General features: G+C 67.8%; 53 protein-coding genes (2 of these 53 only partly in view). 34 read left to right on the forward strand and 19 right to left on the reverse strand.

What is annotated here, in order from left to right:
* The 4 genes from M5C98_RS24320 to M5C98_RS24335 all read right to left on the reverse strand — a co-directional run.
* On the reverse strand, positions 1-713 hold the 5' portion of the coding sequence (locus M5C98_RS24320; protein WP_272550131.1) for a Fic family protein. The gene continues 370 nt to the left of window position 1, outside the view; 713 of the gene's 1,083 nt are visible here — the first part of the coding sequence; the start codon lies at positions 711-713; its stop codon lies off the left edge, out of view.
* A 194-nt stretch (positions 714-907) separates the two neighbouring features.
* The gene (locus M5C98_RS24325; protein WP_175537702.1) at positions 908-1,132 is read right to left on the reverse strand and encodes a DUF350 domain-containing protein; all 225 of its coding nucleotides are present in this window, start codon (positions 1,130-1,132) and stop codon (positions 908-910) included.
* A gap of 61 nt (positions 1,133-1,193) precedes the next feature.
* Positions 1,194-2,690 (reverse strand): DUF4178 domain-containing protein, encoded by a 1,497-nt coding sequence (locus tag M5C98_RS24330; RefSeq protein WP_272550133.1) that lies wholly within the window; start codon positions 2,688-2,690, stop codon positions 1,194-1,196.
* 71 nt (positions 2,691-2,761) lie between these two features.
* A complete protein-coding gene (locus M5C98_RS24335; RefSeq protein ID WP_272553387.1) occupies positions 2,762-3,817 on the reverse strand; it encodes an SPFH domain-containing protein in 1,056 nt (351 codons plus the stop codon).
* A 175-nt stretch (positions 3,818-3,992) separates the two neighbouring features.
* Between M5C98_RS24335 and M5C98_RS24340 the strand changes: the two genes are divergently transcribed.
* Positions 3,993-4,244 (forward strand): DUF2061 domain-containing protein, encoded by a 252-nt coding sequence (locus tag M5C98_RS24340; protein WP_272550135.1) that lies wholly within the window; start codon positions 3,993-3,995, stop codon positions 4,242-4,244.
* A gap of 190 nt (positions 4,245-4,434) precedes the next feature.
* On the opposite strand, the gene M5C98_RS24345 is transcribed toward M5C98_RS24340, so the two are convergent.
* Together M5C98_RS24345 and M5C98_RS24350 are read right to left on the reverse strand one after the other, a co-directional pair.
* Complete coding sequence (locus M5C98_RS24345) at positions 4,435-4,740, reverse strand: flagellar basal body rod protein FlgC (protein ID WP_272550136.1); 306 nt, start codon at positions 4,738-4,740, stop codon at positions 4,435-4,437.
* A gap of 159 nt (positions 4,741-4,899) precedes the next feature.
* The gene (locus M5C98_RS24350; protein WP_272550141.1) at positions 4,900-5,232 is read right to left on the reverse strand and encodes a hypothetical protein; all 333 of its coding nucleotides are present in this window, start codon (positions 5,230-5,232) and stop codon (positions 4,900-4,902) included.
* 18 nt (positions 5,233-5,250) lie between these two features.
* Here M5C98_RS24350 and M5C98_RS24355 point away from each other — a divergent pair, with 18 nt between their 5' ends.
* Positions 5,251-6,294, forward strand: a complete 1,044-nt coding sequence (locus tag M5C98_RS24355; RefSeq protein WP_272550142.1) for a DUF5666 domain-containing protein — start codon at positions 5,251-5,253, stop codon at positions 6,292-6,294.
* Positions 6,291-6,488, forward strand: coding sequence for a DUF5666 domain-containing protein (locus M5C98_RS24360; protein ID WP_272550143.1), 198 nt, complete (start codon positions 6,291-6,293; stop codon positions 6,486-6,488). Before M5C98_RS24355 ends, M5C98_RS24360 begins: the two co-directional genes overlap by 4 nt.
* Positions 6,489-6,616: 128 nt before the next feature.
* Here M5C98_RS24360 and M5C98_RS24365 read toward each other — a convergent pair whose 3' ends face one another.
* Positions 6,617-7,309, reverse strand: a complete 693-nt coding sequence (locus M5C98_RS24365) for a GntR family transcriptional regulator (protein ID WP_272550144.1) — start codon at positions 7,307-7,309, stop codon at positions 6,617-6,619.
* Positions 7,310-7,390: 81 nt separating this feature from the next.
* Here M5C98_RS24365 and araD point away from each other — a divergent pair, with 81 nt between their 5' ends.
* From araD to rffA, 11 genes are all read left to right on the forward strand, one after another.
* A complete protein-coding gene (gene araD, locus M5C98_RS24370; RefSeq protein ID WP_272550145.1) occupies positions 7,391-9,136 on the forward strand; it encodes an L-arabinonate dehydratase in 1,746 nt (581 codons plus the stop codon).
* An 11-nt stretch (positions 9,137-9,147) separates the two neighbouring features.
* The gene (locus M5C98_RS24375; protein ID WP_272550146.1) at positions 9,148-9,864 is read left to right on the forward strand and encodes a ribonuclease activity regulator RraA; all 717 of its coding nucleotides are present in this window, start codon (positions 9,148-9,150) and stop codon (positions 9,862-9,864) included.
* A gap of 68 nt (positions 9,865-9,932) precedes the next feature.
* Positions 9,933-10,910, forward strand: a complete 978-nt coding sequence (locus M5C98_RS24380) for a Bug family tripartite tricarboxylate transporter substrate binding protein (RefSeq protein WP_272550147.1) — start codon at positions 9,933-9,935, stop codon at positions 10,908-10,910.
* A gap of 287 nt (positions 10,911-11,197) precedes the next feature.
* On the forward strand, positions 11,198-13,015 hold the full coding sequence (locus tag M5C98_RS24385) for a hypothetical protein (protein ID WP_272550150.1): 1,818 nt from the start codon (positions 11,198-11,200) through the stop codon (positions 13,013-13,015).
* Positions 13,012-13,710: a WbqC family protein gene (locus tag M5C98_RS24390; RefSeq protein ID WP_272550151.1), complete on the forward strand. Its 699-nt coding sequence runs from the start codon at positions 13,012-13,014 to the stop codon at positions 13,708-13,710. The genes M5C98_RS24385 and M5C98_RS24390 overlap by 4 nt, the downstream gene beginning before the upstream one ends.
* Positions 13,707-14,636: a glycosyltransferase family 2 protein gene (locus tag M5C98_RS24395; RefSeq protein ID WP_272550152.1), complete on the forward strand. Its 930-nt coding sequence runs from the start codon at positions 13,707-13,709 to the stop codon at positions 14,634-14,636. The genes M5C98_RS24390 and M5C98_RS24395 overlap by 4 nt, the downstream gene beginning before the upstream one ends.
* A complete protein-coding gene (locus M5C98_RS24400; RefSeq protein WP_272550153.1) occupies positions 14,617-15,252 on the forward strand; it encodes a class I SAM-dependent methyltransferase in 636 nt (211 codons plus the stop codon). The genes M5C98_RS24395 and M5C98_RS24400 overlap by 20 nt, the downstream gene beginning before the upstream one ends.
* A complete protein-coding gene (locus M5C98_RS24405) occupies positions 15,249-15,914 on the forward strand; it encodes an acetyltransferase (RefSeq protein ID WP_272550154.1) in 666 nt (221 codons plus the stop codon). Before M5C98_RS24400 ends, M5C98_RS24405 begins: the two co-directional genes overlap by 4 nt.
* Complete coding sequence (locus M5C98_RS24410; protein ID WP_272550155.1) at positions 15,911-16,822, forward strand: hypothetical protein; 912 nt, start codon at positions 15,911-15,913, stop codon at positions 16,820-16,822. Before M5C98_RS24405 ends, M5C98_RS24410 begins: the two co-directional genes overlap by 4 nt.
* Positions 16,819-17,196 (forward strand): EamA family transporter, encoded by a 378-nt coding sequence (locus M5C98_RS24415; RefSeq protein WP_272550156.1) that lies wholly within the window; start codon positions 16,819-16,821, stop codon positions 17,194-17,196. The genes M5C98_RS24410 and M5C98_RS24415 overlap by 4 nt, the downstream gene beginning before the upstream one ends.
* Positions 17,197-17,221: 25 nt before the next feature.
* Positions 17,222-18,382: a dTDP-4-amino-4,6-dideoxygalactose transaminase gene (gene rffA, locus M5C98_RS24420; protein WP_272550158.1), complete on the forward strand. Its 1,161-nt coding sequence runs from the start codon at positions 17,222-17,224 to the stop codon at positions 18,380-18,382.
* A 75-nt stretch (positions 18,383-18,457) separates the two neighbouring features.
* Here the strand turns inward: rffA and M5C98_RS24425 are convergent, their stop codons facing one another.
* Positions 18,458-19,345: a LysR family transcriptional regulator gene (locus M5C98_RS24425; RefSeq protein WP_442867305.1), complete on the reverse strand. Its 888-nt coding sequence runs from the start codon at positions 19,343-19,345 to the stop codon at positions 18,458-18,460.
* Between the two features lie 252 nt (positions 19,346-19,597).
* On the opposite strand from M5C98_RS24425, the gene M5C98_RS24430 reads away from it, so the two are divergent.
* Positions 19,598-20,959 (forward strand): aspartate aminotransferase family protein, encoded by a 1,362-nt coding sequence (locus M5C98_RS24430; RefSeq protein WP_272550161.1) that lies wholly within the window; start codon positions 19,598-19,600, stop codon positions 20,957-20,959.
* Positions 20,960-21,050: 91 nt separating this feature from the next.
* The gene (locus tag M5C98_RS24435) at positions 21,051-22,577 is read left to right on the forward strand and encodes a CoA-acylating methylmalonate-semialdehyde dehydrogenase (protein WP_272550162.1); all 1,527 of its coding nucleotides are present in this window, start codon (positions 21,051-21,053) and stop codon (positions 22,575-22,577) included.
* Positions 22,578-22,683: 106 nt separating this feature from the next.
* Here the strand turns inward: M5C98_RS24435 and M5C98_RS24440 are convergent, their stop codons facing one another.
* The 4 genes from M5C98_RS24440 to M5C98_RS24455 form a co-directional block, all read right to left on the reverse strand.
* A complete protein-coding gene (locus M5C98_RS24440) occupies positions 22,684-23,151 on the reverse strand; it encodes an OmpA family protein (protein WP_272550164.1) in 468 nt (155 codons plus the stop codon).
* A gap of 75 nt (positions 23,152-23,226) precedes the next feature.
* Entirely contained in the window at positions 23,227-23,715 is a 489-nt protein-coding gene (locus tag M5C98_RS24445) for a hypothetical protein (protein ID WP_272550166.1), read from the reverse strand.
* A complete protein-coding gene (locus M5C98_RS24450) occupies positions 23,706-24,287 on the reverse strand; it encodes a hypothetical protein (protein WP_272550167.1) in 582 nt (193 codons plus the stop codon). The genes M5C98_RS24445 and M5C98_RS24450 overlap by 10 nt, the downstream gene beginning before the upstream one ends.
* 200 nt (positions 24,288-24,487) lie before the next feature.
* Positions 24,488-25,297 carry a FadR/GntR family transcriptional regulator gene (locus tag M5C98_RS24455; RefSeq protein ID WP_272550168.1) on the reverse strand — a complete coding sequence of 270 codons (810 nt, stop codon included), beginning with the start codon at positions 25,295-25,297 and terminating at the stop codon, positions 24,488-24,490.
* Between the two features lie 243 nt (positions 25,298-25,540).
* On the opposite strand from M5C98_RS24455, the gene M5C98_RS24460 reads away from it, so the two are divergent.
* From M5C98_RS24460 to M5C98_RS24510, 11 genes are all read left to right on the forward strand, one after another.
* Positions 25,541-26,746 carry an ABC transporter substrate-binding protein gene (locus M5C98_RS24460; protein ID WP_272550170.1) on the forward strand — a complete coding sequence of 402 codons (1,206 nt, stop codon included), beginning with the start codon at positions 25,541-25,543 and terminating at the stop codon, positions 26,744-26,746.
* Between the two features lie 99 nt (positions 26,747-26,845).
* Complete coding sequence (locus M5C98_RS24465; RefSeq protein WP_272550171.1) at positions 26,846-27,706, forward strand: branched-chain amino acid ABC transporter permease; 861 nt, start codon at positions 26,846-26,848, stop codon at positions 27,704-27,706.
* A gap of 8 nt (positions 27,707-27,714) precedes the next feature.
* Positions 27,715-28,710 (forward strand): branched-chain amino acid ABC transporter permease, encoded by a 996-nt coding sequence (locus M5C98_RS24470; RefSeq protein WP_272550172.1) that lies wholly within the window; start codon positions 27,715-27,717, stop codon positions 28,708-28,710.
* Positions 28,707-29,480: an ABC transporter ATP-binding protein gene (locus M5C98_RS24475; protein ID WP_272550173.1), complete on the forward strand. Its 774-nt coding sequence runs from the start codon at positions 28,707-28,709 to the stop codon at positions 29,478-29,480. The genes M5C98_RS24470 and M5C98_RS24475 overlap by 4 nt, the downstream gene beginning before the upstream one ends.
* Complete coding sequence (locus M5C98_RS24480; RefSeq protein ID WP_272550174.1) at positions 29,477-30,181, forward strand: ABC transporter ATP-binding protein; 705 nt, start codon at positions 29,477-29,479, stop codon at positions 30,179-30,181. The genes M5C98_RS24475 and M5C98_RS24480 overlap by 4 nt, the downstream gene beginning before the upstream one ends.
* 62 nt (positions 30,182-30,243) lie before the next feature.
* A complete protein-coding gene (locus M5C98_RS24485) occupies positions 30,244-31,497 on the forward strand; it encodes a Zn-dependent hydrolase (RefSeq protein WP_272553388.1) in 1,254 nt (417 codons plus the stop codon).
* A complete protein-coding gene (locus M5C98_RS24490; protein ID WP_272550175.1) occupies positions 31,494-32,963 on the forward strand; it encodes a M81 family metallopeptidase in 1,470 nt (489 codons plus the stop codon). Before M5C98_RS24485 ends, M5C98_RS24490 begins: the two co-directional genes overlap by 4 nt.
* A 191-nt stretch (positions 32,964-33,154) precedes the next feature.
* The gene (locus tag M5C98_RS24495; RefSeq protein WP_272550176.1) at positions 33,155-35,467 is read left to right on the forward strand and encodes an NADP-dependent malic enzyme; all 2,313 of its coding nucleotides are present in this window, start codon (positions 33,155-33,157) and stop codon (positions 35,465-35,467) included.
* Positions 35,468-35,623: 156 nt separating this feature from the next.
* The gene (locus M5C98_RS24500) at positions 35,624-36,028 is read left to right on the forward strand and encodes a ribonuclease (protein ID WP_272550178.1); all 405 of its coding nucleotides are present in this window, start codon (positions 35,624-35,626) and stop codon (positions 36,026-36,028) included.
* A 137-nt stretch (positions 36,029-36,165) separates the two neighbouring features.
* Entirely contained in the window at positions 36,166-36,591 is a 426-nt protein-coding gene (locus M5C98_RS24505; RefSeq protein WP_272550179.1) for a barstar family protein, read from the forward strand.
* A complete protein-coding gene (locus M5C98_RS24510; RefSeq protein ID WP_272550180.1) occupies positions 36,570-36,782 on the forward strand; it encodes a hypothetical protein in 213 nt (70 codons plus the stop codon). Before M5C98_RS24505 ends, M5C98_RS24510 begins: the two co-directional genes overlap by 22 nt.
* Positions 36,783-36,903: 121 nt before the next feature.
* Here the strand turns inward: M5C98_RS24510 and rsmA are convergent, their stop codons facing one another.
* The 3 genes from rsmA to M5C98_RS24525 are packed head-to-tail and all read right to left on the reverse strand — an operon-like array spanning position 36,904 to position 41,621.
* Positions 36,904-37,671: a 16S rRNA (adenine(1518)-N(6)/adenine(1519)-N(6))-dimethyltransferase RsmA gene (gene rsmA, locus M5C98_RS24515; RefSeq protein ID WP_272550181.1), complete on the reverse strand. Its 768-nt coding sequence runs from the start codon at positions 37,669-37,671 to the stop codon at positions 36,904-36,906.
* Between the two features lie 37 nt (positions 37,672-37,708).
* Positions 37,709-39,133: a peptidylprolyl isomerase gene (locus tag M5C98_RS24520; protein ID WP_272550182.1), complete on the reverse strand. Its 1,425-nt coding sequence runs from the start codon at positions 39,131-39,133 to the stop codon at positions 37,709-37,711.
* A 19-nt stretch (positions 39,134-39,152) separates the two neighbouring features.
* A complete protein-coding gene (locus tag M5C98_RS24525) occupies positions 39,153-41,621 on the reverse strand; it encodes an LPS-assembly protein LptD (protein WP_272550183.1) in 2,469 nt (822 codons plus the stop codon).
* 82 nt (positions 41,622-41,703) lie between these two features.
* Between M5C98_RS24525 and M5C98_RS24530 the strand changes: the two genes are divergently transcribed.
* The 7 genes from M5C98_RS24530 to M5C98_RS24560 all read left to right on the forward strand — a co-directional run bounded on the left by M5C98_RS24530 (position 41,704) and on the right by M5C98_RS24560 (position 50,776).
* Positions 41,704-42,843: an aminoglycoside phosphotransferase family protein gene (locus M5C98_RS24530; protein ID WP_272550184.1), complete on the forward strand. Its 1,140-nt coding sequence runs from the start codon at positions 41,704-41,706 to the stop codon at positions 42,841-42,843.
* Positions 42,844-42,902: 59 nt separating this feature from the next.
* Positions 42,903-43,637 (forward strand): 16S rRNA (uracil(1498)-N(3))-methyltransferase, encoded by a 735-nt coding sequence (locus M5C98_RS24535; RefSeq protein WP_272550186.1) that lies wholly within the window; start codon positions 42,903-42,905, stop codon positions 43,635-43,637.
* A 24-nt stretch (positions 43,638-43,661) separates the two neighbouring features.
* Entirely contained in the window at positions 43,662-45,074 is a 1,413-nt protein-coding gene (locus M5C98_RS24540; RefSeq protein ID WP_272550187.1) for a hypothetical protein, read from the forward strand.
* 7 nt (positions 45,075-45,081) lie between these two features.
* Positions 45,082-45,762: a hypothetical protein gene (locus tag M5C98_RS24545; RefSeq protein ID WP_272550188.1), complete on the forward strand. Its 681-nt coding sequence runs from the start codon at positions 45,082-45,084 to the stop codon at positions 45,760-45,762.
* Between the two features lie 24 nt (positions 45,763-45,786).
* A complete protein-coding gene (locus M5C98_RS24550) occupies positions 45,787-48,621 on the forward strand; it encodes an ATP-binding protein (protein WP_272550190.1) in 2,835 nt (944 codons plus the stop codon).
* 155 nt (positions 48,622-48,776) lie between these two features.
* Entirely contained in the window at positions 48,777-49,967 is a 1,191-nt protein-coding gene (locus tag M5C98_RS24555; RefSeq protein WP_272550192.1) for a GGDEF domain-containing protein, read from the forward strand.
* Positions 49,964-50,776, forward strand: coding sequence for an SOS response-associated peptidase (locus M5C98_RS24560; RefSeq protein ID WP_272550193.1), 813 nt, complete (start codon positions 49,964-49,966; stop codon positions 50,774-50,776). The genes M5C98_RS24555 and M5C98_RS24560 overlap by 4 nt, the downstream gene beginning before the upstream one ends.
* A 59-nt stretch (positions 50,777-50,835) precedes the next feature.
* Here the strand turns inward: M5C98_RS24560 and M5C98_RS24565 are convergent, their stop codons facing one another.
* From M5C98_RS24565 to M5C98_RS24580, 4 genes are all read right to left on the reverse strand, one after another.
* Positions 50,836-51,732 carry an alpha/beta hydrolase gene (locus M5C98_RS24565; RefSeq protein ID WP_272550194.1) on the reverse strand — a complete coding sequence of 299 codons (897 nt, stop codon included), beginning with the start codon at positions 51,730-51,732 and terminating at the stop codon, positions 50,836-50,838.
* A 154-nt stretch (positions 51,733-51,886) separates the two neighbouring features.
* The gene (locus M5C98_RS24570) at positions 51,887-53,392 is read right to left on the reverse strand and encodes a M20 family metallopeptidase (protein WP_272550195.1); all 1,506 of its coding nucleotides are present in this window, start codon (positions 53,390-53,392) and stop codon (positions 51,887-51,889) included.
* A gap of 79 nt (positions 53,393-53,471) precedes the next feature.
* A complete protein-coding gene (locus M5C98_RS24575) occupies positions 53,472-54,692 on the reverse strand; it encodes a GGDEF domain-containing protein (protein ID WP_272550196.1) in 1,221 nt (406 codons plus the stop codon).
* Positions 54,693-54,837: 145 nt separating this feature from the next.
* Positions 54,838-55,963 carry the 3' portion of a methyl-accepting chemotaxis protein gene (locus M5C98_RS24580; protein ID WP_272550198.1) on the reverse strand. The gene runs 860 nt beyond the window's last position, so only the last 1,126 of its 1,986 coding nucleotides appear in the window; the start codon falls outside the window, past its right edge — the gene reads right to left on this strand; the stop codon is at positions 54,838-54,840.

A 55,963-nucleotide genomic window follows, 5' to 3' on the forward strand; every position in this document is an offset into this window, starting at 1 on the left:
TGCAGCAAGCGGTAGTAGTCGGCCTTGGTACGCACGATGTGCTTGCTCAGGTACAGCACCGGAATATCGAGCAGCCCCTCCTTCACCAGATACAGCACGTTCACGATGCGCCCCGTGCGGCCATTGCCGTCGTAGAACGGGTGGATGCTTTCGAATTGGTGGTGCGCCAGCGCCATCTTGATCAGCGGGTCGGCTGCAAACAGGTCGGGATCGTTCAGAAACCGCTCCAACCCCCCCATCAGCGCGACGATCTCGGTGGGGTCTTGCGGCGGCGTATAGACCGTCTGCCCGGTGCCGTCTTTCAGCGCCGTGCCAGGCAGCTTGCGAAAACCCGCATTGTTGCGCTCCAGCTCGCCTTGGATCTGGATGATGTGGTTGGCCGTGAGCAGGCCACTGCTGCGTACCTGCTCAAATCCCACCCGCAGGGCTTGGCGGTAGCGCAGCACCTCTTTGGCCGCGGGATTGGCAAACGCTTCGGGCAGCACATCGTCCTTGAACAGCTCATCGTGCGTGGTGACGATGTTCTCTATCTCCGAGCTGTCTTTGGCCTCCTGCAGGCCCAGCGTGTTGATCAGGATGCCCTGGTTGGGAATGGACGCGGCAATACCCTTGAGTTCAGCCAACCGGCGGCTGCTGCTGGCCAGCTTCTTGAGAATGGCGGGCGTGTCGAAACGGGTGGCGTCCAGCTGTTCGAGCGGGAGGAGGAAGGGCATGGCGGGCGAGGCTGGTCTGAAATGTATAGAAAAGCCGGTTTCCTATACATGTTAGCCAGCATCTGTATAGAAAAAGCCGCTTTTTATACATGTGATGGTTCGCCTGTACAGCCAACAGCGGGTTTTGAATGGGCAGACGTTCAACGGCCGAAAGCCAAAGGTTTTCCTGGACAACCAGCGCTGCTGGAGCGCCCTCACCCCCCGTGGATCGCCGCCGCCACGATGATGCTGATGCCCAGGCACATGGCCGCCACCACCATGGCGAGGGCCTTGTTCTGCTTCTCGACGATCTCGGCCCACAGGTCGTAGGGCGTGATCTTGTCGATGATGATGAAGCTCACCCAGAACACGAACACGCCGATCAGCGCGAACAGGATGGAGCCGAAAAACGCGGCGGGCCGCAGCCATTCAAGAGCCATGATGACCTCCGTCAGATGAAAAGGGGTTGCAACAAGGGAGCGCAGGGGCGTCGCGGTTCCGTCATTTGTGCCCGCCTCCGCTGGAATACCCGCCGAAGGAGCCGCCCGAGCTGCGGTAGCCGCCGCCCGACGATCCCGAGCAGTTGCTCATGAGCAGCAGGATGATGATGAGGATGACCGCGATGACGATGATGGTCATGCAGCCCAGGCTGGTGGCACTGGCCAGCGGCGCGGCGTCCGCGCGTTTGAACAGGTCTTTCTGCCCGTCCAGCTTGAACGCCTGCGCCACCACGGCGCTGTCGATCTTGCTGCCGCTGGACCAGGTGATCTCGCGCGGGGTCTGCTCCATCGACAGCAGGCCGCGGCCGGTGCTGCTGGCGAAGTCGCGGTTGGCGCTTTTCTGGCCGCGCTCCACGGGCCAGTAGAACTCGCCGGCCACGTAGGTGGTCTCGGCGTCGTACTGGCTGGCCAGGCGGTAGGTGGTGCCCAGGTAGGTCGCGCTCTGGCCGCCGCCGGTCAGCTGCGGCGCGCCCGTGGTGGGGCGCACCAGGCTCCAGCCGTCGGTCGCGTCCACCAGGAAGGCGAAGCCGCGCTTTTGGTGGTAGAGCAGGTATTCATCCCAGCCGAAATGCTCGTCGTCGCCCGGCTCCACGCCCATGCGGTGCTGAAAGCCCACCACCTGCCAGTGCACGCCCTCCAGTTGCCCGATCTGGCCCAGCGGGATGAGCGGACTCACCGGCTCGTCCTGCACGGCGTGGCGCAGTTCGGCCCCCAGGCCGCTGGACAGGTCGATCAGGCTGTGGCACGACGGGCAGGTCAGGCTCTTGGTGCTGCCCAGCTTCACGGGCACCGGGGCGCCGCAGTTGGGGCAGTTGAACTGCCGGCCTTTTTCGTCCTTGGCGGAGGCGTCTTTGAGGCCCTGCAGCTTCAAATCGTCCAACTGCACGGCCCGGCCGCGGTCCACCTTTGGGGGCGTGCTGCCGTAGTCGATCGACAGCACCTCGCCGTCCGCGCTGCGCAGCTCCACCATGCTGAACGGCTGGCCCAGCGGCGGCAGCTTGGGCAGCTCGCCCTGGGCGGAGATGAGCTGCGCCTGCACGTTGGCGGCCACGCTGTAGGGTTTGCCGGCCACCGCCGTGGTCATGCCGACGCGGAACTGCTCGGCCGCGGGCAGCTCGCGCCCCGCCGCGGCCGGCCGCGTGAACACGTAGGCGCCGTTGTCCTCGCCCAGCGTGGCGGTGCTGCCGTCTTCGAGGAAGGCGTTCCACTCGGTCCAGGTGCCGGCGTCGCCCTTGTATTGCAGGCGCCCGATCAGCGTGAAGGGCAGGTCCTGCCCGTCCAGCACGATGCGGCCGCTTGCCATGAGCTGCAGGGGGCTGTGGTCGTCGAAGACCTCGGCCATCTTGCCCACGCGCGTGAGCACCTCGCCGCTGCGCACCACCGTGCTCTGGCAGTAGGGGCAGACGGCGTGCGTGGACTGCGCGCTCTTGAATTCGACCGGCGCGCCGCAGCCGGGGCAGGGCGCGCGGTAGGTACGCTGGGTGCCGCTCTCGGCCATGTTTTTTGAGTGTTTTTGGCCTCCTGCCCTAGTAACGATTGGGCAGGATGCTATTCAATCGGTAGCGAAGCCTAGACCAGCTTCTTGAGCAGTTCGGCCTTCTTGGCGTCGAACTCCTCCTGCGTGAGAATGCCCTTGGCCTTGAGTTCGCCCAGCTTTTCCAGCGTGGCCATCACGTCCTCGGGCTTGACGCCCGCCGCGGGCGCGGCCGCCACGGCGGCGGCGGCCTGCTGGGCCGCGCCGGGGTTCTGCAGGCCCTGCTGCAGGTTCTGCGCCAGCACCTGGCCCAGCGCCACGCCGGCGCCCAGGCCCATGGCGTCGCCGGCAATGCCGCCCCCGCCGTTGCCCGAGCCTTCGGCGAACTTCGGGATCGCCTGCGCCGTCTGGTACTGCATGAACTTGCCCATGTCGTTGCCGACCATGCCCATGCCGATCTTCTGGTCCAGGACCTTCTGCAGCTCTTCGGGCAGCGAGACGTTCTGCACCGTCATGCCTTCCAGCAGCAGGCCGATCTTGGCGAACGCGGGCTGCAGCTCCTTGGCCAGGGCCTCGGCGAACATCACCTGGTTGGCCGCCAGGTCGAGGAACGGCAGGCCGCTGCCCGCGATGGCGTTGCTGATGTTCTGCAGCACCAGGCCGCGCAGCTGGCCGTCGATCTCGGAGACGGTGTACTCGGCGCGCGTGCCCGAGATCTCGGTGTGGAACAGCTTGGGGTCGGCCACGCGGAAGGCGTAGTTGCCGAACGCGCGCAGGCGCACGGCGCCGAAATCCTTGTCGCGGATGGTGATGGGCTGCGGCGTGCCCCACTTCTGGTCCACCTGCTGGCGCGTGCTGAAGAAGTACACGTCGCTCTTGAACGGGGACTCGAAGAGCTTGTCCCAGTTCTTCAGGTAGGTGAGCACCGGCAGCGTCTGCGTGGTCAGCTTGTAGGTGCCGGGGCCGAACACGTCGGCCACCTGGCCTTCGTTCACGAACACCGCCATCTGCGACTCGCGCACCACGAGCGTGCCGCCGTTCTGGATTTCCATGTCCCGCATCGGGAAGCGCCAGGCCAGGGTGCCGTCGCTGTCCTCGGTCCACTGGATGATGTCGATGAACTGTTTCTTGATGAAGTCCATGAGGGCCATGCGGTGCTCCCGTTCGAGGTGTGCGGAGGGGTTGGAAAGTGCGGCCATCATAGCGGCGCCCCGGGGCTTGGCTATCGCGGCGTTGGACACGATCAATTGGCGCTCGCCAATGCGAATCACTAGCATTCGTGCAGTCGTTCGTTCCCCATCCGAGATCGCCCCACAGGAGTCCGCCATGTCCCGCATCCGCCAAGCCACGCTCCGCAACCTGCCCACCCTGATGAAGACGGGCAGCTACTACCTCATCCACATCTGCGTGGCGGCCCTGGTGGCCTACGCGGTCACCGGCAACCTGGTCGCCTCGATCACGCTGAGCCTGCTGGAGCCCACGGTGCAGGCGGTGGCGTTCTTCTTCCACGAAAAGGCCTGGGAGCGGGCGGCCCGCCGCCGCGCGGCAGCGGCCGGCGATGCGCCCCTGGCGGCTTGAGGCACGGCCATGAATACCACCTCGGATTCGCGCCCCCGGCAGGCGGGCGGGCCGTTTCAGCACTGGCTGATCGAGCGGCTGGCCGGCCTGGCCGGCGCGCTGTGATGGTCTGAGAAAGAGGGGAAAGGGTGCCGCCGGGCTGCCGTCGGCCCGGGGCGGTCAGCGACGGGTGTGGGGCGTGTTCGGCGGTTCAGGCCCGGGTGTCGAGCAGCGAGCCCATCATGCGGTCTTCGGTGCGCAACACCTGCAGATTGGCCTTGAACGCATAGGTGGCCGAGATCTGATCGACCGCATCGGCCTCGAGCGAGGCGCCTTCCTGCGCCGCGCGGCCCACGCGGGTGGTGGCCACGCCGCCTTGCGAGGCCACGGCCTCCTGGTCCACCGTCTGGCGCTTGAACCCGGGCGTGTTCATGTTGGCGACGTTGTTGGCGGAGACATCCATGCGCACCTGGGCGGCGCGCAGGCCGGAGGCGGCGATCGAGGAAACAGAGGCCATGGGAGTGCTCCGGTGGAGGGCGAGGAAGTGGCCGGATTATCCGCCGCAGGTGAAGGAATGACCAGCCCGGCCGTGATGACCAGCTTGGCCGGGCAAAGGGCCTGGAACGATCGGCAGGCCCATGCGCTGGCTTCGGCATGGCCCGAGGCGTTGGTTTTTTCACCACGGCACGCGGGGTCCGGTGGCGGCGCGAAACGCTAAAGCGTACACAAGTGTTTCGAAATGAAATGGCGTTGGCCGCACGGCCGGCTCGGCGTTCGGCTGCGCGCCGCAGCGCACGCCGGGCGCGGTATCGAGACAGGCGCCCCGCCAATGCCAGGGCGGCGGCGCGGCCGCGTTCCTTTTAAAACTGAACAAGTCAGTACACATATTGAAATCATCGGCCTGGCCGTTGATTCCAAGATGCCTCCAGGCGCTGGCGTGGCGCGCGGCGTCGGTTCTGGCCGCGCAGCCCGCCGCCGCCCGCCCGGCCTTGCCGGTCCACCATTCCAATCGCCTTCGGAGGTTTCCATGCAGTCCACCTTGCTCCCCGACGTCCAACCGTCATCCCCCGCTCGCCGCCGCCTGCTGGCCGGCGGCGCCGCTTCCGCCACCCTGGTGCTGTTCGGTTGCGGCGGAGGGGGCGGCGGCGGTGGCGATGTCTCCGGCGTCGGCAGCACGGCCGATGCGTCGTTCTCCAGCGGCCCCATCAGCGGCTTCGGCTCCATCATCGTCAACAACCTGCGCTACGACGACACCGCCGCGCGCATCCTGGACGATGCCGGCCAGGCCGTCACCACCGCCGCCCTGCGGCTGGGCATGGTGGTGGAGGTGAACGGCTCGGGCATCGCGGTGGACGCCAGCGGGCTGCGCCGCTCCGTGGCCTCGACCATCAGCCTGCGCAGCGAGATCGAGGGGCCCATCACCGCCATCGACACCGCCGCCCGCACCTTCGCCGTGCTGGGCCAGAGCGTGCAGTGGGCCGATGCCACGCTCTACAGCGACAACCTGCCCAATGGCGCGGCCAGCCTGGCGGTGGGCCAGGTGGTGCAGGTGTTCGGCCTGCGCAATCCCGACGGGCTGTACAGCGCCACGTTGGTGGTGCGCGACGAGCCCGTGCCCACCCGCTACAAGCTGCGCGGCGTGGTTGCCGGGCTGGACGGCACGGCGCAGACCTTCCGCATCGGCGGCGCGGTGATCGCCTATGGCGCCGTCGCGTCGCAGGCCCCCGGCATCGCCAACGGGCAGTACGCCCGCGTGGAGCTGCAGACGGCGCCCGATGCATCCGGCCGCTGGGTGGCCTCGGCCCTGCGCGCCACCGCCAGCAGCGTGACGCTGCCCAGCGGCAACAACGTGGCGGTCGAACTCAAGGGCTACATCACCGCGTTTACCAGCAACACGGCCTTCAGCGTGAACGGCGTGCCGGTGAACGCCAGCGGGGTGGCCAACCCGCCTGCGGGCCTGGCGCTGGGCCGGCGCGTGGACGTGAAGGGCGTGTTCGTGAGCGGCCAGTTCAACGCGAGCGAGATCGCGCTGGAAGAGGCCGGCAGCCTGCCAGCCGCAGCTTCGACGTGAAGGGATCGATCCAGCGCGTGATCCCGGCGGCCTCGGTGATCGTCGTGCGCGGCGTGCCGGTCAACTACGCCAGCGCCCGCTTCGAGGGCGGCACCGCGTCCGACCTGGCCGAGAACCGCTCCGTGGAGATCCAGGCGCAGGTGGCCGCCGGCACCTTCGGCCTGGTGGCGCAGACCATCCGGTTCGTCGTTTGATGACGGTTGCTATTGATTCAATAGCAGTATGCCCTAGTACCGATTGCGCTGGAGGCCAATGGGGCTGACCATGGGCCGGCGCCGGCGCCTTTTGCCCCGAGCCGCCCGGGTCCGCTCCGCTCCGCCCTTCAGTCGGCGTTCACGTATTCCGGATGGCGGGCGCAGATCTCGTCCACCTGGCTGAGCGTGCCCGACAGGTGCGTGCGCAGCGCCTCCTGGGCGCCGGGCGCGTCCCCCCGCGCGATGGCCTCGGCGATGCGGCGGTGGTCGGCCAGCACCGACGCGGCCTTGCCCGCGCTGGGCAGGTGCAGGTGGCGCAGCCGGTCCACGTGGCCGGAGTGGCTGCGCACCAGCTCCCACAGGCGCGGCACCTCGGCGGCCTCGTACATCAGGCGGTGGAACGCCAGGTCGGCCTGCGAGAACGCCTCGGGCTCCAGGGGATCGGCCGCGGCCTGCATCACGCCGATCTGGGCTTGCAGGCGCAGGGCGACGGCCTCGCCGCCCTGCAGCGCCAGCGTGCGCACCACCTCCAGCTCGATCGAGCGGCGCAGGTAGTGCGCCTGCCGCGCGGCGGCCACATCGATGCGGCTCACCACCGTGGCGTGCTGCGGAAAGATGTCCACCAGCCCCTCCTCGCCCAGCCGCATCAGCGCATCGCGCACGGGCGTCTGGCTGATACCGAAGCGCTCGGCCAGTTCGGCGCGGGCCAGCACGGTGCCGGGGGTGAGGTCCAGCGACACGATGGCCGCGCGCAGCTTTTCGAAGATCTGCGGCGCCGCGTGGCGCGACCGGTCGAGGCGGACTTTGTCTCTCACGTTCATAAGCGGCGGATTGTGGCATCGCGCTGTTTTGACGCACTAATATATTAGTGCTTTAATGCATCGAAACCTGTGATGGAGCCTATGACGACGACCCGCCGCACCCCCGAGTCCCTGCGCAGCGCACGCTGGTTCGCACCCGACGACCTGCGCTCCTTCGGCCACCGCTCCCGCATCATGCAAATGGGCTACGCGCCCGAAGACTGGGCGGGCAAGCCCATCATCGCCATCGTCAACACGTGGTCGGACATCAACCCCTGCCATGGCCACTTCAAGCAGCGCGTGGAAGACGTCAAGCGCGGCGTGCTGCAGGCGGGCGGCTTTCCCATCGAGCTGCCCGCCATTTCGCTGGCCGAGGCCTTCGTCAAGCCCACCACCATGCTCTACCGCAACCTGCTGGCCATGGAGACCGAAGAGCTGCTGCGCAGCCACCCGGTCGATGGCGCGGTGCTGATGGGCGGCTGCGACAAAACCGGCCCCGGCCTGCTGATGGGCGCCATCAGCATGGGCCTGCCCTGCGTCTTCGTGCCCGCCGGCCCCATGCTGCGCGGCAACTACAACGGGCAGGTGCTGGGCTCGGGATCGGACGCGTGGAAGCTGTGGGACGAACGCCGCGCCGGCCAGATCACGCAGACGCAGTGGCTCGGGGTGGAGGGCGGCATCGCCCGCAGCCACGGCACCTGCATGACCATGGGCACGGCCAGCACCATGACGGCGATTGCCGAGGCCATCGGCATGACGCTGCCGGGCGCCTCGTCCATCCCCGCGCCGGACGCCAACCACGTGCGCATGAGCGCCGAGAGCGGCCGCCGCATCGTCGAGATGGTCTGGCAGGACGAGACCCCGGCGAAGCTGCTGAGCCGCGAATCGTTCCTGAACGGCATCAACGTCGCCATGGCCGTGGGCTGCTCCACCAACGCCATCGTCCACCTGGTGGCCATGTCGCGCCGCGCGGGCGCGCACTGCGCCGTCACGCTCGATGATTTCGACGCCGCCAGCCGCCACGTGCCCGTGATCGCCAACGTGCGGCCCAGCGGCGACACCTACCTGATGGAGGACTTCTACTACGCCGGCGGCCTGCCCGGCCTGATGTCGCGCATGCCGCAGCACCTGCACCTGGGGGCGCGCACCGTCACCGGCCGCACGCTGGGCGAAAACATCGAAGGCGCCGCCGTGTTCAACGACGACGTGATCCGGCCGCTGTCCAACCCCATCTACGCCGAGGGCGCGCTCGCCGTGCTGCGCGGCAACCTCGCGCCCGACGGGGCCGTCATCAAGCCCAGCGCCTGCGCGCCGCACCTGCAGCAGCACACCGGCCCGGCGCTCGTGTTCGACGACTACCCCAGCATGAAGGCCGCGGTGGAAGACCCCGACCTGGACGTGACGGCCGACCACATCCTGGTGCTGCGCAACGCCGGCCCGCAGGGCGGCCCGGGCATGCCCGAATGGGGCATGCTGCCCATCCCCGCGAAGCTGGTGAAGCAGGGCGTGCGCGACATGCTGCGCCTGTCCGATGCGCGCATGAGCGGCACCAGCTACGGCGCCTGCATCCTGCACGCCGCGCCCGAGGCCTACATCGGCGGCCCGCTGGCGCTCGTGAAAACCGGCGACCTCATCACCGTGGACGTGCCCGCGCGCCGCATCCACATGGAGGTGAGCGACGAAGAACTCGCCCGCCGCCGCGCTGCCTGGACGCCGCCGCCCGCGCGCTACCAGCGCGGCTACGGCTGGATGTTCAGCCGCCACATCCTGCAGGCCGACCAGGGCTGCGACTTCGATTTCCTCGAAACCGGCTTCGGCGCCCCCGTGCCCGAGCCCGACATCTTCTGACCCCTGGAGACATGCCCTTGAACCCCGCCACCCGCGACCGCCTCGCCCACGTCAGCACCGCCACGCTGTGCACCGCCCTCTTCAAGAAGGGGCTGCGCAACCAGTTCCTGCAGAACGTACACCCCTTGCGCACCGGCGGCGCCAACATGGTGGGCGAGGCCTTCACGCTGCGCTACATCCCGGCGCGCGAAGACCTGAACACCATCGACGTGTTCAAGAACCCCGACCACCCGCAGCGCAAGGCCGTGGAAGACTGCCCGCCCGGCGCCGTGCTGGTCATCGACAGCCGCAAGGACGCGCGCGCCGCATCGGCCGGCTCCATCCTCGCCTCGCGCCTCATGAAGCGCGGCGTGGCCGGGCTGGTCACCGACGGCGGCTTTCGCGACACGCCCGAGATCGCCGCGCTCGACATGCCGGCCTACCACCAGCGCCCCTCGGCGCCCACCAACCTCACGCTGCACCAGGCCATCGACATCAACGGGCCCATCGCCTGCGGCGACGTGGCCGTGTTCCCCGGCGACGTGCTGGTGGGCGATGGCGAGGGCGTCATCGTCATCCCCGCGCACCTGGCCGACGAGATCGCCGCCGAGGCCACCGAGATGACCGCCTTCGAAGACTTCGTGACCGAGAAGGTGCTGGAAGGCCGATCGATCATCGGCCTGTATCCGCCCACCGACCCGTCCGTGCACGGCGACTTCGCTGCATGGCGCACCGCGAAAGGCCGCTGATATCTGAACCTCGCCAGCTCCCCTTTTCCCGCATCGCAGCATCACAACGACACCCGGAGACAAACCCCATGCGATTCATCCGACACACCGCCCTGCTGGCCGCCCTGGCCCTGGCACCGTTTTTCGCCGGCGCCCAGGAGTGGCCCACCGCCAAGCCCATCACCTACGTCGTGCCGTTCACGCCCGGCGGCTCCACCGACATCATCGGCCGCGTCCTCGCCAACAAGCTGGGCGAGGCGCTCAAGCAATCGGTGGTGGTGGTGGACAACAAGCCCGGCCAGGCCGGCGGCATCGGCGCCTCGTACGCGGCCAAGGCCGCGCCGGACGGCTACACCCTCTTCGGCGGCACCATCAGCACGCACGCCATCAACGCCAGCCTGTACAAGAACCTGTCGTACAACCCGGTCAAGGACTTCGAGCCCGTGGCCCTGGTGGCCACGCTGCCCAACGTGCTCATCGTCAACCCCGCGCTGGGCGTGAACTCGGTCAAGGAACTGATCGAGCTGCTTAAGAAAGACCCGTCCAAGCGCATGTTCGCGTCGTCGGGCGCCGGCACCTCCACCCACTTGGCGGGCGAGATGTTCGGCGACCTGATCGGCGTGAAGCTCACCCACGTACCGTACAAGGGCACGCCGCCCGCCCTCACCGACGTGGCGGCCGGCCAGGTGTCGTTCATGTTCGACCAGATGACCGCCGCCCTGCCCCTGGCCAAGGCCGGCCGCGTGAAGCTGCTGGCCGTGACCACCGGCCAGCGCATCGCCCTCGCGCCCGAACTGCCCACCATGATCGAATCGGGCGTGGCCGGCTTCGAGATGTCGTCCTGGCAGGCCGTGTACGCCCCCAAGGGCACGCCCAAGGCCGTGGTGCAGCGGCTGAACGCCGAGATCGTCAAGGCGCTCAAGCAGCCCGACGTGGTGGACAAGCTGCACACGCAGCTGGGCATGGACATCGTGGGCAGCACGCCGGAAGCGCTCGCGGCGCACATGGCCAAGGAGATTCCGCGCTGGGCGGAGCTGGTGAAGAAGTCGGGGGCTTCGGCGGATTGACTGACGTTCCTGACCGTTCGCGGGCGCGATGAAGGCCCCCGCCCCGATGGCCCGCATTGGCGGGCCATCGGCGTTTCAAAGGCCGCGTTGAACCTCCCCGGCCCGCGGGCCGGCGGCAACCCGAACGCGCCCGCGCAGGTGCCGTGATGTTCTATGCGAGCAGGAAGTGTCTGTGCCTGGGCTGCATCCATCGATAATTCGCCGCGCAACGCCCGTTGCCCGGCAGGGCGGTCGCACCCCCTCGCGCACCATGGGTCTGCCTGTCCCGATATGAAAACGAAATACCGATGCCTCGCTTAAAAAATGCTTCCGTTCAAAGCGTCGGCAAAAGTCTCTCCGGAAAGCCATTGCTGGCACTTTCTGCCTGCTTGACCGCTTTGTTCATCGTCTGGGTGGCTCTGTATGCTCGGCACGGCGTGGACTACACGGATGAAGGTTTTTATTTGAACTGGATTTCCAATCCGTTCCTGTATTCCGCTTCGATTTCCCAGTTCGGTTTTTTCTACCATCCGCTGTACCTGCTGGCGGACGGAAACATCGGCACGCTTCGGCAACTGAATTTCCTTTTCACGCTGTTGCTCGGAGGCACCGCCGCCTGGACGCTGCTGGGCAAGGCATTCGCAGAAAAAATCGACGTCGCGACCAAGTTGGTCGTCGCGTCGGGCCTCGCCTGCCTGACGCTTCTGTCCGCTGTGTTCGCAGGCATGTGGATTCCCACGCCCAGCTACAACGCATTGGCGTTCCAGGGGCTGCTGATCTCCGTGACAGGGCTGCTGATGGCCGCGACGAGACAGGAGCGCGCGAGCGCGCTGGGTTACGTGATCGTCGGGTTGGGCGGGTGGGTTGCCTTTCTGGGCAAACCGACTTCGGCCGCTGCGCTGGCCGTGCTGGTCGTGCTCTATCTGGTCTTCAGCGGCCACTTTCGTTGGCAATCGGCCTGGATTCCAGCCGCCACTGCCGCCGCCGCTGCCTTGGTCACTGCGCTGGTGACGGATGGAGGCGTCCTGCCATTCATCCACCGAAATACCGAGGGCCTGCGGCTGGCGGGATTGCTCGATGCAAATGCCGGGGGCATCGGCAAGATTTTCAGGATGGACGGACTGTCGGTGGACCTCGCCACCGCCCTGGCGCTGCTCCTTGGTGCTGCCTTGTCCTTTGCCAGCCTGTGGGCCACGAAACCCTTGGAAGCACTTCCGAGGACCGGCCGCGCCGCCCTGCCGGTGGTGGCGCTTGTGGGCGTCGCTGGCCTGGGCTATTTCGCCCTCTCCAAAATCCAGGGTGAAAACCGCGCGTTGGTACTGTTCGCTTTGGCTGCCGGTGCGCTGTTGCCTGGATTTTTCTCCGCCTTGCGCTCGGGAGCTCGCCAAACCCTTCCCCTTTGCGTGTTGCTCGCCGCTTTGCCCTACGCCTACGCTTTCGGGTCGAGCAACAGCTACTGGGTTTCGATCAACGGCGCTGTTTTCTTCGTCGCGCTGGCCGCGGCCTGGTCGCTGAGGCCGCTGGTCTCGACGCCGCATTTCCCCCAGAAACTGGTGCTGTACACGCTTTTGCTTCAAATCGCACTGGCCGGCGTGGTCCAGGGGGCCTTCCTGTCCCCTTATCGGCAATTGCAACCGCTTTACAGTAGCGCGGAACGCGTGGATTTCGGTGGACCTGGCAAAACCCTGCTCCTCTCGTCTGCCGACAACGAATACGTAACGTCGTTCAACCGGTTGGCCCGGGACCACGGTTTTTCCGCCGGCACGCCGATGCTCGACCTGAGCGGGAATTCACCCGGAATCTTGTTCGCACTACAGGCCACCAGCATCGGCGTGCCATGGTCTCTGGGGGGTTATCCAGGCAGCCAAGGATATGTGCAGGAAGCCCTCAAGAAAGTCCCCTGTGATCAGCTGGTGGCCGCTTGGCTGGTTTCGGAGCCCAAGGGGGTCGGGACCCTTTCTCCTGAAATACTGAACGGCTTTGGTGCCGATCTGGAGCGTGATTACCAAGTGGTGGGCAGCACCGTCCACGCGGTCAGAAAAACAGTGCAATGGCTTCACCGGCCCCAACGGGATTCTGTTCAGGCCGTGAAGGCATGTGAATCCAATAGAAAGCGCGAGCAATGAAGAAGGTCGCCATTTTGCAATCGAACTATATTCCCTGGAAAGGGTATTTCGATATCATTGCCTCGGTCGATGAGCTGGTTATCTACGATGACATGCAATACACCCGGAGGGACTGGCGCAATCGCAATAAAATAAAAACCCCTCAGGGTGTCCAATGGCTGACCGTTCCGGTCATGGTCAAAGGCCGGTATCACCAGAAAATACGGGACACCCAAATCGACGGAGCCGACTGGGCACCGATGCATTGGAAGGCCTTGGAGCAAAATTACAAACGAGCTCCTTTCTTTGAAGAAATAGCAGCGTGGCTGCAGCCTCTGTATGCCAAAGCCGCTCATTCAAGCAACATTTCAGAATTGAATTGTTCGTTGATCGAGGCATGTTGTGATTATTTGGGTATCGCCACATCGATCACCAAATCTTGGGATTATGTTTTGCAAGACGATAAAGTCGAGCGCCTGGTCGATTTGTGCAAGCAATGCCATGGAGACATCTATGTCTCAGGTCCTGCCGCGAAAGACTATATCAATGAAAGCATTTTTTCGGCCAGTGGCGTCCAGGTATCTTGGTTCGATTACTCAGGGTATCCGCAATACCCTCAGCTGTGGGGCGATTTTGTGCATGAGGTCAGCGTGCTCGATCTCTTCTTCAATTGCGGAAAAGGGTCGCGAGACTACATGAAGAAGTCCGCCCCATGAAGCTGTCCATCGTCACGACCCTTTACCAGTCCGCTCCCTACATCACGGAGTTCCATCAGCGGGCCACCCAGGTGGCCATTGAACAGGCCGGCGGCGATTACGAAATCATCATGGTGAACGACGGCTCACCCGATGAAAGCCTGGCATTGGCCGTCGGGCTGACGAAATCAGACCCCAAGGTGGTGGTGATCGACCTGTCGCGCAACTTCGGCCACCACAAGGCCATGATGACCGGGCTGGCCCATGCCAAGGGCGAGCATGTTTTTCTGATCGACAGCGATCTGGAAGAAGATCCGGAATATTTGCTTCCCTTTGCCGAGCAGATGGCGGCTGAAGACTGCGACGTCGTCTACGGAATGCAGGAAAAGCGAAAAGGCCGTTGGTTCGAACGATGGACGGGGCAATGGTTCTATTCCCTGTTCAGCCTTCTCACAGGCCTCACCCTGCCGCAAAACGTGCTGACGGCCCGGTTGATGACCCGGCGGTATGTGGAGGCATTGGTGCTCCACAGGGAACGGGAGATTTTCATCGCGGGCCTGTGGCACATCACCGGGTTCGACCAGCGAGCCCGGATCGTGAAAAAGCACAGCACCAGCGAGACGACCTACACGTTGCGGCGAAAAGTGGCCATCATGGCCAATTCCATTGCTTCTTTCAGCCAGGCGCCGCTGATGGGCATCTTTTATTTGGGCCTGATCATTTCCACCTTGGCGGCGTTTTATGCGGGGTATCTTGTTTTCCGGTGGGCCTTTTTGGTAAAGCCCTTGAGCGGCTGGACCTCCGTGATGGCCTCGATATGGTTGCTGGGGGGAATGATCATCTCGTTCATTGGTGTGGTGGGAATTTACCTCTCCAAGATTTATTCCGAGAGCAAGCAGCGTCCCTATACCATCATCAGGAAAATCTATGCAAGCCAGTCCGAATAGTTTCATGAATGAGGTGGCGGAATACTATTCCGAAAAACTGGCGACGCACGGTGCCACGGCACGGGGCGTGGATTGGAATGGTGCCGAAAGCCAAAATATTCGGTTCGAGCAGTTGTGCCGCATCATCGATCGGCCTGGCCATTTTTCGTTGAATGATCTCGGCTGTGGTTACGCGGCCCTGCTGGATCATATGCTTGCGAAATATGAGGCGTTCGATTATTTCGGCGTCGATATTTCGAGCGAAATGCTGGCGGCTGCAAAAGAGCGACACGGGGACCGCCCGTTGGCCCAATTCAGGCAAGCCTCTCAACCCGAGGATGTCTGTGATTTCAGCGTGGCCAGCGGTCTCTTCAATGTCAAACTGGGCGTGAGCGTGGAAGACTGGGTGCCCTATTTCAAAAGCACGCTGGATGCCCTCGATCGGTCCAGCCGGATGGGATTTGCGTTCAACTGCCTGACATCTTATTCGGACGAAGATAAGAAACGCGATTACCTCTATTATGCCGACCCTTGCTGGGTGTTTGATTTTTGCAAGACCCATTACTCGCGCCACGTATCGCTTTTGCATGACTACGGGCTTTATGAATTCACTATTTTGGTGAGGAAATCGGTTTGAAAAAGCAACTCCTGATTTTCGGTGCGGGCGAAATCGCAGAACTTGCCCATTTCTATTTCCAGTCGGACTCCGCCTATGACGTGGTGGCTTTCGTCGTGGATGCCGCCTATCGAACGAGCGACACGTTCTGCGGTCTTCCCGTCATCACGCTGGAAGAGGCCATGGCCCGATTTCCTCCAACGGCCTGCGATTTTTTCGTGGCGCTGAGCTACTCAGCGCTGAACGCCATCCGAAAGCAGAAATACCTGGACGCCAAAGCTGCGGGCTATTCCATCGCAAGCTATGTCAGTTCCCGCGCCAGTCTTTTGAATGAAGGGCGCGTGGGAGAGAACTGTTTCATCCTGGAGGACAACACGATCCAGCCCTTCGTCAGGATCGAAAACAACGTCACTTTGTGGAGTGGGAACCACATCGGGCACCACTCCGTGATCAAAAGCCACACCTTCATCGCCTCGCATGTCGTGGTGTCCGGCGGGGTGACCATCGGCGAGCAGTGCTTCATCGGCGTGAATGCCACACTGCGGGATCACATCACGATCGGCGATCGGTGTGTGATCGGTGCCGGGGCGCTCATTCTGTCGGACGCGGAACCCGACGGGCTGTATGTCGGCACGGCGACCGAACGGTCCAAGGTGCCCAGCCATCGCTTGAAGAAGATATGAAGGCCTGGAAAAAACGGGGGCTGGTCTTTTGCCCCGACCAGAATTTCGGCTGGATGCAGACCCATGCCGCCGTCCCCATCGCGGAGCGCATCGAGGGCGACCTCTACCGAATCTATTTCAGTACGAGAGACGCAGCCAATCGGAGCCGGACCGGCTATGTGGTCATCGATATCCAAAAACCGCAAGCCATCCTGGAGCTTTCTGAAAACCCGGTTCTCGACATTGGGGCGCTAGGCACCTTTGACGACAGTGGTGCCATGGCCACCTGGTTGGCGGAATGGAACGGTCAGCGCTATCTGTATTACATCGGCTGGAATCTGGGCGTGACCGTGCCCTTTCGAAATTCCATCGGCTTGGCAATGGGTTCGCCAACGCGCGACTTCGAGAAAATATACGAAGGCCCCATCGTGGACAGAACGGTGCGCGAGCCCCATTTCTGCGCCAGTTGCTGCGTGATTCCGGGGGCTGATGTTTGGCGCATGTGGTATTTGTCCTGCACCGGCTGGGAGGTCAGGGACGGCCGGCCTTCGCACCACTATCACATCAAATATGCCGAGTCCGACGATGGAGTGGATTGGCGCCGAACAGGCCAGGTCGCCATCGATTTTGAGGATTCGCAGGAATATGCCATTTCACGGCCCTCTGTCCTTTACGAGGGTGGACTTTGGCGCATGTGGTATTCCCACCGGGGCGCGGCTTACAGGATCGGCTATGCAGAATCCGAGAATGGCATCGATTGGAGCCGCCGCGATGCGCTCGCGGGCATTTCGGTGTCCGAGACAGGTTGGGATTCCGAAATGATCGAATACCCGCACGTGTTCCAGCACGATGGCCAAACCTTCATGCTGTACAACGGGAATGGCTACGGGGCGACGGGCGTGGGCCTGGCGGTGCTGGAGTCGCAATGAATATCAAGATGACCCATTATCTGTATCTGGCTGCCACCATATTTTTCACGGTGTATGGCCAGTTGGTGTTGAAGTGGCGGATGAATCAAATCTCCGGCATGCCTACCGAGTTCTTCGAAAAGATCAGGTTCCTGGTTTTCCTGATTTTCGACCCTTGGGTATTTTCTGGATTTTTTGCCGCTTTTCTGGCGTCCCTGGCATGGATGGCGGCGATTTCCAAGCTGGAATTGAGCCACGCGTATCCATTCATGAGCCTGAACTTCGTCATCGTGCTGGTTCTGAGCGGATGGATTTTGCACGAGCCGATTACTTTTCAAAAATCGCTGGGCGTCGCTTTCATCGTGATCGGGACCATCATCGTGGCACGCGTTTAACGGCTCCCTCGCCCAATGAATGAATATGCAGACCAAAGAGGCCGATTTGAACGCTGAGAAAATCCCCTTCAATCGCCCCTTCATGACGGGCAAGGAATTGCAATACATCGCGCAAGCCAATGGCCTGCATGCGCTGGCCGGCGATGGCACCTTCACCAAGAAATGCCATGGCTGGCTGGAGCACCAATGCGGTTGCAAAAAGGCTTTGTTGACGCATTCCTGCACGGCGGCTTTGGAAATGGCCGCGCTGCTGATCCATATCCAGCCGGGGGACGAAGTGATCATGCCCTCGTACACGTTCGTATCGACGGCGAATGCCTTCGTGCTGCGGGGTGCGGTTCCGGTGTTCGTCGATATCCGCGAAGACACGCTGAACATCGATGAAACGCTGATCGAAAGCGCCATCACCTCGCGCACGCGTGCGATCGTTCCCGTGCATTACGCGGGGGTGTCGTGCGAGATGGATGCCATCATGGCCATTGCACGCCGGCACGGAATCAAGGTCGTGGAGGATGCGGCCCAAGGGGTCATGTCTTTCTACAAAGGCCGAGCGTTGGGCAGCATTGGCGATCTGGGCGCGTTCAGCTTTCATGAAACCAAGAACGTCATTTCCGGCGAGGGCGGTGCGCTGATCGTGAACGATCCCGACTTGGCGGTACTGGCCGAAGTGATTCGCGAAAAAGGCACCGATCGCAGCCGTTTCTTTCGCGGCGAGGTGGACAAATACACTTGGCAGGAAGTCGGGTCGTCGTTTCTCCCCGGGGAGTTGATTGCCGCGTTTCTATGGGCGCAACTGGAAGAGGCGCAGGCCATTACCGAACGCCGCCTGGCGATATGGGATCAATACCATGCCCTGCTCGCGCCGATGGAGGCCCAGGGCCTGCTGCGCCGGCCCATCATTCCGGCGGAGTGCCAGCACAACGCGCACATGTACTACGTCCTGCTGCCGGAGGATGCGAACCGTGCAGAGGTCATGGCTTCGTTGAAGCGGGATGGCATCAGTTCGGTTTTTCACTATGTGCCGTTGCACTCGGCCCCCGCAGGTTTGCGGTACGGCAAGTCCCATGGCCCGCTGGCGGTCACGCAACGGCAATCGGAGCGTTTGATTCGATTGCCACTGTGGGTGGGTCTCACTGACGATCAGCAGTCCCGCATCGTGGACTCCCTGAACCGGGCACTTTCGTGACCGGATTCTGAGAGGCCCTGCGGCCAGCCACGCCGAGGCCGATGCCGCGAGGGGCTTCCCGGACGACCGCCTCTCTCAACGCCGGGCGTGCGCACCCACCAGACACCGCTGAAACGCCTGCGCCGCCCTCGGCGGCTCGGGCGAGCGCCGCAGCAGGCTCACGAACTGGCAGTCGTAGCGCAGCGCCTCGGGCCGCACGGCCTGCAGGCGGCCGCGGCGCTCGAAGGCTTCGGCGTAGTGATCGGGCAAAAATCCCAGGTAGCGGCCCGAGAGCACCAGCGTGGCGATGGATTCCTGGTCGAACCCCGTGGCCGCTCGCGTGAGGCGGGCCTGGTGGCTCAGTTCCATGTTGGGCGAGTGGTAGCCCAGGCCGGCGAACGGGTGGGTGCGCACGGCGTCCCAGTCGAGCGCCGAGTGGTCTGCCCCGAACAGCGGGTGGCCCGCGCCGCAGTACAGCAGCATGGTCTCGCCGAACAGGTCGGTGTACAGCAGGCTTTGCGAAGCACGGTGGGCGGGAATGATGCCCACCTGGTAGGTGCCGTCGATCACGCCGCGCTCGATGGCGTTGATCGAGCCCACGTGCATTTGCAGGTGCACGTCCGGCGCCTGGGCGGTGAAGGCGGCGATGGCCTCGCCGATGCGCGCGGCCGGGTTGCTGGCGGTCTTGTCGAAGACGGCCACGGCCAGTTGCCCGCCCATGCGCGAGTGGATGCCGTCCACGCTGTCGCGAAAGCCCTGCACGGCGGCCAGCAGGCGCAGGGTTTCGTCGTACACGCGCTGGCCTTCCGGGGTGAGCGCGAAGCCCGCGCGGCCTCGCCGGCACAGGGTCATGCCCAGACGGGTTTCGAGGTCCTTCACGTGCCGGCTGACCGTGCTGGTGCCGATGTTCAGCTCCAGTTCGGCCGCAGCCATGCCGCCGCAATCGACCACGCTCTTGAAGACCTGCAGCAGGCGCAGGTCCATGTCGCTCAGCTGGCCGAGCACGGCGCGTTCGCGCGCGGCCTGGGTCGTGGGCGGCAGCGAGGATGACGCAGGGGATGGGGGCAGGGAATCGCTGGGCACGGTGGGTGGCTTTACTTGCATGAATCGTCAAGTAAACATTGATATTTGTCCATTGGAGGGATTATCGGCCGCCGGAACAATGGGGCCACCTGCCCGCTGCGCTGGCCGCAGCGCCTCGCGCTCCTCCCCCTTTTTCTTGTGATTGGACCGACCATGAGCTTCACCGTCCTCGACTCCGCCTCCGAAGCCACCGCGCCGCGCATGGACGCGGCCTGGCTGGATGCGCACTGGATGCCCTTCACCGCCAACCGGCAGTTCAAGGCCGCGCCGCGCATGATCGTCTCGGGCCAGGGGGCCTACTACACCGATTCCGAAGGCCGCAAGATCTTCGACGGCCTCTCGGGCCTGTGGTGCGCGGGGCTGGGCCATGGCCGCAAGGACATTGCCGAGGCGATCGGCAAGGCGGCCGCCACGCTCGACTACTCGCCGGCCTTCCAGTTCGGCCACCCGGCGTCGTTCGCGCTGGCCAACAAGATCAAGGAGCTCACGCCCGCGGGGCTCGACTACGTGTTCTTCACCGGCTCGGGCTCGGAGTCGGCCGACACGTCGCTCAAGATGGCGCGCGCGTATTGGCGCGCCAAGGGGCAGGGCAGCAAGACGCGCCTGATCGGCCGCGAGAAGGGCTACCACGGCGTGAACTTCGGCGGCATCTCGGTGGGCGGCATGGTGGGCAACCGCAAGACCTTCGGTCAGGGCGTGGAAGCGGATCACCTGCCGCACACGCAGCCGGCGATGGGCTCGTTCGTTCGTGGCATGGCCGAGGACGGCGGCCGGGCGCTGGCCGACAAGCTGCTGGATGTGATCGCGCTGCACGACGCCTCCAACATCGCGGCGGTGATCATGGAGCCGTTCTCAGGTTCGGCCGGCGTGGTGATTCCGCCCAAGGGCTATCTGGAGCGCATCCGCGAGATCTGCACGCAGAACAACATCCTGCTGATCTTCGACGAGGTCATCACCGGCTTCGGCCGCTGCGGCGCCTGGACGGGCTCGGAAGCCTTCGGCGTGACGCCCGACATCCTCAACTTCGCCAAGCAGGTGACCAACGGCGCGCAGCCGCTGGGCGGCGTGGTGGCCAGCAAGGACATCTACGACACTTTCATGGCGCAGGGCGGGCCCGAGTACATGCTCGAATTCCCGCACGGCTACACCTACTCGGCCCACCCCGTGGCTTGCGCGGCCGGCCTGGCGGTGCTGGACATTCTGCAGAAGGAAGACATGCCCGGCCGCGCCAAGGCGCTGGCGCCGTACTTCGAGCAGGCGGTGCACAGCCTCCAGGGCGCGCAGCACGTGCTGGACATCCGCAACTACGGCCTGGCCGCGGGCTTCACCATCGCGCCGCTGCCGGGCGAGCCGGCCCGCCGGCCCTACGAGATCGCCATGAACTGCTGGAAGAAGGGCTTTTACGTGCGCTACGGCGGCGACACGATCCAGTTGGCGCCGCCGTTCATCAGCGAGCGCGCCGAGATCGACCGGCTGGTGAGCGCCCTGGGCGATGCGCTGGCCGAGACGGCTTGAGCCTCGTTGCCAGCGTTTGCTATTGATTTTGTAGCTGTATGCCCTAGTGGAATATGCACTGGGGGCACTTTTTACCCTGAACTCCATTCCCATGCACCAAGACCAGAACGTCACCGCCACCATCGGCCACCTGATCGACGGCCAGATCGTGGCCGACACCGCCCGCACGCAGCCCGTGTTCAACCCGGCCACGGGCCAGTCGTCCACCAGCGTGGCGCTGGCCTCGCAGGCCACGGTGGAGCGGGCCATCGCCTCGGCCGAAGCGGCCTTTCCGGCCTGGCGCAACACTCCGCCTTTGAAGCGCGCCCGCGTGATGTCCAGGCTCAAGGTGCTGCTGGAAGAGCACGCCGATGAAATCGCCGCCCTGATCACCGCCGAGCACGGCAAGGTACTGAGCGATGCGCACGGCGAGCTGCAGCGCGGCATCGAGAACGTGGAATACGCCAGCTACGCGCCCGAGCTGCTCAAGGGCGAGCACAGCCGCAACGTGGGCCCGAACATCGACTCGTGGAGCGAGTTCCAGGCGCTGGGCGTCACCGCCGGTATCACGCCGTTCAACTTTCCGGCCATGGTGCCGCTGTGGATGTGGCCCATGGCCATCGCCTGCGGCAACACCTTCGTGCTGAAACCGTCCGAGCGCGACCCGAGCAGCACGCTGTTCATCGCCCAGCTGGCGCTGCAAGCCGGCCTGCCGCCCGGCGTGCTGAACGTGGTCAACGGCGACAAGACGGCGGTGGACACGCTGCTGCGCGACCCGCGCGTGAAGGCGGTGAGCTTCGTCGGCTCCACGCCGATCGCGGAATACATCTATTCGGAAGGCTGCAAGCATGGCAAGCGCGTGCAGGCCCTGGGCGGTGCCAAGAACCATGCGGTGCTCATGCCCGATGCCGACGTGGACAACGCCGTGAGCGCCCTGATGGGCGCGGCGTATGGGTCGTGCGGCGAGCGATGCATGGCGATCCCGCTGCTGGTGGCGGTGGGCGATGCGGTGGGCGACGCGGTCATCGCCGGCCTGAAGACCGAGATCGCCAAGATGAAGGTCGGCCCCGGCACCCAGACCGACAACGGCGGCAACGACATGGGCCCGCTGGTCACGCAAGCGCACTTCGAGCGGGTGTTGGCCTATGTGGACAGCGGCGTGGCCGAAGGCGCCACGCTGGTGGTCGATGGCCGTGGCATGAAGGTGACGGGCCATGAGGCGGGCTACTTCCTGGGCGCCTGCCTGTTCGACCACGTGAAGCCCGGCATGAAGATCTACCAGGAAGAGATCTTCGGCCCCGTGCTGGGCGTGGTGCGCGTGAAGACGCTGCAGGAGGCCATGCAGTTCATCAACGACCACGAATACGGCAACGGCACCTGCATCTTCACGCGCGACGGCGAGGCGGCCCGCTATTTCACCGACCACATCCAGGTCGGCATGGTCGGCGTGAACGTGCCGCTGCCCGTGCCCGTGGCCTACCACTCGTTCGGCGGCTGGAAGCGCAGCCTGTTCGGCGACCTGCATGCCTACGGCCCCGACGCCGTGCGCTTTTACACCAAGCGCAAGACCATCACGCAGCGCTGGCCCTCGGCCGGCGTGCGCGAAGGCGCGGTGTTCGCCTTCCCGAGCAGCCGATGAAGAAAACCGCAGCGGCCCGGGGCGCGCAAGGCGCCCGGGCCGCGGGGTGACCGACCTGCCGGGCGATCCCGGCTCAGGCAAAGGGTGTGCGCCGTAGCGCGCGCGATCAGCGCGGCAGCACGGTCACCGCGTTGCGGGCCTGGTCGGTGCTGAACATCACGCGCAGGTTCTTCGCCGGCACGCCGCGCGACACCAGTTCCTTGCGCACGGCCAGGGCACGGGCCAGGGCGACCTCGCGGGCGTTCTTGGCGGTCTTGCGGTCGGCGTAGCCCTTGATCTCCCAGCGCTGGTTGCCGGCCTTGTCGGCGGTCAGGATATCGAGCAGCGCGGGCGTGTCGGCCGGCAGTTCGGTCTCCAGGCCCGAGAACTCGGCCACGGTGCCGTCTTCGGGAATGCGCAGCGGCTCGGGTTCGGGGGCTGGCGGGGGAGCGACAGGCGCCGGGGCAGGCGCTGCGGCCGCCTGGGCCGATGCGTCCGCAGCCGCCGTTTTGGCTTCGGTATTGGACGTGTTGGCGCAGCCGCCCAGGAGCGCGGCGCTGAAAAGAAGACCCAGAAGTTTGCTGTGAGAGGCCATGAAGATCACCTGTTGCTGTGAATGAAAAAACGGATCGGGGGGAAGGGCCGGGCGGGGTTGCTGGCGGCGAAGGGCTTACTGCACCAGCTGCCAGAAGGTCACGTTCGCGAACTTGGCGTCGCTCGCCCAGGGGTCCCAGATGGTCTTGTCGCCCTTGCTGCGGGCGCCTTCCCAGTTGCCCAGCGAGGTGGACATCGCGGGCGGGTAGCTGCCGCGGGTGCGCAGCGTTTCGGTCTTGCCGCCGCGGGTGTAGGCATAGCCGCCGGCGGCCTTGTCGGGGCCGGGATAGACCACGATGACGTGGCCGTTGCCCGACTCTTTCTTGCCCCCGACGATGACCGCGCCGCCGCGTGCGAGGTCGCCCACCTGCGAGACGGGCACGGAGCGCCAGTGGCGCTGCCCCTGCACATGGTCCATCAGCGCGTTGGCGCTCATGTAGGGCTGGTCGGGCAGGTACTGCTTGATCACGTGCCAGACGGCGTGGCTGCAGGAGTTGGGATGCAGGTCGGCGGCCTGGTCGCAGGCCTGCTTCAGCTTGGCGACCGCGGTGGCGTCTACGGGCATGGGGTCTTGTCCTGGTCCGGGGGCGTTGCTGGCTTGGCCGAGGCAGGCCCGGAGGCTGCCGGCCGATACAGGCGGGTCTTGGCATCCCACCGCAGGGTGGGCAGGTGGTAGTCGCCGCCCACGGCGGGCGAGCGCACCTGGAGCTGGATCTCGTGCGGCACGCCGTCGCGCCAGCGGCCGGGGACCACGTCCAGTTCCTCGGGCGGGTCCGCGGGAAAGAGGTGGGGCAATTTGCCGACGCAGCGGCCGGTGTCGTCCATCAGCAGGGGCAGCGGAAAGCGCTCCCAGGGCGCATCGGGCGGCAGGCCGCGGTAGTGGGCGTCGGTGAACACGGCCAGCAGGCGCACCTTGGCGGCCTTGGCCGGCGCATTCCCGGCGGCGCCGCCCTGCACCAGCGGGCAGGAGCGCACCGCGTCGCGGTAGGGCTCCCAGGCCGCCGGCAGGGACAGGTCCGCGTCCGGGGGCTGGCACTGGGCGGGATCGACCGCCATGGGCGGTTTCGCCCCGGCGTGGACCGCGGTGGACAGCATGGCGGCCGCCAGCCAGCCGGCCCACGGAAGAACTGCGTTCATGGGTGCATCAAAAAGAATGGAAATGGAATGTATCGAGTGCCTGGGCCGCGCGCCCTCCCGGTCGCTTGCGGCCTGCAGGCGCGAAGTGTCGCCGCGGAAGCCCGCAAATCGATGTCAAAGGTTCCAGAAGATACCAATTGATTCAAAAATAACACGCCCCAACACCAACTTCTGGGGTTTTGGGGAGTCGCCTGCCCCGGTCAGCGGCTGCGCACGTGGGCGGAGCGGGGGCTGCGCAGCGTGTCGGCGTCCAGGATCAGGCGCCCCTGGATGCGGCCCTTCATGCGCTTGACGCTGCTGGCTGCATCCTGCATGTGCCGGGCCATCAGCCCTCGCACCTTCTCGGCATCCCGAGCGCGCGCCGCCTGCACGATCTCGCGGTGGAAGTTGGCGTTGGCCTCGCCGAAGCGACGGTGCTCCGACTTCGGGGTGCGGTTGCCGTACACGATGAGCTGGCGCAGCATCTCGTTGATCAGCTCGCAGGTGAAGCGCAGGAAAGGATTGGGGTTGGCCGCGGCCAGGATGTCGTGGAAGTTGACGTCCTCGCGGCGCTGGCTCAGCAGGTCCTCGCTGCTGGAGTTGGGGTCGCAGCAGGCGATGCTGTGCTCCAGCGCCTCGAAGTCGGCCTCGGTCAGGTGGGGCACGGCGCCGGCGGCCAGCTCGGGCTCCAGGAACTGGCGCACGGCGTAGATGTTGTCGATCGTCACGTCCTGGAAGAACAGGTAGTTCTGCAGGAACTGCAGCGTGCGGTCCAGCGACACCTCGGCGATGGTGCCGCCGCCCGAGGGGCCGGTGGAGATGGTCACCAGGCCCTGCACCTCCAGCGACTTGAGCGCCTCGCGGATGGTGCCCTTGCTCACTTCGAACTGCGACTGCAGCTCGCTCTCGCGCGGCAGGCGGTCGCCCGGGCTCAGGTTCTTTTCGGTGATGAGCCGCTTGATCTCCTGCGCCACCAGGTCGGGGCGCTTCAGGGGCTTGATCGGCTTGCCGGCGGGCGGTTTCGTGGCCATGGGTGCGTTGCTGGGTTGAAGACGGGGAAGGGCGCAGCGCGGTGCCTGGCACCCCGGCTGTCGCTCCCGTGGTGCAGTGTATGCACCAGTGCCGTGCAGCGGCGGAGCGGGCAGGGTTTACGTGCACGCGATTTGTTCTATTTATCACTATAAATAGGAAAAACACGTGGCACGCCGCGTGCTTTGCAAAAAGCCGTGCCTTGGCCAGCAGGCCGGCCGACCCAACCCCACAGGAGCCCCTTCATGCACCGTCGTCAACTCTTGCAACTCTCCGCACTGGGCGCGCTGCCCGCATCGCTGGGCCTGGCGCGCAGCGCCTGGGCGCAGTCCGCCGGCGCCATCCAGTTCGGCTGCCCGGTGCCCATGTCGGGCGCCTTCGCCGCCAACGGAAAGTTCGCCGACCTGGGCATGAAGCTGGCCATCGAGCAATACGGCTCGGCCCTCAAGCGCCCCCTGGCCTACACGGTGCTGGACACCGAGGGCAAGCCCGCCACGGCCGTGCGCAAGGTGCAGGAGTCGTCGCAGCAGCAGGGCACGCGCTTCTTCGCGGGCGGCATCCTGTCGTCCGAATCGCTGGCCATGGGCAAGGAGGCCGAGAAGGCGGGTGGCATCTTCATCACCACGGCCGGCGCCGACGAGATCACCGGCAAGGACTGCAACAGCGCCACGTTCCGCTGGTCGGTGCCGACCTTCGGCGCCATCGAGCAGACGGTGCGCCCGCTGGCCGAGGCGCTGCCGAAAGCCAAGCGCTGGTACACCATCACGCCGCAGTACGTGTTCGGCGACGGCCTGCTGTCGGCCGCCAAGAACGTCTTCAAGGAAAAGGGCCTGGAGCACGTGGGCAACAGCTACCACTCGCTGGCCGAGAAGGAGTTCAGCGGCTACCTGACCAACGCCATGGCCGCCAAGCCCGACGTGCTGCTTCTGCTGAACTTCGGCTCGCAGTCGTCGGATGCGCTGCGCCAGGCGGTGAGCTTCGGCATGCACAAGAACATGACCATCCTGATTGCCTGGGCCTCGGGGCTGGAGCAGTTCGAGTCGCTGGGAGCGGACCTGTGCGAGGGCGTGTATTTCGGCGCGCAGTACTGGCACACCGCCGATGCCCCGCTGAACCTGGAGCTGGTCAAGCGCAGCAACGACAAGTTCAAGTCCAACCCCAACTACAGCCTGGCGGGCTCGTACATCTGCACCAAGCTGCTGATCGACGGCATCCTCAAGGCCGGCACGGTGGACCAGAAGGCGGTGATCGCCGCGCTGGAGGGCATGAAGTACGCGGGCCTCACGGGCGAGGAGGAGATCCGCAAGGGCGACCACCAGGTGCTCAAGAACTACTACCTGCTCAAGGGCAAGGCCAAGGCCAGGATGGCCAACAAGGACGACTACGTGGACGTGGTGAGTTCGGGCAAGTCGTTCCTGCCGCTCGAGCAGACCGGTTGCAAGCTGGGCTGATCGCCCGCCCCCGCCTGTCTCGGGTCCTGCGTATTTGCGCATTGCCCTCCCCTGTCCGCCCCGCAGCCGCGGGGCTCAAGCCTTGACTGCCCCAACTCCATGAGCATCTACCTGCTACAGGTCATCAACGGGATCGGCATCGGCATGCTGTATTTCCTGCTGGCCGTCGGCCTGTCCATCGTGTTCGGCCTGCTGCGCTTCGTGAACTTCGCGCATGGCGCGTTCTACCTGCTGGGCGCGTATTTCTGCTTCCAGATGACCCGCTGGGGCCTGAGCTTCTGGCTCGCGCTGGCCGTGGTGCCGCTCGCGGTGGGCGCGCTCGGCTGGCTGACCGAAAAGCTCGTGCTGCGCCATGTGTACGCCAAGCCGCACGAGTTCCACATCCTGGTCACCGTGGGCCTGGCGCTGGCGATCCAGGAGCTGGTCATCCTGCAGTGGGGGCCGCTGGGCGACAGCGTGGCGGTGCCCGACCTGCTGCAGGGCGTGGTGATGTGGGGCAGCTTCGTCTATCCCCAATACCGCCTGTTCGTGATCGGCTTCACCGCCGTGCTGGCCGTGGGCCTGTGGTATGTGCTGGAAGGCACGCGCCTGGGCAGCGCGGTGCGCGCAGGCAGCGAATCGACCGAGATGGTGTCGCTGCTCGGCATTAACGTGTTCCGCATCTTCAGCCTGGTGTTCGCGCTGGGCGCGGCCACCGCCGCCATCGCGGGCGTGCTGGCCGCGCCGATCCGCGGCGCCGAGCCCTTCATGGGCATCGAGGCGCTGGGCGTGGCCTTCGTGGTCGTGGTGGTGGGCGGCATGGGCAGCTTCGGCGGGGCGCTGGTCGGCGGCCTGCTGATCGGCATCGTGCAGAGCGTGATGAGCACGGTGTGGCCCGAGGGCGCGCGCCTGATGATCTACATCGCCATGGCGGCCGTGCTGCTGCTGCGCCCGCATGGCCTGCTGGGCCGCAAAGGATGAACACCGCCATGACGATCTTGCGCAAACACTTCCACCTGCTGCTGGCCCTGGGCTTCGTGCTGGCGATGCCGCTCACCATGCAGTCGGGCTCGCTTGCCAGCGAGGTGCTGATCTACGGCCTGGCGGCCATGGGCTGCAACCTGCTGCTGGGCCACACGGGGCTGCTGTCCTTCGGGCAGGGCATCTTCTTCGGGCTGGGCAGCTACACCATCGCCCTCACGCTCACTCGGTGGCCGCTGCCCATGCCGCTCGCGCTGGCGCTCGCCGTGGCGGCGGGCGCGCTGGGCGCGGCCCTGGTGGGCTGGGTCGCGATCCGCCAGCGCGGCACCTACTTCGTGATGCTGACGCTCGCGTTCGCGCAGATGTTCTATTTCCTGGCCTATTCCCTGCCCAGCCTCACGGGCGGGGACAACGGCCTGATGGACATTCCGCGCCCATCGCTGGCCGTGGGCGGGTTCACGCTGTGGCCGCTGCAATCGCCCTGGCAGTACTACGGCTTCGTGGCGGTGGTGTTCTTGCTGGCCTTCTGGCTGCTGCAGAGGGTGTCGGCGTCGATCTTCGGGCGCACGCTGCTGGCCGTGCGCGACAACGAGGAGCGCGCGGGCGCCATCGGCTACAACCTGCGGCTGCTCAAGCTGCAGGCGTTCGTGATCTCGGGCGCGGTAACGGGACTGGCCGGCGCGCTGCACGCCATGATGACCGGCATCGCCCCGCTGGCGAGTGCCGAGTACCACACGAGCGAGATGATCCTGGTGATGACGGTGATCGGCGGCACCGGCAACCTGCTGGCCTCGCTGCTGGGATCGGCCTTCTACCTCATCGTGGGCGACTGGCTCTCCACCTTGTGGCCGCGCTGGCTGCTGCTGCTGGGCGTGGTGCTGATGGCGGTGAGCCTGGGCATGCAGCGCGGCCTTTGGGGCCTGCTGGAATCCGCATGGGGGCGCCTGCGCGGCCTTCAGGGCGGCGCGAACGCCACCGCCGCCGGCACGGGAGACAAAGCATGACCGCCGCACCCATCCTGCTGGAAGCCATCGGCGTGGAAAAGCGCTACGACAAGTTCGCCGCGCTCTCGGGCGTGGATCTGAAGGTGCGCGCGAACACCGTGCATTCGGTGATCGGCCCCAACGGCGCGGGCAAGACCACGCTGTTCCACATGCTCACCGGCACCAAGGGCGTGAGCGGCGGGCGCATCGTGTTCGACGGCCACGACGTGACGCGCGAGCCCGACCACCGGCGCGTGCAGCGCGGCATGGCCCGCTCGTTCCAGGTCACCAGCCTGTTCCTCACCCTGCCGGTGCGCGAGAACCTGCGACTGGCTGCGCAGGGCACCGCGCCCACGCAGGCCCTGAACTGCTGGAGCGCGCCCGTGGGCGCCCGCTCCCGCGCCGACGTGGTGGCCAGCGTGCTGGCGCGCCTGGGCCTGGAGCGCCATGCGGACACGCCGGTCGGCAACCTCTCGCACGGCCAGCAGCGGCGGCTGGAGGTGGGCATGGCGCTGGCTGCGGGGCCGAAAGCCATCTTCCTGGACGAGCCCACCTCGGGCATGGGCATCGACGACCTGGACGACATGAAGCGGCTGATCCAGGGCCTCAAGGACGAGCACACCGTGGTGCTCATCGAGCACAACATGAACATCGTGATGGACATCTCCGACACCGTCACCGTGATGCAGCAGGGCCGCGTGCTGGCCGAGGGGCACCCGCATGCCATCCGCAGCGACGAGCGGGTGCGCAGCGCCTATCTGGGCAACATGATCACCGGGGGCAAGGCATGACGATCCTGCAGATCGAAGGGCTGCACGCCCACTACGGCAAGAGCCATGTGCTGCAGGGCGTGGACCTGCACGTGAACGATGGCGAACTGGTCACGCTGCTCGGGCGCAACGGCGCGGGCAAGACCACCACGCTCAAGGCCATCTGCGGCGTGGTGCCGCCCAGCCAGGGGCGCGTGCGCTTCATGGGCGACGACGTGCAGGGCCTGCCCGCGCACCGCATCGCCCAGCGCGGCGTGTGCCTGGTGCCGGAGCACCGGGGCATCTTCCGGCTGCTCACGGTGGAAGAGAACCTGCTGCTGGGCCTGCGCAAGCAGTCGCCCTGGCAACTGGCCGACATCTACCGCATCTTTCCGCGCCTCAAAGAGCGGCGCCGCAACGGCGGCGGGCAGCTGTCGGGCGGCGAGCAGCAGATGCTGGCCATCGGCCGCGCGCTGATGAACGCGCCGCGCCTGCTCATGCTCGACGAGCCCGTCGAGGGCCTGGCGCCCGTGATCGTCGAGGAGATCGTGGCGCAGCTCCAAGCCATCAAGGCCGCCGGCGTGGCCATCCTGCTGGTGGAGCAGAACCTGGAGGTCTGCACCCAGCTGGCCGACCGCCACTACATCATCGAACAGGGCGCCATCGTGCACGAGGCCGGCAACGCCGCGTTCCTGGCCGACGAGGCCACCAAGGACCGCTACCTGGGCGTGGGCCTGGCCTGAGCCTCCTTGTTCGAAACCGGCTTTCTGCTTCTGCTTTCTCTTTCAGGATCACCACCGTGGACATGAAGACCCTCTCCCCTGCCCTGCAGCCCCGCGTGAACGGCGCGCGCCTGTGGCAATCGCTCATGGACCTGGCGCGCATCGGCGCCACCCCCAAGGGCGGCGTGTGCCGGCTGGCGCTCACGGCGCTGGACGGCGAAGGCCGCGACCTCTTCGTGCGCTGGGCGCGCCAGGCGGGCTGCAGCGTGCGCATCGACGCCATCGGCAACCTCTTCGCGCGCCGCGCGGGCCGCAACGATGCCCTGCCCCCGGTGATGACCGGCAGCCACATCGACACGCAACCCACGGGCGGCAAGTTCGATGGCAACTACGGCGTGCTGGCCGGCCTGGAGGTGGTGCGCAGCCTCAACGATGCCGGCATCGCCACCGAGGCGCCGATCGAGGTGGCGGTGTGGACCAATGAGGAAGGCTCGCGCTTCGTGCCCGTGATGATGGGCTCGGGCGTGTTCGCCGGGGCCTTCACGCTCGAGCATGCACTGGCCCAGCGCGATGCGCAGGGCACCAGCGTGGCCGAGGCGCTGGCCGCGATCGGGTACGCCGGCACGGCAGGCCCCACGCCCGCGGTGGGCGCGTATTTCGAGGCGCACATCGAGCAGGGACCGGTGCTGGAGGCCAACGACTGCGTGATCGGCGTGGTGCAGGGCGCGCTGGGTCAGCGCTGGTACGACGTGACCGTACAGGGCATGGAGGCCCACGCCGGCCCCACGCCGATGGAGCTGCGCCGCGACGCGCTGCTGGCGGCGAGCCGCCTGGTGGCCGAGGTCAACCGCATCGCCCTCGACCACGCCCCGCACGCGCGCGGCACGGTGGGCGTGCTGGAAGTCTTTCCCAGTTCGCGCAACGTCATCCCCGGCAGCGTGCGCATGACGGTGGACCTGCGCGCCGCCGACGACGCGGTGCTGCTGCAGATGGATGCGGCCCTGCGCGCCGCCTGCGAGCGCATCGGCGCGGCCCACCGCACGCCGGTGGCCGTGGAGCAGGTCGTGTACTTTCCGCCGCAGCCCTTCGCCCCGGCGCTGGTCGAAGGCGTGCGGGCCGACGCCCAGGCCCTGGGATACACCGCCATGGACGTGGTGAGCGGCGCCGGGCACGATGCCGTGTACCTGGCGCGCCTGGCGCCCACCGCCATGGTCTTCGTGCCGTGCGCGGACGGCATCAGCCACAACGAGATCGAAGACGCCCGGCCCGAACACCTGGAGGCCGGCTGCAACGTGCTGCTGCAGGCCATGCTGCGCAGCGCGGGGGTGGCGGCATGAAGATCCTGATCGCGCGGCTCAACCACGAGACCAACACCTTCTCGCCCGTGCCCACGCCGCTGGAGGTCTTTTCGCCGGCCTATGGCGCGCAGGCGCTGCAGGAGAACGAGGGCATGCGCACGGCCATGGCGGCGTTCATCGACCTGGCCAAAGGGCTGGGCGCCACGCTGGTCACGCCCGTGTCGGCCATGGCCAACCCCAGCGGGCCGGTGCATGCCGCCGCCTACGACGAGCTGACCCGCTGCATCGTGGACGCCGCACCGGGCTGCGATGCCATCTTGCTGGACCTGCACGGCGCCATGGTGGCCGAGAACAGTCCCGACGGCGAAGGCGACCTGCTGGAGCGCGTGCGGGCCGCTGCGCCGGGCGTGCCCGTCGGCGTAGCGCTGGACCTGCACGGCAACATCACGCCCAAGATGGTCGCCAACGCCGACGTGATGGTGGGCTTCAAGACCTACCCGCACATCGACATGTACGAAACCGGCGAACACGCCGGGCGCCTGCTGCTGGCCATGCTGCACGGCCAGGCGCGCTACACCGTGCGCTGGCACCCGCTTCCCATGATGGGCCACACGCTGCGCAGCACCACGCTGCAGGGCGCCATGCTGCGCGCGGTGGACGCGGCCCGCGCGGCCGAGGCCGGCGGCATTCCGGCGGTGACGGTGTTCGCCGGCTTTTCGCTCGCCGACATCGAGGCGCCGTGCATGAGCGTGGTGGTCACGGCCCATGCCGACGATCCCGGGCCGGCCCAAGCCGCGGCCGAGCGCATCGCCTCCGCCATCTGGAGCGAGCGCGCCGAGTTCGTCTACGACAGCGAGCCGCTAGACCAGTCCCTGCAGCGCGCGCAGGCCCTGGTCGTGGGCGCGGACCGCCCTGTGCTGCTGCTGGACCACAGCGACAACTGCATGTCCGGCGGCACCTGCGATGCCATGGATGTGCTGCAGGCGGCGCTCGCCAACGGCCTGGAGGACATCGCCGTGGGCCCGCTGTGCGACCCCGAGGCGGTCGCAGAACTGGTGGCGGCCGGTGTCGGCGCGCGCGTCGCCGTGCGGCTGGGCAACAAGGTGCCGCTCACGCAGCTCGGCGTGGCCAAGGCGCCCGTGGTGGTCGAGGGCACGGTGGTGGCCGTCAGCGATGGCGAATACACGGTGACCGGCCCCATCTACACCGGCCAGCGCTGCGCCATGGGGCGCACGGTGTTGTTCGATACCGGCGCGGCGCGCATCGTGGTGACCGAGCGCACGCACGAGCCGTGGGACCTGGGCGTGTTCTCCTGCGTGGGCCTGGACCCCACGGCCCACCGCTTCGTGCTGCTCAAATCGCGCATGTACTGCCGACCCGTGTTCGTGCCGCTGTCGCACGCGCTGGTCGAATGCGACAGCCCCACGGGGGTGACGAGCTCCAACTACGCGCTGTTCCCGTTCAGGAACTTGCGCCGGCCGGTGTTTCCGCTCGATCCGGCCTGAGCGGCGCGTTTGCGTCCGGAGGGCGGGCGGCGGGGCGTCGCAGGTCACGGGTGTTTCACCCGGATTAAGCACAATTGCGTACCAGGGTTTGGATGGCGGGCTGACTACAATCGCACACCCTAAGAACCTACAACCGCCCCGAAGCGCCCTGGCGGCGCGGCCTGGCACTCTTCCCAGAGCTGGAGACCTTGATGTCCGAGACCCCACCGGTGAACCCGACGCCCGACAAACGTGCTTTGCTGCGGCGTGCCGCCCTCGAGTACCACGAGTTTCCCAAGCCCGGCAAGATCGCGATCGCCGCCACCAAGCAGATGGTCAACCAGCACGACCTGGCCCTGGCCTACTCGCCTGGTGTCGCCGCCCCCTGCGAGGAAATCGTCAAGGACCCCAACGCCGCCTTCAAGTACACGAGCCGCGGCAACCTGGTGGGCGTGATCACCAACGGCACGGCGGTTCTCGGACTGGGCGACATCGGCGCGCTGGCTTCCAAGCCCGTCATGGAAGGCAAGGGCGTCCTGTTCAAGAAGTTCGCCGGCGTGGACGTGTTCGACATCGAGATCAACGAGAAGGACCCGGTCAAGCTTGTCGAGGTCATCGCCGCGCTGGAGCCGACATTCGGCGCCATCAACCTGGAAGACATCAAGGCGCCCGAGTGTTTCTACGTGGAGCGCGAGTTGCGTAAGCGGCTGAACATCCCCGTCTTCCACGACGACCAGCACGGCACCGCCATCACGGTGGCCGCCGCCATGCTCAACGCCCTGAAGGTGGTGAACAAGGACATCGGTTCCGTGCGCCTCGTCACCTCGGGCGCGGGTGCCGCAGCACTCGCCTGCCTGAACCTGCTGCTGAAGGTGGGCCTGAAGCGCGAGAACGTGTTCGTCACCGACCTGGCCGGCGTGGTCTACGAGGGCCGTACCGAGCTGATGGACGAGGACAAGATCCTGTTCGCCCAGAAGACCGAAGCCCGCAGCCTGTCCGAAGTCATCGAGGGCGCCGACGTGTTCCTGGGCCTCTCCGCTGGCGGCGTGCTCAAGCCCGCCATGGTGGCCAAGATGGCCGCGCGCCCGGTCATCTTCGCGCTGGCCAACCCCAATCCCGAGATCACGCCCGAAGACGCCCACGCCGTGCGCGGCGACGTCGTGATGGCTACCGGCCGCACGGACTACCCGAACCAGGTCAACAACGTCCTGTGCTTCCCGTACATCTTCCGCGGCGCGCTGGACTGCGGCGCGACGACGATCACGCTGGAGATGGAAATCGCGGCCGTGCACGCCATCGCCGAGCTGGCCCAGGCCGAGCAGAGCGAGGTGGTGGCCGCCGCGTACGTGGGCGAGCCGCTGGCCTTCGGCCCCGAATACCTGATCCCCAAGCCGTTCGATCCGCGGCTGATGATGAAGATCGCCCCGGCTGTGGCCCAGGCCGCTGCCGACAGCGGCGTGGCCCTGCGCCCGATCACCGACATGGACGCGTACCGCGACCATCTGCAGACCTTCGTGTATGCCTCCGGCACCACGATGAAGCCCATCTTCACCGCCGCCAAGACGGCCGCCAAGAAGCGCGTGGCCTATGCCGAGGGCGAGGAAGAGCGCGTGCTGCGCGCCGCGCAGATCGTGGTGGATGAAAAGGTCGCACGGCCCACGCTCATCGGGCGCCCGTCCATCATCGCGCAGCGCATCGAGAAGTTCGGGCTGCGCCTGAAGGAAGGCGTGGACTACGACGTGGTCAACGTCGAGAACGACCACCGCTACCGCGACTTCTGGCAGACCTACCACCGCATGACCGAGCGCAAGGGCATCACCGTGCCCATCGCCAAGATCGAGATGCGCCGCCGCCTGGCGCTGATCGGCGCCATGCTGTTGCACAAGGGCGAGGTGGATGGCCTCATCGTCGGCACCTGGGGCCACACGGCGCTGCACCTGAACTACATCGACCAGGTGATCGGCAAGCGTGCGGGCGTGAACACCTACGCCTGCATGAACGGCCTGCTGCTGCCCGACCGCCAGGTTTTCCTGGTGGACACGCACGTCAACTACGACCCGACCGCCGAGCAACTGGCCGAGATCACCGTGATGGCGGCCGAAGAGATGATGCGCTTCGGCATCAAGCCCAAGGCCGCGCTGCTGTCGCACTCCAACTTTGGCAGCAGCAACCAGCCGAGCGCCGTCAAGATGCGCCAGACCCTCGATCTGCTGCGCATCCAGGCGCCGTGGCTCGAAGTGGACGGCGAAATGCACGGCGATGTGGCGCTCGACGCGGCCCAGCGCGCAGCCGTCATGCCCCACAGCACGCTTGCTGGCAGCGCCAACCTGCTGGTCTTGCCCAACATCGATGCAGCCAATATTTCCTACAACCTGCTCAAGACGGCGGCAGGCGGTGGCATTGCCATCGGCCCGGTGCTGCTGGGCGCGGCGGAGCCGGTGCATATCCTGACAGCCAGCGCCACCGTGCGCCGCATCGTCAACATGACGGCATTGACGGTGGCCGACGCGAATGCCTCCCGGTAGAGCGGTGATGACGTAGCGAGCGCTAACTTTTTGACGCGTTTGACCTTGAAAGCGCCTGCCCATTTATTGGGCAGGCGCTTGCTTTTTGGGGGCGATTAAGTCAAACTAACGGCTCGAAATTTCGGGTAAACCCGTAGTTTCTGAAAGGTGTAGTTGATGCTGAAGGCTATCGCCATCCAGGCGTACAAGATCGGTCTTTCGTGCGTACTGGGTGCCGCGTTCGTTCTGGTCCCGACCACGGGACAGGCCCGAAACCCCCCGTCTTCCGACGGAGTGACCACCATCGCACTGGCCGAGTTGCCCCCGCAAGGGCGGGCGACTTATGGACTCATCCGCGAAGGTGGACCCTTTCCTTACGACAAGGATGGTTCGGTGTTCGGTAATCGCGAGCGGCTGCTGCCCCAGGAGAAACGGGGCTACTACCGCGAATACACCGTCAGAACGCCGGGTGCGAAAAACCGTGGTGCCCGGCGCATCGTGTGCGGAGGCGTGCCCCGCGTGCCCGATGCCTGCTACTACACCGGCGACCACTACGCGAGCTTTCGAAAAATTGTTGAATGACGCTGGACGCCAAAAGCGCTCGCCGGCATTGCCGCGATCGGTTGCCCGCCTTTCGGCCCTTTGCCTTTGTGGCAGGCCGCTGGACCGAACTTCCGGATATTCCTCATTGGTGACTACATAAAGAAAGAGCAGCGGAGATGGAAAAGCCACTTCGTAACGATCAGGAAAACCCATTGCGTGGCGTGCGCCCCAACATCGTGCAGTCTATTCGCGCTTTTCGCGTGCAAGACCTGCAAGAGTCGGCCAAGGCGCTCGGCCAACACTTCCTGTACGCCAACCTTGCACACGCACAAACCAAGCAGGACGTGCTGGACCTGATCGCAGGCCAGTTCATGTTCCCGGCGCATTTCGGAAAGAATTTCGATGCGCTGTACGACTGCATGACGGACCCTTTGCATAAATCGGGCCCGCAACCGGGCTTCATCGTGGTGCTGGAGCAAATTCCGACCACGGTGAAGTTCGACAAGGAAGCGCGCGAGCAATTGCTCGACATCTTCCGGGAAGCGGCTGACTACTGGAGCGATCGAAAGATACCGTTCCGGTGTTTCTATTCTTTTCTGTAGCCCGTTCTGCATCCACCAGCCAGGCAGAACGGGCGAACGAGGCTAACGAGACCGCCACCGCGCAGCCCATTGAAATCGCAGTCGATCCCTCCGCAGAAAAAATGCCGACCGACAAGCTCGTCGACGTATCGCCCCTGGCGCTGCGCATGAGCAGCCCGTTCAACGCGGGTTATTGGCTCGCAGCCGCCTGATCCCAGGCGGTGTGCAGGGTGGGCGCGGCCCCAGGCCGGTGCCTGCCATGCTTGAATCTTTTCAGTGCAGGGCGGCCTTCCGTTGTCCGGATGCGCCGCCCTTGCATTGCACCGCCTGCGCTCAGGCAGGGTGCAGTGACTGTGCCAAGGCCACGTATTCGTGCACCGGCACTTCTTCGGCCCGGCGCTGGGTATCGAAGGTCCCAGGAAAGGCACGTGCTTCCAGCCAGCGGCCGAGCGTGTGCCGCAGCAGCTTGCGGCGTTGGCTGAAGGCCACCTGCACCAGCTCCGACAGCAGGGCCGGCGATACGGCAGGCGGCGCGGCGTGGGGCACCATGCGCACCACCGCGCTGTCCACGCGCGGGGGCGGGTCGAAGCTCTCCGGCGGCACGAACAGCACATCTTCCATCGCATAGCGCCACTGCAGCATGACCGACAGCCGCCCGTAGTCGCCCGTCGATGGCCTCGCCACCATGCGGTCGATCACTTCCTTTTGCAGCATGAAGTGCTGGTCTTCGATGACGTGGACCTGCTCCAGCAGGTGGAACAGGATGGGCGTGGAGATGTTGTACGGCAGGTTGCCGACCACCCGCACCTTGGCCACGCCCAGCGTCTGCGCGACCTGTGTGAAGTCCACTTTGAGCACGTCGGATTCGATCACGTCCAGCTGGCTGTGCAGGCGCAGGCGCGCTGCCAGGTCGCGGTCGAGTTCGATCACGGTGAGGCGCCCCAGGCGCTCCACCAGCGGCTGCGTGAGGGCGGCCAGGCCCGGCCCGATCTCCACCATGGGCTGGCCCGGTTCCGGGCCGATGGCCTGCACGATGGCATCGATGATGCCGTGGTCCGACAGGAAATGCTGGCCGAAGCGTTTGCGCGGGATGTGCTTCATGGCGCGGCGAGGCGAAGGGCCGTGGGCAAGCGGTTCGTCATTGCGGCGGATCGCGGTATTCCACGTAGGCGCGTGCGCGGGCTTCCTGCGCCCAGGTGGTGTAGGCCTCGTCCAGCTTCTTTTCGCGCACCACGTCGCGCACCATGTCGCGTTGTTCCCGCTGGGTGAGCTTGGCCTCGCGGCGCTCCAGCAACTGGATCAAATGCACGCCGAACCGCGTGACGATGGGCTCGCTGATCTCTCCGGGCTTGAGCGCGTTGAGCGCTTCCTCGAACTCGGGCACGTAGCGGCCCGGGCTGGCCCAGCCGAGGTCGCCGCCCTGCTTGGAGCTGCCGTCCTGCGAGTTCTCGCGTGCGAGGGTGGCGAAGTCCGCCTGGCCCGCCAGGATGCGGCGGCGGTAGTCGGCCAGCCGTGCGGCGGCGGCGGTCTCGGTCAGCTGCGGATTGGCGCGCAGCAGGATGTGCCGGGCATGGCTTTGCACGGCCACGGTGGGGGCGGCGGCGTTGGTCTTCTCCACCACCTTCAGCACGTGGAACCCGGCGGGCGAGCGCACGGGGCCGACGATGCCACCCACGGGCGTCTGCTGGGTCGAGCGCACGAAAAGGTCGGGGTAGCGATCGGACGGCCGCAGACCCAGCAATCCGCCCGTGGCGCCTTCGGCCGCGTCGGAGAACTCGCGTGCCACCTGGCCGAAATCGTCGCCGGCGCGCACCTTGTCGGCCGCCTGCTGCGCGCGCAGCCGGCGCTGCTCCACGACCTCGGGGCTGGCGTTCTCGGGCACCAGCACCAGGATGTGGCCCAGGTTCAGTTCCACCTTCGACGGATCGGACGCGGACTTCTGCTCTTGCAGGTATTGGTCCACTTCGAGATCGCTCACGCGCACGCGGGCTTCGACGTCGCGCTCGCGCAGGCGCTGCACCAGCAGTTGGTTGCGCAGTTCGTCGCGGAAGCGGTCCTTGCTGATGCCGTCGATCGCGAGGCGGCGGTGCATTTCCTCCAGGCTCACGTTGTTCTGGCGCGCCACCGACTGCTCGGCCTGGGAGACGGCGATGTCGTCCACCTTGATGCCGCTCTCGTTGGCCATCTGCACCTGGATCTTCTCGTTGATCACGCGCTCGAGCACTTCGCGCGCCACCACGTCTCGGGGCGGGCGCTCGCCGCCCTGGGTGGCCAGCTGCTGCTCGATGCGGGCGATGCGGGCCTGCACCTCGTTGTTGGTGATGGGCGCCGTGTTGACCACGGCCACGATGTAGTCGGCCTGGCGGATGCCGCTGCGGTCGGTGGTGCCGCGGGCGTCCGGCACCGTGACGGCCGGCAGGGCGCGCGAGGACGACAGCCCGGTACCGCCCGTGCTGGCGGGAGCGCCCGAGGCGCGCAGCCCCTGCGCGGCGGCGCCCGCGGGCGCGAGGGAGGCCAGGGTGGCCAGGCACACGAGGCCCAGGGTGAAAGCGCGATGGTTCATGGGGTTGGCAGGTGTCGGGTTAGTCGTAATTGGTGAAGCGGCTGGGCGTGCTGGTCTGCTCGCGCAGGTACTGGTAGCGCGGAATGTTCTGCTTCAGGCTGGTGAGGGGATTGGAGCCGAGGGACAGGCGGGAAAAGCCCACGAACTCGATCTGGAACAGCAGCCGGGTGTTGGCGGTGGTCACGCTGCTTTGCAGGCGTTCCAGCACCACGCGGCCGACCCAGCAGCAACTGTCGTATTCGAAGCCCACCACGGTGTCCACCAGCTTGCGGTCCTGCATGCTGTAGTTCAGGCGGCCCACGGTGTACCAGCGGCCGGCGCCCTGCCCGCGGCCCGGGCCGAGGTCCTGGCCCTTGTCGCCCCACAGGTCGTTGATGGGCCACTGCCAGCCGACGTCAATCTGCTCGCTGGTGCCGCGCTGCAGGCGGTAGGCGGCGCTGATGACGCGGTAGTTGCTGGGGTTGTAGCGCGCGCCCACGGTGGAGCGGATCGAGCGGCCCGTCTTGGGGTTGTATTGCACCGTGGAGTCGAAGCCCCACTGCTGCGTCCAGTTCAGGCCCGCGCCCAGCAGTACGTCCGACAGCCGCTCGTTGACGGCGGATTCGCCGGGCAGCACGACCTTCTGGTCGGAAAACCGCACCCGCTGGGCGATGCCGAAGCGGGCGGCCTCGGCGCCGTTGTCCGGGTCCAGCAGCCGTGTCGTCACGCCCAGGGTGAGCAGGTTGTTGTCGGCCAGCCGGTCGTTGCCGCCATAGCCGTTCTCGGTGTAGATGGTGGCGAAGTTGAAGTCGTTCGCCGCCGTGTCGTACACCGGCAGCAGGCTCTGGTCGCGGTAGGGCGTGTAGGTGTAGAAGGCGCGCGGCTCCAGCGTCTGCAGGAAATTGCGGCCGAAGTAGCGCGCATCGCGCTCGAACACCAGGCCGCTGTCCAGGCTGAACGTGGGCAGCGTGCGCTGCGCGCTGCGCTGGCCGTTGGCCAGCGGGCTGTCGAACTGGTATTGCGTGGCGTGCAGCTGCACGCGCGGCGTGATGAAGCCGGCCGGCGCGAGGAACGGCCGGCTGATCTGCGCCATGGCATAGCTGCGCTGGGCATTGGGCTGGCCGGTGAGGGCCCGGTCGGCGTGAAAGCTCGTGTAGTCGGCCTCGACGCTGGCATCGAACCCGTAGGGCAGCATGGTGGGGTTGTAGCCCCAGCGCAGTTGCGGCATGCGGTCGTAGGGCGGCACGATGGGCGCGCTCACGTCCTGCAGCGTTTGCCACTTGAGGGTGCGAAGGCTCAGCGACATGTCGTCCCTGCCCCAGGACAGCGTGGCGTCGCCGGGCAGCAGCCGCTGCGTGAGCTGGGTGAGGCCGGTCACGTTGCGCGTGAAGTCGCGCCAGTAGTTGTCGTCGCTGACCCGGCTCACGTCCATGTTGAGGTTCAGCCCGCCCAGCGGCGTGTCGAACGTGCCGCTGTGCTTGAGGCCGTAGCCCCAGCGGTCGCGGTCGCGCAGCTTGTCGGCCGGCATGTAGTCGCCGCGCAGCTCGCCCCGGTAGGTGGGCTCCAGGTAGCGGAATTCGCCGCCCAGGTTCACGCCGCGCTTGGACATGACGGTGGGCGTGATCGTGGCGTCACGGTTGGGTGCGATGTTCCAGTAGTAGGGCTGCGCGTATTCGACGCCGCTCACGTTGTCGATGGCCACGGTGGGCGGCAGCAGTCCCGACTTGCGGCGGTCGGACAGCGGGAACGTGATGTGCGGGATGGGCAGGATGGGCAGGCCCTTGAACTCCAGCACCGCGCCGTCGGCCGTGCCCACCTGCTCTTCGTTGTCGATGCGGATCGACCGCGCGCGCAGCACCCAGTCGGGCTGCCAGGTGGCTTCGTCGTTCTTCTGGCAGGTCGTGTAGGTGGCGTTGTGAACCACCGAGCGGTCGCGGTCGATGAAGTCCACGCGGCTGGCCTCGCCGTGGGCGCCGTTCATCAGGAAGCGGTAGTTGGCCGCATCGAAGTAGCCCGAGAAGGCGTCCACTCGAAGCTCCAGCTCCGAGCCCTCGTACACGTTGCCCGCGCGGTTGATGCGCACCTGGCCGCGCGCCTTGGCGAGGTCGTCGGGCACCACGTATTCCAGCCGGTCGGCGTGGATGATGGTGTCGCCGCGGCGCAGTTCGGCATTGCCTTCGACGATGGCGTTGATGTCCGGCTGGCCGGTCACGCTATCGCCTTTCACGAAGATCGGCAATTGCGGGCGAACGGCCTCGGGGATCTTTTCCTGCAGCAGGGGGCTGGCGCGCAGGGCGGGCGCTGCCTCGGGCACGGCGGGTGCGCCGGGCTCGGCCTCCGACTGGGCGAGCGCTGCCAGGGGCGCGCCGCACAGCATCCAGGCGATCAGGCGGGCCACCGCGCGGCGCTCGAACGCAGGCGCCGAGGGACGGCGGGCCGCAGCGCCGCGGCGGGCGGGCAGGAAGGGGGGCGTCGGTCGGAACGGATCGGGCAAGGAAGGGATGTCCATGGAATCAGCCGGTCGGCGGCGCGGAGCAGGCACCGCAGGCCACCCGGTCCGGGCAGGCCGGGTTTGTAAAATCGGATTATCCATGAGCCACCCTCCTTCCCCCATCGTGGCCGATCCGGCCCCGGCCGGCGCCGCTGCTGCCGCCGCCTTTCCCGCCGTCGCCTGGCCCGCCGACGCCCGCCGCACCGCGTTCGAGGCCTGGCTCGCGCCGCTGGCCGCCATGCACGGGCTGCAGCCCGCCAGCCTGCGCCCCGCCTCGGCGGACGCGAGCTTTCGGCGCTACCTGCGCATCGACGCCGCCGACGGCACCCCCCGCATCGTGATGGACGCCCCGCCGGACAAGGAGGACTGCCGCCCCTTCGCCCACGTGCAGCGCCTGATGGCCGACGCCGGCCTGCGCGTGCCCCAGGTGCTGGCCTGGGACGAACCCCACGGCTTCATGCTGCTGTCCGACCTGGGCGCGCAGACCGTCATCGAGCGGCTCGACCCCGCCGCGCCCGAGGCGGCGCACGCCTGGTACGTGCAGGCCAGCGACGTGCTGCTGCAGTGGCAGCAGGCCTCGCGCCCCGGCGTGCTGCCGCCCTACGACGAGGCCCTGCTGCGGCGCGAGCTGGCCCTGTTCCCCGACTGGTATCTGGCGCGCCACCGCGGCGTGGCGCTGACCGAGGCGCAGCAGGGCGTGCTCGCCAAGACCTTCGATGTGCTGGTCGCCAACAATCTGGAAGCCCCCAGCGTGTTCGTGCACCGCGACTTCATGATGCGCAACCTGATGGCGCCCCCGGCGGGCGGGCCGCTGGGCGTGCTGGATTTTCAGGACGCCGTGTATGGGCCCATCACCTACGACATCGCCAGCCTGCTGCGCGATGCGTTCATCAGCTGGGAAGAGGATTTCGTCATCGACATTACCGTGCGTTACTGGGAAAAGGCGCGAAAGTCGGGATTGGTCGGTGCGGCGAGCGCCAGCGGCTGGGGCGCGGACTTCGGCGAGTTCTACCGCGCGGTCGAATGGATGGGCCTGCAGCGGCACCTGAAGGTGGCCGGCATCTTCGCGCGGATCACGCTGCGCGACGGCAAGCCCAGGTACCTGGCGGACACGCCGCGTTTCATCGGCTACATCCGCTCGACAGCCAGCCGCTACCGCGAACTCAAGCCGCTGCTGCGGCTGGTGGACGAGATCGAAGGCACGCAGGACGCCACCGGCTTCGCTTTCGGAAGAGTTTGAGTCAAAACCGCTACCGCCGCAATCAACACTAGGGCGTGTAGCTATAAAAATAGTAGCAAATGCCCCGTTTCCATTGCCCCTTGCCCCTGGCGGGCGGCGCCGCGCTGGCGCTGCCGCCCTCGGCCGCGCGCCACGTGCAGGTGCTGCGCCTGCAGCCCGGCGACGCGATCACGCTGTTCGACGGGCGCGGGGGCGAATACGCCGCCACCATCACCCGCATGGGCCGCTCCGATGTCGATGTGCAGGTCGGCGCGCACGACCCCGTGGAGCGCGAGGCCGCGCGCGCCGTGCACCTGGTGGTGGGCATGCCGGCCAACGAGCGCATGGACTGGCTCGTGGAGAAAGCCGCCGAACTGGGCGCGGCCAGCATCCAGCCCGTGGCCGCTGCGCGCAGCGTGCTGAAGCTGTCGGGCGAGCGCGCGCAAAAGCGCCAGGCCCACTGGCAGGCGATCGCCGTGGCGGCCTGCGAGCAGTGCGGGCGCAACCGGGTGCCCGAGGTGCATGCCCCGCTGGCCCTGGCCGACTGGCTGCGCGCGCAGGCGGCCGACGCCCACGCGGCGGAGGGCGGCCTGGTGCGCCTCGTGCTGTCGCTGCAGGGTGGCTCCCGCCCGCTGCGCGAGGCGGTCGGCAGCGCCGGCCGCGTGCAGGTGCTGCACGGCCCCGAAGGGGGCTTGACCGCGCAGGAGGAAGACCTGGCGCTGGCCCATGGCTTCGCGCCGGCCAGCCTGGGCGCGCGCGTGCTGCGGGCCGAGACCGCTTCGGTCGCCGCGCTGGCGCAACTGGCCTTCGAATGACGACGGAACACTGAACAGGACGGCATGGAGAGCACTGTGTTGGCGGCCGAGGCGCCGTGGCCCCAGGGGGCGGAGAACGAGGGCGGGCTGTTCGACTTTTTCCGGGATGCCGATGCGGCGGGCGATTCGGCCCTGCTGTGGCGCATTGCGCGCGAGCAGGCCGTCACCCAGGCGCTGAGCGGGCTGTTCCACGGCCCGGCGGCACTGGTGCAGCTGCGGCTGTGGGCTTTCTTGCAGCTGGCGCGCCAGGGCGAGGCCACGCTGGCGCGCGAGCGCATCGACGAGATCTTCCACGCCCTGCGCCCCGAGGCGCTGGACACCGTGCTCAAGCGCTTTCGCGACGTGGGCCTGCTGGCCTGGGACGACAGCGCGCGCACCTATGCGCTGCCGCCGCTGGCGCAGCGCGTGGCCGGACTGCTGGCGCCCCTGGCCAGCGACGGCGGCGGGGACGAGGACGGCGGCGAGCTGGCTGCGCTGCTCGGCCAGGTGGTGGGCGCCAACCAGCTCGGCGCGCTCGATGCGGGCCAGGTGCAATTGCTGCAGGCGCAGCTCACGCGGTTGCACGGCGAGTTCGCCGACGCCATCGCCAGCGGGTCGGAATTCCGCCTGCGCGCCGCGCGCCAGCGCTACGACCGCGCGGCGGTGCTGATCGACCGCGCCTCCGAGGCCATCACCGCCATCATCGGCCACGCGCACGGCCACATCGCGCTGGAGCGCGCCGCGCGCGGGCTGGGGCAGGCCCAGTCGCGGCTGCTGGCCATGGCCAGCCAGTTCAACCGCGCGCTGCAGCAGGTGGACCGCCAGCGCGTGACCCTGGGGACCACCGGCATCACCAGCACCGACGTCAAGCGCTGGCTGCAGACCGTGCGCTCGCCCCATGCGCTGCTGGACGATGCCCTGGGCGTGCCCGCGGGCCTGTCGGCCCTGGCCCCGCATGAATTGCTGGACGTGACCGAGGCCGAGTTCGAACGCGACCGCCCCGTCGCCGGCCCGGCCGAAGAACTGCCCGGCGCGCAGCCGGCGCCGGCGGGCAACCTCACCGCCGTGGCCCTGCCGCACGAGCTGGGCGACCTGTCGGCCCTGCTGCAGGCCTGGTCGATCGATGCGGCCGGCGATGCCGCGCCGCATGGCGTGGCCGCCGCGCTGCTGGGCGCCACGCCCGCCGATGCCCGCTACGCCCAGGTGGCCTACAAGGCCCAGTTGCTGCCCCTGCTGGGCGACCCCCAGGCCGGCGTGCTGCCGGGCGCCACGGGCGCGCTGGCGCGCCTGCCCTGGCGCGTGCAGTGGGAGGCCGCCACCGAGGCCATCGACCATCCCCAGGTGGAGCTGCTGAGCCAGGGCCGCATGGTGCCCGCCACCGCCGTGCCGGCCGACGCATCTGCCAAGGCCGCCACCGCGCCCGATCCTTCGCCGAACCCCGGCCCCGACACCCTTTGAAGACCCCATGGACGATGCCGCCCTGCTGATTGCCGAACTCCTCACGCGCCGCTGGCTGCCGCGCAGCCACCCGCGCGTCAAGCGCGCGCTGGTCGATGCCGAACTCTTCGCCCTGGTCGAGCAGCGCCTGGCCCAGGCGGGCCTGCGCTTCATGGACAGCATCTACGCCGACCACGTGAGCGTGGCCCTGCTGCCGCCCGCGCAGACGGCCGTGCTGGGCGAGGCCGGCGTCAACGCCAACAACAACCTGGACCTGCCGCGCGACGCGCAGGCGCTGCTGGTGGTGCTGTGGGCGCTGATCGTTCTACCGAAGCGCGAGCGCCAGACCAGCCGCGTGGAGCAGGCCGACGAGGGCCAGAACGACATGTTCCCCGGCGCCAAGCCGCTGCCGTCCGCGCGGCTGGTGAGCCCCGTGCTGTCGTACAAGACCCTGCTGGAGGACTACGGCAACCAGCTGGGCAAGAAGATGCGGCTCGATGCCAACCTCAAGCTGCTGGAGCGCCACGGCTTCATCCTGCGCCGCCAGGACGAGATCGCCGAAGGCCCGCTGCTGGACGTGCTGCTCGACTACGACGTGATGGCCCCGCGCATCCTCGACGGCGCCCTGGCCGACGTGCTGGCGCGCGAGCGCAGCGAGGCCGCCGCCACCGTGCCCGCCACGGACCCCACCCCGGCGCCCGCCGCCTGACCGACGACGAATCCCCCGCGCCCCATGTTCCACCTGCAAACCCTCGAACTCGTCCACTGGGACTACTGCCAGCGCGTGGCCCTGCCGCTCGATGCGTCCATCATCACCATCGCCGGGCCCAACGGATCGGGCAAGACCACGCTGCTCGATGCCATGCGCACCCTGCTGGGCCTGCGCTGCTCGGCCCCGCGCGACTACCGCACCTATGCGCGACATGCCGGTGCGCAGACCGCCTGGCTGCGCGCCGTGGTGGACAACCGGGCCCAGGGCCGCCAGACCTCCAGCCGGCCGTTCGCGCGGCGCCTGCTGTACAGCGACCAGGTCACGCTGGCCTGCCGCATCGACCGCAACGGCGGCGACTGGCAGCGCCGCTACTGCCTGCTCGACGGCGACGTCAGCATCGAACAGCTGCGCGACACGCCCGAGAAGGACCTCGGGTTCATGGGCGTGGAGGCCTGGGGCCGCGTACTGGGCGCGGCGGGCCTGTCGCCCGCCATCGCCCGCGTGCTCTCGCTGGAGCAGGGCCAGACCGACCGCCTGTGCGAATTCAGCCCGCGCGAGCTGCTGCGCCTGGTGTTCGACGTGTTCGGCGACCAGCAGGTGCTCGATGCCTATGACCAGGCGCGCGAGCACCAGCAGCAGCTCGTGCGCGAAATGGCCCAGGCCGAGCGCGAGCTGGACCACGGCCGCGCGCAGCTGGCCGAGCTGCAAAACCGCGTGGCCAGCTACCAGAGCTGGCAAATGAAGGTCGCCGAGCGCGAGCGCCTGGCGACCGAAGTGCTGCCCGTGCTGGCCTGGCACGGCGAGCGCGAACATTTGACCAAACAGGCCCGCGAACTGCGCCGCCAAAAGACCCAGCACCGCAGCGCCCTGGCCGACCAGGCGGTGCAGAATAAGCGCCTGCTCACGCTGATCGAGGAAAGCGCCCGCGCCCAGTCCGACGCCACCCGGCTGCTGGCCGAGCGCGACGAGGCCCGCGCCGCGCTGGACGACGCCACTCGCCACGAATCGCCGCTGGAGCAGCTCGCCAAGCGCGAACAGGAGCTGCTGGCGCTGGTGGACAAGGGCAGCAACGCCGACGAACTGCAGGCGCACCTGGCGCGGCTGCAGGCCGAAGAGGCCCAGGCGCAGGACGAGCGCTCCGCCCTGCAGCAGCGGCGCAAGCTCGCGCAGGAGGCCCTCAAGGCCCTGGAAGGCCAGCACCTGCCCCCGCTGCCGCACGAGGTGCAGCAGTTCCGCAAGCGCCTGGTGGCCCAGGGCATCGGCCACCAGTTCGTGGCCGAGGTGGTCGAGGTGGCCGACGAGGAATGGCGCGCCGCCATCGAAGGCGTGCTGCGCGGCCACCGCTGGGTGGTGCTGCTGGACAAGGAGGCCGACCTGGCCGAGGCCTACGAGATCGGCGAGCGCGAGCGCTACCGCCACTACCTCGTCGGCCCGGGCGAGAAGGCCCTCAAGGGCGATCCCGGCACGCTGCTGTCCCATGTGCGCTTCACCGCGCCCGTGCCGCGCTGGCTGGTGCAGCAGATGCAGCAACTGCGCTGCGTGGCCGATCCGCGCGAGGGCAAGCGCCTGGGCGGCACCTGGATCACGCCGCAGGCCTACATGCACGACGGGCGCGGCGCCCGGTCTATGTGGGTGGAGCCGCGCGAGCACCAGTTCGGCGCCGCCGCCGTGCACGCCCGCCGCAACGCCGCCGAGCGCGACGCGGCCCAGATCGATGCGCAGCTCGCGCCCGTGCTGGACCGCGTGCTGGCCTTGAAGCGCCAGATCACCGACACGCGCCGCGCGCTCGAAGGCCACAGCGCCGCCGAAGAGCTGGCGCGCCGCAGCGACGAGTTCGCCCAGGCGCGCGAGGTGCTGCCCACCGCCAAGCAGGCGCGCATCGCCGCCGCCCAGCGCTGGCAGCGCCTGGACACCGAGGCCACCCGTGCCCACGACCGCCACCGCGCCTTCGCCGACGAACACCAGCGCCTGGAGCAGCAGCTCCAGCGCGCCCGCAGCGACAGCGACCGCGCCGCCCACGAATGGACCGCCCGCCGCCGCAGCCATGTGGCCACCACCGCGCAAAGCCAGCGCCAGCGCCACGGCTTTCCGCCGCGCTGGATCGCCCCGGCCACGCGCGAGGCGCTGGTGGACGAATACGTCAACGACACCCAGGCCCGCCTGCGGCTGCAGGCCGTGGAGCAGGAGCTGGAGCACAACACCTGGGAGCAGGACGCCACCGTCGAGGAGCGCCACCGCCGCATGGAGACCACCGTGCGCGAGCAGACCTTGAGCCTGTCGGACCACCAGGCCAAGAATGCCCAGGCCGGCACCGCCGTGCACAACGCGCGCGAGAGCTACATCGAGGTGCTGCGCAGCACCGTGCGCCGCTACCGCAAGAACATCCAGGAGCTGGGCGCCCTCGCCGGCGTGGAGGTGGCGGCCGACCTGCCGCTGCTGGAGAACGACGACACCGTGCTCGCGCAGGCGGGCCTCAAGGTGCACTTCGCGTTCGACGGCAAGGGCAGCATCGGCATGAACGACGGCGAGGCCTCGGGCGGCCAGCAGGTCATCAAGTCGCTCATCCTGCTGGTGGGCCTGCTCAAGGACGAGGAAAGCGGCTCGGGCGGCTTCGTGTTCATCGACGAGCCCTTCGCCCACCTGGACGTGCGCAACATCCAGCTGGTCGGCCACTTTCTGCGCTCCACCCAGGCGCAGTACGTGCTGACCACGCCCATCACCCACAACCTGGAAGTCTTCGAGCCCGCCGAGATCACCCTGGTGACCAGCAAGAAGCCCCAGGGCTCGCGCTGGGCCCCGCCCATCGCGGTGGCCAAGCGCCGCGGCGTGCCGGTGCTGGAGCCGGTGCCGGCGTAAGTGCCGGCGGGATGGGTGTAAACCCTCCCATGCCGGGTGGCCGCGCAGGCGACAGGACTCCTAGAATCCCGCAGGCACTATCGTTGTGCCCGACCGGCGCCGCTGCGGGCCGCCCGATGGCCGGCTTGGCCCGCGATCCATTCCAAGGAGACCCCTTGCCGCCACGGCTTGCGAGATGGCGCGACCGCGCCCTGTTCCATGCCCCGTCCCGCGCGCTCGACCGGCTGCTGGGCACGGAGCGGCGCCTGCGCGTGCGCACCGCCATGGCGGGGTTGGCGGGGCTGCTCATGCTGTGCTGCGTGGCGGCGATGCACATCGTGGCGCGCGCGGGCATGGCGGATGTGCGGTGGGTCAACGGGTGGACGCTGTTTTGCGTCTCGGGGCTGATCGGCGTGTATGCGCTGATCCGCAGCGGGGTGTCGCGGCGCTTTCGAGATCCGTCGCTCACGCTGTTCCAGATGCTCTATGCCGTGGCCTGCAACGCGGCGGCCTTCGTGATCGCGGGGCCGGCGCGGGGGGTCACGCTGCCCATCCTGGCGGTGATCCTGATGTTCGGCATCTTCGGGCTGTCCACGCGGCAGATGGTGGGGGTGCTGTTCTATTCGCTGGCGGCGTTCGGGGCCGGGGGCGTGCTGGCGGAACTGCGCGACGACCTGTACCAGGGTCCGGCCATGGCGACGGCCTACGCGATCATGATTTTGGTGGTGCTGCTGGGCAGCACCTTCCTGACCACGCGGGTGCAGGCCACGCGCCAGCAACTGCGCCGGCAAAAGCACGAACTGGCCGAGGCGCTGGAGCACATCCGCGAGCTGGCCACGCACGATGAGCTGACCGGGCTGCTCAACCGCCGCCACATGGTCGAGCTGATGCGGCTGGAGCAGCGCCGCACGGCGCGCAGCGGGCATTCGCTGGTGCTGGTGCAACTGGACCTGGACCATTTCAAGGCCATCAACGACACCCACGGCCATGCGGCGGGCGACCGCGCGCTGCAGGCCTTCGCCCGCTCGGTGAAAGCCAGCGTGCGCGACTCCGACGTGCTGTCGCGCTGGGGCGGCGAGGAGTTCGTGCTGATGCTGTGCAACACCCAGCCGGCCGATGCCAGCGCGCTGCTGGAGCGGGTGCGCTGCACCGTCTCGGCGCTGCGGCTGGCGCACCCGGGTGCGGAGCCGATCCACCTGACCGTGTCCATCGGCCTGGCGCAGCACGTGGTGGGCGAGTCGATCGAGCAGACGCTGGAGCGGGCGGACCGCGCGCTCTACGCGGCCAAGGCGCAGGGGCGCGACCAGGCGGTGTGGGCACCCCTGTGCGAAGCGGTGGGCGAGGGCGCAGGTACGATCCCCGGATGACCACGCGCTACGAGACCCTGCCCCTGCCCGAAACCTACCGCGAAGCCTTCGGCGTGGAGCCGCCCGAGGCGCGCGGCGAACGCTACGTGAAGCCCCGCAAGCCCGGCTTTTTCATCCGCGCCGTGGCGCCGCCGCCGGGCACGCCCGGTGTGCAGGAGGCCGATGCCCCGCCCGGCGATGCCCCAGTGGCGCCCGATGCGCATGAAGAGCCCGGCGCCGATGCCGGCACGGCGCCCGATACCGCTGGCGAATCCCCCGATGCCGCGCCCCGGCTGGCCCGCGAACTGCTGCACGCCCAGTGGGGGCTGGTGCCGCACTGGGTGAAGTCCGCCTCCGACGGGCGGCTGCGCGCCCCCAAGCTGGTGAACGCGCGGTCGGAGACGGTCTCCACCGCCACGCCGTTTCGCGAGGCATGGCTCAAGGGCCAGCGCTGCATCGTGCCCATGGCGGCGTTTTTCGAGGACGACTGGCGCAGCGGCAAGGCCGTGCCCACGCGCATCGCTCGCGTCGATGGCCAGCCGATGGGCGCGGCGGGGCTGTGGGCCCGCTGGACCGGCCCCGATGGCGAAGAGCTGATCAGCTACACCGTGCTCACCGTGAACGCCAACAGCCATGCGCTGCTCCACCGCTACCAGCCGCCCGGCAGCGAAAAGCGCATGCCGGCCCTGCTCAACGAGGGGGCCTACGGCGCCTGGCTGTCGGCACGGCCCGAGAAGGCCCGGGAGTTCATGCGCCAGTACCCGGCCAACTGGCTGCTGGCCAACCCGGTGGAAAGCAAGGCCGATAAGGGGCCTCCCGGCTTCCGGTGATGCGGCATTGGGGTCTTGGCTTGGATTGCTATTGAATTAATAGCTACACGCCCTAGTGTTTATTGCGCTGGAGCCATTTTTGGCTCAGTGCCCATCGGGCGAGGGCAGCGGGCATCCAGCCACTGCCGCAGCGCGGCGAACACCGGCGCGGCGTGTTCGGGGGATTCATTGAACAGCTCGTGGTACGCCGATGCGAATTCCTGCGCCTGCACCACGCCCGCCGGCGCCGCGTTGGCGAAGGCCCGGCTGCCGGTGGGTTTCACCAGCCGGTCGGCGCCCGCCCACATCAGCAGCGTGGGCACGCGCCATTGCGCGGCATGGGCCACGACGGCCGGGCCGCCGTAGGCGATGAAGCGCGCCAGCCCGGAGCCGACGCGGTCGTGGCACCGGGGGTCGGCGCGGTAGGCCGCGACGACGGCGGGGTCGTGCGAGAGGTGGGCGGCGTCGATCCCCGTGCCCAGGCGCAGGTTGGGCAGCAGGCGGGGCAGGGTGGCCACCAGGAACCTCTGCGTCCAGTTCAGGCCCGGGTCCAGCGCGGGGGAGGAAAGCACCAGCGCCTCCACGGGGCGCAGCGCCTGCGCCACGAAGCTGGCGGCGACCAGCCCGCCCAGGCTGTGGCCCAGCAGCACCAGCGGCTGGCCGGGCGGCATGCGGGCGCGGGTCGCGTCGATGATGTCGGCCAGGTCCACCATCAGCCGGTTGCGGGGCGTGAGGGCGCCGCGCAGCCCGCCCGACTCGCCATGGCCGTACTGGTCGTAGCCGCGCACGGCGAAGCCCCAGGCGTTCAGCCGCCGGGCAAGCTGGTCGTAGCGGCCCACGTGCTCGCCCAGGCCGTGCACCAGCAGCACCGTGGCGCGCGCGTGGGCGTGGGGCAGGGGCCAGTCCTGCACGGCGAGGTTTTCGCCGTCGGCGGCGGTGAAGGGGCTGAGGGTGGACGGAGCGTCGGGATCGACCATGCGAAGGGGGCTGGGGGCGTGTGGGTTGGGGCGGCCGCTGCATGCGCCGCGGGGTGAGGAAGGGGGCAGCGTCAGCCTGCGCGCCGCGCGCCCAGGCGCGGGGCGGTTGGCGGCGGCGGTCACGGGGGCTTTTTCAAGCCGTTTCCAAGCGGTTTCAGGCCGCGATGGCCTGCGCTGGCGCCGCGTCGGGCGCGCCGGCGGGCGGCAGGCTGGCGATGACCTGCGCCACGGCGGCGGTGAGCTTCTTGGCGTAGGGCACGTGCAGGAACTCGTTGGGGCCGTGCGCGTTGCTCTTGGGCCCCAGCACGCCGCAGACCATCATCTGCGCCTTCGGGAAGCCCTGGCTCAGCATGTTCATGAGCGGAATCGTGCCGCCCTGGCCGATGTAGCCGCACGGCGCGCCGAAGTGGGCCTGGCTGGCGGCATTGAGCGCGCCCTCGAACCACGGCGCGGTGTCCGGCGCGTTCCAGCCGCTGGCCGCGCCGCCGCCCTCGAAGGTGACCTTGGCCTGGTAGGGCGCGTTGTCCTCCAGCAGCGCCTTCATCTCCTGCACGCACTGCACGGCGTCCACCAGGGGCGGCAGGCGCAGGCTGAGCTTGAAGGCGGTGTAGGGGCGCAGCACGTTGCCCGCGTCCTTCAGGGCCGGAAAGCCCTCGGCGCCGGTCACGCTGAGCGTGGGCTCCCAGGTGCGCTTGAGCAGTGCCTGCACCGGGTCGGTGGTGGTGGGCAGCGCGAAGGTGGTGGAGCCGCCGCAGTCGTAGTGCGCCCAGGGAAAGCGCTTGTACACCTCCTCGCCCAGGATGCCGGCGGTGGCGCGGGCCTGCGCCAGGCGGTCGGTGGGCACGTCGCAGTGGAAGCTGGCGGGCAGCAGGCGGCCGGTGGCGCTGTCCTCGAGCCGGTCCAGCACCTGCCGCATGATGCGGAACGACGAGGGCACGAGGCCTGACGAATCGCCCGAGTGGATGCCTTCGGTGAGGATCTCCACCTTGAGCGTGCCGCTGGCCATGCCGCGCAGGCTGGTGGTGAGCCACAGCTGGTCGTAGTTGCCGGCGCCGCTGTCCAGGCAGATGACCAGCGCCACCTCACCCATGCGCGTGCGCAGCAGGTCGATGTAGGGCAGCAGGTCGCCCGAGCCGCTTTCCTCGCAGGTCTCGATCAGGCCGACGATGCGCGGGTGCGGCACGTTCTGGCGCTTGAGTTCCTGCACGGCGGCGATGCTGGCATACACCGCGTAGCCGTCGTCGGCACCGCCGCGGCCGTAGAGCTTGCCGTCTTCGTACTTGGGGGTCCAGGGGCCCAGGTCCTTGCGCCAGCCCTCGAACTCGGGCTGCTTGTCCAGGTGGCCGTACATCAGCACGGTCTGGCTCGACCGGGGCTGCGTGGCGGCGACCTCGAAGAACAGCACCGGCGTGCGGCCGGGCAGGCGCACGATCTCCAGCGTGAGGCCCTCCACCTTCTGGGCCTCGACCCAGCTGGCGGCGTTGCGCAGCACGCGGTCCAGGTATCCGAGCTGCTCCCAGTCGGGGGCGAAGCCGGGCGATTTGGCGGGGATCTCGATGTATTCGGTGAGCTGGCGCAGGATGTCGCCGTCCCATTGGCGGCTGACGTGGGCCAGGGCTTCGGCGGGTTGCAGGAGGTCGGGGGCGGTGCGGGCGTTCATGGCGGTTCCTCGGGGGCGTTCCAGGGAAAGATCCTGCCACCGGCCGCGGCATCCGGCTGTCGCGCCGGTGCGTTGCAGTTCACCGCTCCGGTGGAGGAAGGGTTTCCGGATTGTCGTGCAGTGCGGAGGCGGGCACCACCCCGCGCAGATCGCCCGCGACGGCAACGCGGTTGCGCCCGCTGCGTTTGGCCTCGTACATCGCGCGGTCGGCGGCGGCGATCAGCATGTCCCAACTGTCGCCCTCTTCGATGCGCCCGCCGAACACGCCGATGCTCAGGGTGACCGGCACGGTGTGGCCGCCCAGGTCGAAGTGCGTCTGCTCGACCGCGCGGCACAGCTGGATCGCCAGCTGCCGCGCGCCGTGCAGCGGCGTGTCGGGCAGCAGCACGAGAAACTCTTCTCCGCCATAGCGTCCGATCATGTCCTGCGCCCGCAGCCGCTCGCCCATCGCATCGACCACGCGGCACAGCACCCGGTCGCCCACGAGGTGGCCCAGCCCGTCGTTGATGCGCTTGAAGTGGTCGATGTCCACCATCATGAGCGACAGCGGCTCGCGCGTGCGGACCGCCCGGGCGATGTCGCGGTCCAGGGCAGCGATGGTGGCGCGGCGGTTGGCCACGCCGGTGAGCGGGTCGCGCGCGGCCATGCGGCGGTGGGTGTCGTCGGCGCGGTCGCGGGCCATGAAGATGAAGCCGAACGACGAGGCCTGCACGGACACGAAGGTGGACAGGAACGTGGCGTGTTGCAGCCAGTTGCCCTCCAGCAGCCCGGTCAGCGGCATGGCGCCCGTCGCCGCCGCGCCCGCCCGCCCCATCAGCACCGCCATCTGCAGCACCAGGCCCACGGCCACCAGGCCCGCGCCCCGCCCGGGCGATGGAAAGCGCCGCAGCGTCCACAGCACCAGGGCCAGCTGCGCGGGAAAGACCACGCCCGCCAGCACCAGGCGCATTGCGTAGTCCCCCACGAACGCCAGGAAGAGCGCCAGCGTGAGCGCCACCGGACCGATCAGCCAGGGCCACGGCAGCGGGCGCCGGTGGAACTGGCACACGGCCGCCAGCAGGCAGGCGAACACGCTGGACAGCAGGCCGTTGGCGACCACGATGGAGAGCCCGTCCGGCACGCGGCCGCGCAGGGCCAGCAGCACATAGGCCAGCGACTGCAGCACCAGCGCGGCTGCCCACAGGCCCAGGCCATCGCGGCGCCGCTCGTGGCCGACCACCACCAGGCAGGCGGCCATGACGATGGAGCCGATGACGGTCATCGCCAGCAGCGTGGGCAGATCGATGGCGAGAGGGGGCATGTCGGATGCGGTGGGGCGTGCCGGCCGGGGCGTTGGGGGCCGCAGCATAAACCACCGCAAAAATCCGCTGTCGCTCGCACATGGCCCTGGGCGCCGCGCCCTCGCTGCGGCCAGGGCCGTTCGCCCCCCGGCCCGTGGCGCCCGCTCAGCCCGCGGCGAGTGCCGGCCGGGCGACTGGCGCGGCCGGCTTGGCGGGCGCGGCCTGCGCCGTGGTCAGGCGGAACACCTGCACGGCATCCGCCAGCTGCGAGGCCTGGTCGCGCAGGCTTTGCGCCGCGGCGGCGGATTCCTCCACCAGCGCTGCGTTCTGCTGCGTCATCTGGTCCAGCTGGTTGACGGCCGTGTTGACCGTGACGATGCCGTCCGACTGCTCGGACGCGGCGGCGGTGATCTCCCCGATGATGTCGCCCACCCGCTGCACCGAGCCCACGATCTCGCCCATGGTGCGCCCGGCGTCCTCCACCAGCCGCGTGCCGGCCTCCACCCGCGTCACCGAGCTGCCGATGAGCACCTTGATCTCGCGCGCCGCCTCGGCGCTGCGCCCGGCCAGGCTGCGCACCTCGCTCGCCACCACCGCGAAGCCGCGGCCCTGCTCGCCCGCGCGGGCGGCTTCCACGGCCGCGTTGAGCGCCAGGATGTTGGTCTGGAAGGCGATGCCGTCGATCACGCCGATGATGTCCGCGATCTTGCGCGAGCTGGCGTCGATGTCGGCCATGGTGGACACCACCTCGCCCACCACGCGCCCGCCGCGCTGGGCCACCTCGGCGGCCGATCCGGCCAGCTGGTTGGCCTGCCGCGCCGCATCGGCCGACTGGCGCACCGTGCCCGTCAGCTGCTCCATGCTCTGCGCCGTCTGGGCGATGCTGCTGGCGGCGTTCTCGGTGCGCACCGACAGGTCCTGGTTGCCGGTGGCGATCTCGGCGCTGGCGGTGGTGATGCTGTCCACCGCCGTGCGCACCTGCTGCAGCACCTGCAGATAGCGCTGGCGCATGCCTTCCACCTCGCGCACCAAGGCGCCCATCTCGTCGGCGCGGCGCGTCTCGAACGCCTGCGTGAGGTCGCCCTGCGCCACCAGCGTCACCGCGCCGGTCAGCTCGCGCAGCGGCTCGCTCACGCCGCGGCGCACCATGGCGAAAATGCCCGCGCCCACCACCGCCAGGGCAACGGCCATCACCAGCCACACCGCCCCCATCGCGCGCCGCTGGCTGGTCAGCGCCTCGTGGTCGGACACCTCTGCGACCACCTGCCAGCCCGTGGCGGTCTTGGTACTC

This window comes from Acidovorax sp. NCPPB 3576, assembly GCF_028473605.1.
Classification (GTDB): domain Bacteria; phylum Pseudomonadota; class Gammaproteobacteria; order Burkholderiales; family Burkholderiaceae_C; genus Paracidovorax.

Excerpts from the sequence above, each read along its gene's own strand:
- M5C98_RS24325 (WP_175537702.1), bottom strand. The coding sequence starts at position 1,132 with ATGGCTCTTGAATGGCTGCGGCCCGCCGCGTTTTTCGGCTCCATCCTG.
- M5C98_RS24330 (WP_272550133.1), bottom strand. The coding sequence starts at position 2,690 with ATGGCCGAGAGCGGCACCCAGCGTACCTACCGCGCGCCCTGCCCCGGC.
- M5C98_RS24335 (WP_272553387.1), bottom strand. The coding sequence starts at position 3,817 with ATGGCCCTCATGGACTTCATCAAGAAACAGTTCATCGACATCATCCAG.
- M5C98_RS24340 (WP_272550135.1), top strand. The coding sequence starts at position 3,993 with ATGTCCCGCATCCGCCAAGCCACGCTCCGCAACCTGCCCACCCTGATG.
- M5C98_RS24345 (WP_272550136.1), bottom strand. The coding sequence starts at position 4,740 with ATGGCCTCTGTTTCCTCGATCGCCGCCTCCGGCCTGCGCGCCGCCCAG.
- M5C98_RS24355 (WP_272550142.1), top strand. The coding sequence starts at position 5,251 with ATGCAGTCCACCTTGCTCCCCGACGTCCAACCGTCATCCCCCGCTCGC.
- M5C98_RS24365 (WP_272550144.1), bottom strand. The coding sequence starts at position 7,309 with ATGAACGTGAGAGACAAAGTCCGCCTCGACCGGTCGCGCCACGCGGCG.
- araD (WP_272550145.1), top strand. The coding sequence starts at position 7,391 with ATGACGACGACCCGCCGCACCCCCGAGTCCCTGCGCAGCGCACGCTGG.
- M5C98_RS24375 (WP_272550146.1), top strand. The coding sequence starts at position 9,148 with ATGCCCTTGAACCCCGCCACCCGCGACCGCCTCGCCCACGTCAGCACC.
- M5C98_RS24380 (WP_272550147.1), top strand. The coding sequence starts at position 9,933 with ATGCGATTCATCCGACACACCGCCCTGCTGGCCGCCCTGGCCCTGGCA.
- M5C98_RS24385 (WP_272550150.1), top strand. The coding sequence starts at position 11,198 with ATGCCTCGCTTAAAAAATGCTTCCGTTCAAAGCGTCGGCAAAAGTCTC.
- M5C98_RS24390 (WP_272550151.1), top strand. The coding sequence starts at position 13,012 with ATGAAGAAGGTCGCCATTTTGCAATCGAACTATATTCCCTGGAAAGGG.
- M5C98_RS24395 (WP_272550152.1), top strand. The coding sequence starts at position 13,707 with ATGAAGCTGTCCATCGTCACGACCCTTTACCAGTCCGCTCCCTACATC.
- M5C98_RS24400 (WP_272550153.1), top strand. The coding sequence starts at position 14,617 with ATGCAAGCCAGTCCGAATAGTTTCATGAATGAGGTGGCGGAATACTAT.
- M5C98_RS24410 (WP_272550155.1), top strand. The coding sequence starts at position 15,911 with ATGAAGGCCTGGAAAAAACGGGGGCTGGTCTTTTGCCCCGACCAGAAT.
- M5C98_RS24415 (WP_272550156.1), top strand. The coding sequence starts at position 16,819 with ATGAATATCAAGATGACCCATTATCTGTATCTGGCTGCCACCATATTT.
- rffA (WP_272550158.1), top strand. The coding sequence starts at position 17,222 with ATGCAGACCAAAGAGGCCGATTTGAACGCTGAGAAAATCCCCTTCAAT.
- M5C98_RS24425 (WP_442867305.1), bottom strand. The coding sequence starts at position 19,345 with ATGGACCTGCGCCTGCTGCAGGTCTTCAAGAGCGTGGTCGATTGCGGC.
- M5C98_RS24430 (WP_272550161.1), top strand. The coding sequence starts at position 19,598 with ATGAGCTTCACCGTCCTCGACTCCGCCTCCGAAGCCACCGCGCCGCGC.
- M5C98_RS24435 (WP_272550162.1), top strand. The coding sequence starts at position 21,051 with ATGCACCAAGACCAGAACGTCACCGCCACCATCGGCCACCTGATCGAC.
- M5C98_RS24440 (WP_272550164.1), bottom strand. The coding sequence starts at position 23,151 with ATGGCCTCTCACAGCAAACTTCTGGGTCTTCTTTTCAGCGCCGCGCTC.
- M5C98_RS24445 (WP_272550166.1), bottom strand. The coding sequence starts at position 23,715 with ATGCCCGTAGACGCCACCGCGGTCGCCAAGCTGAAGCAGGCCTGCGAC.
- M5C98_RS24450 (WP_272550167.1), bottom strand. The coding sequence starts at position 24,287 with ATGAACGCAGTTCTTCCGTGGGCCGGCTGGCTGGCGGCCGCCATGCTG.
- M5C98_RS24455 (WP_272550168.1), bottom strand. The coding sequence starts at position 25,297 with ATGGCCACGAAACCGCCCGCCGGCAAGCCGATCAAGCCCCTGAAGCGC.
- M5C98_RS24460 (WP_272550170.1), top strand. The coding sequence starts at position 25,541 with ATGCACCGTCGTCAACTCTTGCAACTCTCCGCACTGGGCGCGCTGCCC.
- M5C98_RS24465 (WP_272550171.1), top strand. The coding sequence starts at position 26,846 with ATGAGCATCTACCTGCTACAGGTCATCAACGGGATCGGCATCGGCATG.
- M5C98_RS24470 (WP_272550172.1), top strand. The coding sequence starts at position 27,715 with ATGACGATCTTGCGCAAACACTTCCACCTGCTGCTGGCCCTGGGCTTC.
- M5C98_RS24475 (WP_272550173.1), top strand. The coding sequence starts at position 28,707 with ATGACCGCCGCACCCATCCTGCTGGAAGCCATCGGCGTGGAAAAGCGC.
- M5C98_RS24480 (WP_272550174.1), top strand. The coding sequence starts at position 29,477 with ATGACGATCCTGCAGATCGAAGGGCTGCACGCCCACTACGGCAAGAGC.
- M5C98_RS24485 (WP_272553388.1), top strand. The coding sequence starts at position 30,244 with ATGAAGACCCTCTCCCCTGCCCTGCAGCCCCGCGTGAACGGCGCGCGC.
- M5C98_RS24490 (WP_272550175.1), top strand. The coding sequence starts at position 31,494 with ATGAAGATCCTGATCGCGCGGCTCAACCACGAGACCAACACCTTCTCG.
- M5C98_RS24495 (WP_272550176.1), top strand. The coding sequence starts at position 33,155 with ATGTCCGAGACCCCACCGGTGAACCCGACGCCCGACAAACGTGCTTTG.
- M5C98_RS24500 (WP_272550178.1), top strand. The coding sequence starts at position 35,624 with ATGCTGAAGGCTATCGCCATCCAGGCGTACAAGATCGGTCTTTCGTGC.
- M5C98_RS24505 (WP_272550179.1), top strand. The coding sequence starts at position 36,166 with ATGGAAAAGCCACTTCGTAACGATCAGGAAAACCCATTGCGTGGCGTG.
- rsmA (WP_272550181.1), bottom strand. The coding sequence starts at position 37,671 with ATGAAGCACATCCCGCGCAAACGCTTCGGCCAGCATTTCCTGTCGGAC.
- M5C98_RS24520 (WP_272550182.1), bottom strand. The coding sequence starts at position 39,133 with ATGAACCATCGCGCTTTCACCCTGGGCCTCGTGTGCCTGGCCACCCTG.
- M5C98_RS24525 (WP_272550183.1), bottom strand. The coding sequence starts at position 41,621 with ATGGACATCCCTTCCTTGCCCGATCCGTTCCGACCGACGCCCCCCTTC.
- M5C98_RS24530 (WP_272550184.1), top strand. The coding sequence starts at position 41,704 with ATGAGCCACCCTCCTTCCCCCATCGTGGCCGATCCGGCCCCGGCCGGC.
- M5C98_RS24535 (WP_272550186.1), top strand. The coding sequence starts at position 42,903 with ATGCCCCGTTTCCATTGCCCCTTGCCCCTGGCGGGCGGCGCCGCGCTG.
- M5C98_RS24540 (WP_272550187.1), top strand. The coding sequence starts at position 43,662 with ATGGAGAGCACTGTGTTGGCGGCCGAGGCGCCGTGGCCCCAGGGGGCG.
- M5C98_RS24545 (WP_272550188.1), top strand. The coding sequence starts at position 45,082 with ATGGACGATGCCGCCCTGCTGATTGCCGAACTCCTCACGCGCCGCTGG.
- M5C98_RS24550 (WP_272550190.1), top strand. The coding sequence starts at position 45,787 with ATGTTCCACCTGCAAACCCTCGAACTCGTCCACTGGGACTACTGCCAG.
- M5C98_RS24560 (WP_272550193.1), top strand. The coding sequence starts at position 49,964 with ATGACCACGCGCTACGAGACCCTGCCCCTGCCCGAAACCTACCGCGAA.
- M5C98_RS24565 (WP_272550194.1), bottom strand. The coding sequence starts at position 51,732 with ATGGTCGATCCCGACGCTCCGTCCACCCTCAGCCCCTTCACCGCCGCC.
- M5C98_RS24570 (WP_272550195.1), bottom strand. The coding sequence starts at position 53,392 with ATGAACGCCCGCACCGCCCCCGACCTCCTGCAACCCGCCGAAGCCCTG.
- M5C98_RS24575 (WP_272550196.1), bottom strand. The coding sequence starts at position 54,692 with ATGCCCCCTCTCGCCATCGATCTGCCCACGCTGCTGGCGATGACCGTC.